At 64.2% G+C, this 55,587-nt stretch carries 58 protein-coding genes (2 of these 58 cut by a window edge); 27 read left to right on the top strand and 31 right to left on the bottom strand.

Annotated elements, in window-relative coordinates:
- The 8 genes from AB688_RS05410 to lnt form a co-directional block, all read left to right on the top strand.
- Window positions 1–76: the end of a hydroxymethylpyrimidine/phosphomethylpyrimidine kinase gene (locus AB688_RS05410; RefSeq protein ID WP_063546626.1), read on the top strand. It extends 722 nt beyond the left edge of the window; only the last 76 of its 798 coding nucleotides appear in the window; its start codon lies off the left edge, out of view; its stop codon occupies window positions 74–76.
- A gap of 14 nt (window positions 77–90) precedes the next feature.
- Window positions 91–714 (top strand): thiamine phosphate synthase, encoded by a 624-nt coding sequence (thiE, locus tag AB688_RS05405; RefSeq protein WP_063542621.1) that lies wholly within the window; start codon window positions 91–93, stop codon window positions 712–714.
- A gap of 17 nt (window positions 715–731) precedes the next feature.
- Complete coding sequence (gene hemL, locus AB688_RS05400; protein ID WP_054892828.1) at window positions 732–2,015, top strand: glutamate-1-semialdehyde 2,1-aminomutase; 1,284 nt, start codon at window positions 732–734, stop codon at window positions 2,013–2,015.
- Between the two features lie 230 nt (window positions 2,016–2,245).
- Window positions 2,246–2,797, top strand: a complete 552-nt coding sequence (locus AB688_RS05395) for a tetratricopeptide repeat protein (protein ID WP_054892827.1) — start codon at window positions 2,246–2,248, stop codon at window positions 2,795–2,797.
- Window positions 2,798–2,928: 131 nt separating this feature from the next.
- Entirely contained in the window at window positions 2,929–3,927 is a 999-nt protein-coding gene (locus AB688_RS05390) for a PhoH family protein (RefSeq protein WP_063542619.1), read from the top strand.
- Entirely contained in the window at window positions 3,920–4,393 is a 474-nt protein-coding gene (gene ybeY / locus AB688_RS05385; RefSeq protein ID WP_063542617.1) for an rRNA maturation RNase YbeY, read from the top strand. Before AB688_RS05390 ends, ybeY begins: the two co-directional genes overlap by 8 nt.
- A gap of 29 nt (window positions 4,394–4,422) precedes the next feature.
- Entirely contained in the window at window positions 4,423–5,262 is an 840-nt protein-coding gene (locus tag AB688_RS05380) for an HlyC/CorC family transporter (RefSeq protein ID WP_054892824.1), read from the top strand.
- Window positions 5,263–5,270: 8 nt separating this feature from the next.
- On the top strand, window positions 5,271–6,788 hold the full coding sequence (gene lnt, locus AB688_RS05375; protein WP_063542615.1) for an apolipoprotein N-acyltransferase: 1,518 nt from the start codon (window positions 5,271–5,273) through the stop codon (window positions 6,786–6,788).
- A 111-nt stretch (window positions 6,789–6,899) separates the two neighbouring features.
- On the opposite strand, the gene AB688_RS05370 is transcribed toward lnt, so the two are convergent.
- Together AB688_RS05370 and AB688_RS05365 are read right to left on the bottom strand one after the other, a co-directional pair.
- Entirely contained in the window at window positions 6,900–7,661 is a 762-nt protein-coding gene (locus AB688_RS05370; RefSeq protein WP_063542613.1) for a YdcF family protein, read from the bottom strand.
- Window positions 7,662–7,791: 130 nt separating this feature from the next.
- Complete coding sequence (locus tag AB688_RS05365) at window positions 7,792–8,106, bottom strand: hypothetical protein (protein ID WP_054892821.1); 315 nt, start codon at window positions 8,104–8,106, stop codon at window positions 7,792–7,794.
- 238 nt (window positions 8,107–8,344) lie between these two features.
- Here AB688_RS05365 and leuS point away from each other — a divergent pair, with 238 nt between their 5' ends.
- The 5 genes from leuS to AB688_RS05345 all read left to right on the top strand — a co-directional run bounded on the left by leuS (window position 8,345) and on the right by AB688_RS05345 (window position 14,427).
- Window positions 8,345–10,951 carry a leucine--tRNA ligase gene (leuS, locus tag AB688_RS05360; protein ID WP_063542611.1) on the top strand — a complete coding sequence of 869 codons (2,607 nt, stop codon included), beginning with the start codon at window positions 8,345–8,347 and terminating at the stop codon, window positions 10,949–10,951.
- Between the two features lie 60 nt (window positions 10,952–11,011).
- Window positions 11,012–11,617, top strand: a complete 606-nt coding sequence (lptE, locus tag AB688_RS05355; RefSeq protein WP_054892819.1) for an LPS assembly lipoprotein LptE — start codon at window positions 11,012–11,014, stop codon at window positions 11,615–11,617.
- Window positions 11,618–11,653: 36 nt separating this feature from the next.
- Entirely contained in the window at window positions 11,654–12,691 is a 1,038-nt protein-coding gene (gene holA, locus AB688_RS05350) for a DNA polymerase III subunit delta (RefSeq protein ID WP_063542607.1), read from the top strand.
- A gap of 203 nt (window positions 12,692–12,894) precedes the next feature.
- Complete coding sequence (arfA, locus tag AB688_RS26070) at window positions 12,895–13,059, top strand: alternative ribosome rescue factor ArfA (RefSeq protein WP_081255195.1); 165 nt, start codon at window positions 12,895–12,897, stop codon at window positions 13,057–13,059.
- Between the two features lie 54 nt (window positions 13,060–13,113).
- Window positions 13,114–14,427, top strand: a complete 1,314-nt coding sequence (locus AB688_RS05345; protein ID WP_063542602.1) for a lytic murein transglycosylase — start codon at window positions 13,114–13,116, stop codon at window positions 14,425–14,427.
- Window positions 14,428–14,462: 35 nt separating this feature from the next.
- On the opposite strand, the gene AB688_RS05340 is transcribed toward AB688_RS05345, so the two are convergent.
- From AB688_RS05340 to AB688_RS05280, 13 genes are all read right to left on the bottom strand, one after another.
- Window positions 14,463–15,401, bottom strand: coding sequence for a S66 peptidase family protein (locus tag AB688_RS05340; RefSeq protein ID WP_063542601.1), 939 nt, complete (start codon window positions 15,399–15,401; stop codon window positions 14,463–14,465).
- A 136-nt stretch (window positions 15,402–15,537) separates the two neighbouring features.
- Window positions 15,538–16,554 (bottom strand): lipoyl synthase, encoded by a 1,017-nt coding sequence (gene lipA / locus AB688_RS05335; protein ID WP_063542599.1) that lies wholly within the window; start codon window positions 16,552–16,554, stop codon window positions 15,538–15,540.
- A gap of 2 nt (window positions 16,555–16,556) precedes the next feature.
- Window positions 16,557–17,204 carry a lipoyl(octanoyl) transferase LipB gene (lipB, locus tag AB688_RS05330; protein WP_054892814.1) on the bottom strand — a complete coding sequence of 216 codons (648 nt, stop codon included), beginning with the start codon at window positions 17,202–17,204 and terminating at the stop codon, window positions 16,557–16,559.
- Window positions 17,204–17,479 carry a DUF493 domain-containing protein gene (locus AB688_RS05325; protein WP_054892813.1) on the bottom strand — a complete coding sequence of 92 codons (276 nt, stop codon included), beginning with the start codon at window positions 17,477–17,479 and terminating at the stop codon, window positions 17,204–17,206. The genes lipB and AB688_RS05325 overlap by 1 nt, the downstream gene beginning before the upstream one ends.
- A gap of 75 nt (window positions 17,480–17,554) precedes the next feature.
- Window positions 17,555–18,715 carry a D-alanyl-D-alanine carboxypeptidase family protein gene (locus AB688_RS05320; protein WP_054892812.1) on the bottom strand — a complete coding sequence of 387 codons (1,161 nt, stop codon included), beginning with the start codon at window positions 18,713–18,715 and terminating at the stop codon, window positions 17,555–17,557.
- A 201-nt stretch (window positions 18,716–18,916) separates the two neighbouring features.
- Complete coding sequence (locus AB688_RS05315) at window positions 18,917–19,918, bottom strand: septal ring lytic transglycosylase RlpA family protein (protein WP_063542597.1); 1,002 nt, start codon at window positions 19,916–19,918, stop codon at window positions 18,917–18,919.
- Window positions 19,918–20,928 (bottom strand): lytic murein transglycosylase B, encoded by a 1,011-nt coding sequence (mltB, locus tag AB688_RS05310; RefSeq protein ID WP_063546624.1) that lies wholly within the window; start codon window positions 20,926–20,928, stop codon window positions 19,918–19,920. The genes AB688_RS05315 and mltB overlap by 1 nt, the downstream gene beginning before the upstream one ends.
- A gap of 17 nt (window positions 20,929–20,945) precedes the next feature.
- On the bottom strand, window positions 20,946–22,049 hold the full coding sequence (rodA, locus tag AB688_RS05305) for a rod shape-determining protein RodA (protein WP_054892858.1): 1,104 nt from the start codon (window positions 22,047–22,049) through the stop codon (window positions 20,946–20,948).
- 38 nt (window positions 22,050–22,087) lie between these two features.
- Complete coding sequence (mrdA, locus tag AB688_RS05300) at window positions 22,088–23,983, bottom strand: penicillin-binding protein 2 (RefSeq protein WP_054892810.1); 1,896 nt, start codon at window positions 23,981–23,983, stop codon at window positions 22,088–22,090.
- 17 nt (window positions 23,984–24,000) lie between these two features.
- A complete protein-coding gene (gene rlmH, locus AB688_RS05295; protein WP_054892809.1) occupies window positions 24,001–24,468 on the bottom strand; it encodes a 23S rRNA (pseudouridine(1915)-N(3))-methyltransferase RlmH in 468 nt (155 codons plus the stop codon).
- 9 nt (window positions 24,469–24,477) lie between these two features.
- Window positions 24,478–24,900: a ribosome silencing factor gene (gene rsfS, locus AB688_RS05290; RefSeq protein WP_054892808.1), complete on the bottom strand. Its 423-nt coding sequence runs from the start codon at window positions 24,898–24,900 to the stop codon at window positions 24,478–24,480.
- Window positions 24,901–24,945: 45 nt separating this feature from the next.
- Window positions 24,946–25,605 carry a nicotinate-nucleotide adenylyltransferase gene (gene nadD / locus AB688_RS05285; RefSeq protein ID WP_063542595.1) on the bottom strand — a complete coding sequence of 220 codons (660 nt, stop codon included), beginning with the start codon at window positions 25,603–25,605 and terminating at the stop codon, window positions 24,946–24,948.
- A gap of 1 nt (window position 25,606) precedes the next feature.
- Window positions 25,607–26,872: a glutamate-5-semialdehyde dehydrogenase gene (locus AB688_RS05280; protein ID WP_054892806.1), complete on the bottom strand. Its 1,266-nt coding sequence runs from the start codon at window positions 26,870–26,872 to the stop codon at window positions 25,607–25,609.
- A 308-nt stretch (window positions 26,873–27,180) separates the two neighbouring features.
- Here AB688_RS05280 and AB688_RS05275 point away from each other — a divergent pair, with 308 nt between their 5' ends.
- A complete protein-coding gene (locus AB688_RS05275; RefSeq protein WP_063542594.1) occupies window positions 27,181–27,867 on the top strand; it encodes a DNA-3-methyladenine glycosylase in 687 nt (228 codons plus the stop codon).
- 4 nt (window positions 27,868–27,871) lie between these two features.
- Complete coding sequence (locus AB688_RS05270; RefSeq protein ID WP_054892804.1) at window positions 27,872–29,188, top strand: bifunctional DedA family/phosphatase PAP2 family protein; 1,317 nt, start codon at window positions 27,872–27,874, stop codon at window positions 29,186–29,188.
- A 29-nt stretch (window positions 29,189–29,217) separates the two neighbouring features.
- Here the strand turns inward: AB688_RS05270 and AB688_RS05265 are convergent, their stop codons facing one another.
- The 3 genes from AB688_RS05265 to AB688_RS05255 are packed head-to-tail and all read right to left on the bottom strand — an operon-like array spanning window position 29,218 to window position 30,893.
- Entirely contained in the window at window positions 29,218–29,808 is a 591-nt protein-coding gene (locus AB688_RS05265; RefSeq protein ID WP_063542593.1) for an LON peptidase substrate-binding domain-containing protein, read from the bottom strand.
- A gap of 9 nt (window positions 29,809–29,817) precedes the next feature.
- On the bottom strand, window positions 29,818–30,534 hold the full coding sequence (locus AB688_RS05260; protein WP_063542592.1) for an LrgB family protein: 717 nt from the start codon (window positions 30,532–30,534) through the stop codon (window positions 29,818–29,820).
- On the bottom strand, window positions 30,531–30,893 hold the full coding sequence (locus AB688_RS05255; protein WP_054892801.1) for a CidA/LrgA family protein: 363 nt from the start codon (window positions 30,891–30,893) through the stop codon (window positions 30,531–30,533). Before AB688_RS05255 ends, AB688_RS05260 begins: the two co-directional genes overlap by 4 nt.
- 148 nt (window positions 30,894–31,041) lie before the next feature.
- On the opposite strand from AB688_RS05255, the gene AB688_RS05250 reads away from it, so the two are divergent.
- From AB688_RS05250 to AB688_RS05240, 3 genes are all read left to right on the top strand, one after another.
- Window positions 31,042–31,497, top strand: coding sequence for a MaoC family dehydratase (locus AB688_RS05250; protein WP_054892800.1), 456 nt, complete (start codon window positions 31,042–31,044; stop codon window positions 31,495–31,497).
- A 94-nt stretch (window positions 31,498–31,591) separates the two neighbouring features.
- Window positions 31,592–33,325, top strand: coding sequence for a C13 family peptidase (locus AB688_RS05245; RefSeq protein WP_063542591.1), 1,734 nt, complete (start codon window positions 31,592–31,594; stop codon window positions 33,323–33,325).
- 27 nt (window positions 33,326–33,352) lie between these two features.
- Window positions 33,353–33,997, top strand: coding sequence for an oxidoreductase (locus AB688_RS05240; protein ID WP_063542588.1), 645 nt, complete (start codon window positions 33,353–33,355; stop codon window positions 33,995–33,997).
- Between the two features lie 46 nt (window positions 33,998–34,043).
- On the opposite strand, the gene AB688_RS05235 is transcribed toward AB688_RS05240, so the two are convergent.
- The 4 genes from AB688_RS05235 to AB688_RS05220 all read right to left on the bottom strand — a co-directional run bounded on the left by AB688_RS05235 (window position 34,044) and on the right by AB688_RS05220 (window position 38,334).
- Window positions 34,044–34,331: a YceK/YidQ family lipoprotein gene (locus AB688_RS05235; RefSeq protein ID WP_063542584.1), complete on the bottom strand. Its 288-nt coding sequence runs from the start codon at window positions 34,329–34,331 to the stop codon at window positions 34,044–34,046.
- A complete protein-coding gene (gene ubiX / locus AB688_RS05230; RefSeq protein ID WP_063542582.1) occupies window positions 34,328–34,957 on the bottom strand; it encodes a flavin prenyltransferase UbiX in 630 nt (209 codons plus the stop codon). The genes AB688_RS05235 and ubiX overlap by 4 nt, the downstream gene beginning before the upstream one ends.
- Entirely contained in the window at window positions 34,954–36,303 is a 1,350-nt protein-coding gene (mpl, locus tag AB688_RS05225; protein ID WP_063542580.1) for a UDP-N-acetylmuramate:L-alanyl-gamma-D-glutamyl-meso-diaminopimelate ligase, read from the bottom strand. Before mpl ends, ubiX begins: the two co-directional genes overlap by 4 nt.
- A 66-nt stretch (window positions 36,304–36,369) precedes the next feature.
- Window positions 36,370–38,334 (bottom strand): sigma-54-dependent Fis family transcriptional regulator, encoded by a 1,965-nt coding sequence (locus tag AB688_RS05220; protein ID WP_063542578.1) that lies wholly within the window; start codon window positions 38,332–38,334, stop codon window positions 36,370–36,372.
- Window positions 38,335–38,599: 265 nt separating this feature from the next.
- Between AB688_RS05220 and AB688_RS05215 the strand changes: the two genes are divergently transcribed.
- From AB688_RS05215 to AB688_RS05175, 9 genes are all read left to right on the top strand, one after another.
- Window positions 38,600–40,120, top strand: coding sequence for an aldehyde dehydrogenase family protein (locus AB688_RS05215; protein WP_054892793.1), 1,521 nt, complete (start codon window positions 38,600–38,602; stop codon window positions 40,118–40,120).
- A gap of 192 nt (window positions 40,121–40,312) precedes the next feature.
- Window positions 40,313–41,761 carry an ethanolamine permease gene (gene eat / locus AB688_RS05210; RefSeq protein ID WP_054892792.1) on the top strand — a complete coding sequence of 483 codons (1,449 nt, stop codon included), beginning with the start codon at window positions 40,313–40,315 and terminating at the stop codon, window positions 41,759–41,761.
- 49 nt (window positions 41,762–41,810) lie between these two features.
- The gene (locus tag AB688_RS05205; protein WP_054892791.1) at window positions 41,811–43,205 is read left to right on the top strand and encodes an ethanolamine ammonia-lyase subunit EutB; all 1,395 of its coding nucleotides are present in this window, start codon (window positions 41,811–41,813) and stop codon (window positions 43,203–43,205) included.
- 8 nt (window positions 43,206–43,213) lie between these two features.
- Window positions 43,214–44,032, top strand: a complete 819-nt coding sequence (gene eutC, locus AB688_RS05200) for an ethanolamine ammonia-lyase subunit EutC (protein ID WP_054892790.1) — start codon at window positions 43,214–43,216, stop codon at window positions 44,030–44,032.
- 108 nt (window positions 44,033–44,140) lie between these two features.
- Window positions 44,141–44,599: a GNAT family N-acetyltransferase gene (locus AB688_RS05195; RefSeq protein WP_054892789.1), complete on the top strand. Its 459-nt coding sequence runs from the start codon at window positions 44,141–44,143 to the stop codon at window positions 44,597–44,599.
- A gap of 279 nt (window positions 44,600–44,878) precedes the next feature.
- A complete protein-coding gene (locus tag AB688_RS05190) occupies window positions 44,879–45,526 on the top strand; it encodes a DedA family protein (RefSeq protein WP_054892787.1) in 648 nt (215 codons plus the stop codon).
- A gap of 6 nt (window positions 45,527–45,532) precedes the next feature.
- Window positions 45,533–46,348 (top strand): zinc-dependent peptidase, encoded by an 816-nt coding sequence (locus AB688_RS05185; protein ID WP_063542576.1) that lies wholly within the window; start codon window positions 45,533–45,535, stop codon window positions 46,346–46,348.
- Window positions 46,349–46,441: 93 nt separating this feature from the next.
- Window positions 46,442–46,969: an inorganic diphosphatase gene (gene ppa / locus AB688_RS05180; RefSeq protein WP_003255365.1), complete on the top strand. Its 528-nt coding sequence runs from the start codon at window positions 46,442–46,444 to the stop codon at window positions 46,967–46,969.
- A gap of 225 nt (window positions 46,970–47,194) precedes the next feature.
- Entirely contained in the window at window positions 47,195–47,881 is a 687-nt protein-coding gene (locus AB688_RS05175; protein WP_063542575.1) for a LexA family transcriptional regulator, read from the top strand.
- A gap of 309 nt (window positions 47,882–48,190) precedes the next feature.
- Here the strand turns inward: AB688_RS05175 and AB688_RS05170 are convergent, their stop codons facing one another.
- The 9 genes from AB688_RS05170 to urtA all read right to left on the bottom strand — a co-directional run.
- The gene (locus AB688_RS05170; protein ID WP_063542574.1) at window positions 48,191–49,168 is read right to left on the bottom strand and encodes an AAA family ATPase; all 978 of its coding nucleotides are present in this window, start codon (window positions 49,166–49,168) and stop codon (window positions 48,191–48,193) included.
- A gap of 3 nt (window positions 49,169–49,171) precedes the next feature.
- Window positions 49,172–50,215, bottom strand: a complete 1,044-nt coding sequence (locus tag AB688_RS05165; RefSeq protein WP_054892783.1) for an aliphatic amidase — start codon at window positions 50,213–50,215, stop codon at window positions 49,172–49,174.
- Window positions 50,216–50,230: 15 nt separating this feature from the next.
- On the bottom strand, window positions 50,231–50,575 hold the full coding sequence (locus AB688_RS05160; RefSeq protein ID WP_054892782.1) for an FmdB family zinc ribbon protein: 345 nt from the start codon (window positions 50,573–50,575) through the stop codon (window positions 50,231–50,233).
- Window positions 50,576–50,587: 12 nt separating this feature from the next.
- Window positions 50,588–51,817, bottom strand: a complete 1,230-nt coding sequence (gene fmdA, locus AB688_RS05155) for a formamidase (RefSeq protein ID WP_063542572.1) — start codon at window positions 51,815–51,817, stop codon at window positions 50,588–50,590.
- A gap of 94 nt (window positions 51,818–51,911) precedes the next feature.
- Window positions 51,912–52,601: an urea ABC transporter ATP-binding subunit UrtE gene (gene urtE, locus AB688_RS05150; RefSeq protein ID WP_054892780.1), complete on the bottom strand. Its 690-nt coding sequence runs from the start codon at window positions 52,599–52,601 to the stop codon at window positions 51,912–51,914.
- Window positions 52,602–52,611: 10 nt separating this feature from the next.
- Complete coding sequence (gene urtD, locus AB688_RS05145; protein WP_054892779.1) at window positions 52,612–53,370, bottom strand: urea ABC transporter ATP-binding protein UrtD; 759 nt, start codon at window positions 53,368–53,370, stop codon at window positions 52,612–52,614.
- A complete protein-coding gene (urtC, locus tag AB688_RS05140; protein ID WP_063542570.1) occupies window positions 53,367–54,554 on the bottom strand; it encodes an urea ABC transporter permease subunit UrtC in 1,188 nt (395 codons plus the stop codon). Before urtC ends, urtD begins: the two co-directional genes overlap by 4 nt.
- 10 nt (window positions 54,555–54,564) lie before the next feature.
- Window positions 54,565–55,482, bottom strand: coding sequence for an urea ABC transporter permease subunit UrtB (gene urtB / locus AB688_RS05135; RefSeq protein WP_054892777.1), 918 nt, complete (start codon window positions 55,480–55,482; stop codon window positions 54,565–54,567).
- Between the two features lie 66 nt (window positions 55,483–55,548).
- Window positions 55,549–55,587, bottom strand: the 3' end of a protein-coding gene (gene urtA, locus AB688_RS05130; protein WP_063542568.1) for an urea ABC transporter substrate-binding protein. 1,206 nt of this gene lie beyond the right edge of the window; only the last 39 of its 1,245 coding nucleotides appear in the window; the start codon falls outside the window, past its right edge; its stop codon occupies window positions 55,549–55,551.

The following is a 55,587-nucleotide window of genomic DNA, read 5'->3' as shown; positions in this document are numbered from 1 at the left end:
CACGCTGCGCGACGCCGAGCAACTGGGCAAGGGCCAGTACGTGCCCCGCCGCCTGCCCCTGGACTTCTGCTCCTGATACGAGGCCATCACATGAAGCTACGCGGCCTGTACGCGATCACCGACAGCCAGCTGCTTGCCGGCCGTTTCCTTTCGCATGTCGAGGCAGCGCTCGAAGGCGGTGTCTGCCTGCTGCAGTACCGCGACAAGGGTGACGATGCGGCGCGACGCCTGCGCGAGGCCGAAGCGCTGATGCAACTCTGCGAACGCTACGGCACCCAGCTGATCATCAACGATGACGCCGAGCTGGCCGCGCGCCTGGGCGTCGGCGTGCATCTGGGGCAGACCGACGGCCCGCTCACACCCGCCCGTGCCTTGCTCGGGCGCAACGCCATCATTGGCTCGACCTGCCATGCCGCCCTCGACCTGGCCGCACAGGCGGCCAGCGAAGGGGCAAGCTACGTGGCCTTCGGCCGCTTCTTCAATTCCCTGACCAAGCCCGGCGCCCCGGCCGCCCGCCTCGACCTGATCGAGCAGGCCCGCGCCCAGGTCAAGCTGCCGATCGCGGTGATCGGTGGCATCACCCTCGACAACGCCGCCCCGCTGGTCGCCCATGGCGCCGACCTGCTGGCGGTGATCCACGGCCTGTTCGGTGCCGACAGCGCGCAGGAAGTCACCCGCCGCGCCCGCGCCTTCAACGCCCTGTTCGCTTCCTGATTTCGAGAGAAGATCCCATGTCCCGTTCCGAAACCCTGTTCGCCCAAGCCCAGAAGCACATTCCCGGCGGCGTCAACTCGCCGGTGCGCGCCTTCAAGAGCGTTGGCGGCACCCCGCTGTTCTTCAAACATGCCGAGGGCGCCTATGTGGTCGATGAAGACGACAAGCGCTACGTCGACTACGTCGGTTCCTGGGGGCCGATGATTCTCGGCCACGGTCACCCGGACGTACTGGACGCGGTACGCCGTCAGCTGGAGCACGGCCTGTCGTACGGTGCGCCGACCGCCATGGAAACCGAGATGGCCGACCTGGTCTGCTCGATCGTGCCGTCCATGGAGATGGTGCGCATGGTCAGCTCAGGCACCGAAGCCACCATGAGCGCCATTCGCCTGGCCCGTGGCTACACCGGTCGCGATGCGATCATCAAGTTCGAAGGCTGCTACCACGGCCACTCCGACAGCCTGCTGGTCAAAGCCGGTTCCGGCCTGCTCACCCAAGGCGTGCCGAGCTCGGCGGGCGTGCCGGCCGACTTCGCCAAGCACACACTGACCCTGCCGTTCAACGACATCGCAGCCGTCGAGAAGACCCTCGCCGACGTTGGCCAGACAGTGGCCTGCATCATCGTCGAGCCGGTAGCCGGCAACATGAACTGTGTACCGCCGGCGCCAGGCTTCCTCGAAGGCCTGCGCGCGCTGTGCGACAAGCACGGTGTGGTGCTGATCTTCGATGAAGTGATGACCGGTTTCCGCGTATCGCTGGGTGGCGCCCAGGGCCACTACGGCATTACCCCGGACCTGTCGACCTTCGGCAAGATCGTTGGTGGCGGCATGCCGGTAGGCTGTTTCGGCGGCAAGCGCGAGATCATGGGTTGCATCGCCCCGCTCGGCCCGGTCTACCAGGCAGGCACCCTGTCTGGCAACCCGCTGGCCATGGCCGCCGGCCTGACCACCCTCAAGCTGATCAGCCGCCCGGGCTTCCACGACGAGCTGAGCGCCTTCACCAGCCGTATGCTCGACGGCCTGCAACAACGCGCCGATGCTGCCGGCGTGCCGTTCGTCACCACCCAGGCAGGTGCGATGTTTGGCCTGTACTTCACCGGTGCCGACGACATCGTCACCTTCGACGATGTGATGGCCAGCGACGCAGAGCGCTTCAAGCGCTTCTTCCACCTGATGCTTGAGGGCGGTGTGTACCTGGCACCGAGTGCGTTCGAAGCGGGCTTCACCTCCATCGCCCATGGCGAGAAAGAGCTGCAGATCACCCTGGATGCGGCCGAGCGGGCATTTGCCAAGCTGAAGTGACCCACCTGACGGCCTCATCGCGGGGCAAGCCCACCCCACAGCTATCGTCTGTGGGGCAGGGTTGTACCCCGATGAGGCTGCTTCAGAGCAAAACGTGAGCCCCATCACAAGTCGCACAAATACACCTCGATGCAGAATTTCGAGTAAAACTTTGTAAGGTTGGCGCTGCTTATCCCATAATGTGCCACCAGAGACATTGGCCGCAGCTTTGCAGAGGTAAGTCGATCCCCATGAACCGCACCGGCCGCGCCCTCACCCTGGGCTGCCTGTTGCTTCTTCAGCCCCTGCTGGCCCTGGCAGAGGGCGGTAACTCGTTGCTGATTCCAGCGACGGGCCGCTGCACTCTCAATGCCCAGCCGCAAGACCTGGAGAATGCGCTGAAAGCCTGCGCGCAAAGTGCGGAATCCGGCGATGCCCAGGCGCAGTACGAACTGGGCGAGTTCTACTACACCGGCAACCAGGCCCCCAAGGACCTGAACAAGGCACTGAACTGGTTCGAGAAAGCCTCGCTGCAGGGTCATGCCCAGGCCCAATATCGTCTGGGCGGCATGTTCTTCCATGGCGAGGGGGTCAAGGCCAACAACGTCCAGGCCTATATCCTGCTGAAGATCGCTGCGGTCAACGGCGCCGAAGACGCGCTGGACATGGCCGACGAAGTCACCGAGCAGATGCCCCGCGACGAACTCGAGCATGCCACGCAAGTGCTCGGGCAGATCTTCCGCAAGTACCTTCTGGAGCTGCAAAGCGCCGAAGGGCGCACGCCGTTCTCGCCGCTGCCCTGATCCGATCATCCAATCGTCAAATGGTGCTGGCAGACTGTCAGCCTTGCCCTTGATCGTTTCAGATCTTTCGCCACTGTCGCTCAAGGGTTATTCTTGAGTTCATATCCTTCGTCGAGCGCCTTGAACCGACCTTGAACGCACCCATACAACCCCATCGCTTCACCCTCGAACCCTTCGAGGCCCACCGTTTCGCCAACTTGTGTGGCCAGTTCGACGAGCACCTGCGCCTGATCGAACAACGCCTGGCCATCGAGATCCGCAACCGCGGCAATCAGTTCGAACTGATCGGCGAGCCCAAGACCACCTCCGCCGCCGAACAGCTGCTGCGCCGTCTCTATCGCGAGACCAAGGCCACCGACCTGTCGCCGGAAACGGTCCACCTCTATCTCCAGGAGTCGGCGGTCGAGAACATCGACAACCCCGCCGTCAACGAAGTCAGCGTCTCGCTGCGCACGCGCAAGGGCAACATCCGCCCGCGCGGGGCCAACCAGCAGCGCTACGTCAAGGAAATCCTGGCCAACGACATCAACTTCGGCATCGGCCCGGCCGGCACCGGCAAGACCTACCTGGCCGTGGCCTGCGCCGTCGATGCGCTGGAGCGCGAACAGGTGCGCCGCATCCTGCTGGTGCGCCCGGCGGTCGAAGCCGGCGAGAAGCTCGGTTTCCTGCCCGGCGACCTGGCCCAGAAGATCGACCCTTACCTGCGCCCGTTGTACGACGCCCTGTACGAGATGCTCGGCTTCGAGCACGTGGCCAAGCTGATCGAGCGCCAGGTGATCGAGATCGCCCCGCTGGCCTACATGCGCGGCCGCACGCTGAACAACAGTTTCATCATCCTCGACGAAAGCCAGAACACCACCCTCGAGCAGATGAAGATGTTCCTCACCCGCATCGGCTTCGGCTCGACTGCAGTGATCACCGGCGACATCACCCAGGTCGACCTGCCGCGTGGCACCAAGTCGGGGCTGGCTCACGTGATCGAAGTGCTCAGGGACGTCCCGGGCATCAGTTTCACCCATTTCCAGCCCAAGGACGTGGTACGCCATCCGCTGGTGCAGCGCATCGTCGAAGCCTACGATCGCTTCGAAGCCCGCCAGGCCAAGCCCGAGGCGCCCGCCAAAGATGCTTGAACTCGATCTGCAACGGGCCACCGATACCCCCGCCCCGGATGACGCGGCATTCCGCCGCTGGTGCGAGCTGGCATTGCGCCAGCGCAGCGCCGACTCGGAGATGACCATCCGCCTGGTCGACGAGGCCGAAGGCCGTGAACTGAACAACACCTACCGGCACAAGGACTACGCGACCAACGTATTGTCCTTCCCTGCTGACGTGCCCGACGAACTGCTGGATATTCCGCTGCTGGGCGACCTGGTCATCTGCGTGCCGGTGGTCGAGCGCGAAGCCAGCGAGCAAGGCAAGGCGCTGGAGGCACACTGGGCGCACCTGGTCATTCACGGTTGCCTGCACCTGCTCGGCTACGACCACATCGACGACGATGAGGCCGAGGAAATGGAAGCCCTGGAACGCGAATTGCTGGCCGAACTGGGTCATCCTGACCCGTACGCCGATGACGACACCGATTCAATCAACCCTTGATCACTGCAAAGGAACACGAGTAAACCGCCATGAGCGAAGATCGATCGAGCAACGGGCAGAAGTCCTGGCTGGGTAAACTGACCCAGGCTTTTGCCCATGAGCCGAAAAACCGCCAGGAGCTCCTCGAGCTGCTGCGCGAAGCCCATCAGAACAAGCTGCTCGACAGCGAAGCGTTGACCATCGTCGAAGGTGCCATCCAGGTCGCTGACCTGCAGGTACGCGACATCATGGTCCCGCGCTCGCAGATGATCAGCATCAAGGCCAGCCAGTCCCCACGCGAATTCCTGCCGGCGGTGATCGACGCCGCGCACTCGCGCTACCCGGTGATTGGTGAAAGCCATGACGATGTGCTCGGGATCCTGCTGGCCAAGGACCTGCTGCCGCTGATCCTCAAGGAGAACGGCGACAGCTTCAACATCAAGGACCTGCTGCGCCCGGCCACCTTCGTGCCGGAGTCCAAGCGCCTGAACGTGCTGCTGCGCGAGTTCCGCGCCAACCACAATCACATGGCCATCGTCATCGACGAATACGGCGGCGTCGCGGGCCTGGTAACCATCGAGGACGTGCTCGAGCAGATCGTCGGCGACATCGAGGACGAGCACGACGTCGAGGAAGACAGCTACATCAAGCCACTGCCCAGTGGCGACTTCCTGGTTAAAGCGCTCACGCCGATCGAGAACTTCAACGAGTTCTTCGACAGCGAGTTCTCCGACGATGAGTTCGACACTGTCGGCGGCCTGGTCATGAGCGCCTTTGGTCACCTGCCCAAGCGCAACGAGACCACCGAAATCGGCGCCTATCGCTTCCGCATCCTCAATGCCGACAGCCGCCGGATACACTTGCTGCGCCTGACCCCGATCACCCGCTAAGGACGAACATGCGCTGGATCACCCGCCCCGGCTGGCCCGGTAACCTGCTGGCCATGGTGGCCGGCGCTTCCACCTCCCTGGCCCTGGCGCCCTTCGACATCTGGCCGATCGCCTTGCTGGCGATCATGCTGTTCTACCTCGGCCTGCGCGAGCTCAGCCCGCGCCAGGCTTTGGGTCGCGGCTGGTGCTATGGGTTCGGCCTGTATGGCGCTGGCACCAGCTGGATCTACGTCAGCATCAATACCTACGGCGGGGCGTCGCCCTTGCTGGCGACCCTGCTGCTGGTGGCATTCTTCGCCGCCATCGCCTGGTTCTTCGCCCTGCCCGCCTGGCTCTGGGCGCGCTGGCTGCGGCGCAACGAGGCACCACTGGCTGACGCCCTGTGCTTCGCCGCCCTGTGGCTGTTGCAGGAGGCGTTCCGCGGCTGGTTCCTGACCGGTTTCCCCTGGCTCTACGCCGGCTACAGCCAGCTTGACGGTCCGCTGGCGGGGCTTGCGCCGCTGGGGGGTGTCTGGCTGATTTCCTTCGCCCTGGCGCTTTCTGCCGCACTGCTGTGCAACCTGCACCGTTTGCGGGCACGCCCGGCCTTCCTCGCCGTGGGCGCACTGCTGCTGGTCGCCCCGTGGGGCATCGGCCTGGCGCTCAAGGACCACGCCTGGACCCGACCGGCCGGCGAGCCACTGAAAGTGGCTGCGGTGCAGGGTAACGTCGAGCAGGATCTGAAATGGGACCCGGCCCACGTCAACGCCCAACTGGCGCTGTACCGCGACATGAGCCTGAGCTCCAAGCCGGTCGACCTGTTGATCTGGCCCGAGACCGCAGTACCGGTGCTCAAGGACCAGGCCCAGGGCTACATCGACATGATGGGCAGCTTCGCCTCTGACCGTCATTCGGCGCTGATCACCGGGGTGCCGATCCGCGAAGTGGTGCACCATCAGCGCCGCTACTACAACGGCATCACCGTGACCGGCGAAGGCGACGGCACCTACCTCAAGCAGAAGCTGGTGCCATTTGGCGAGTACGTTCCGCTGCAGGACGTGCTGCGCGGGCTGATCGAGTTCTTCAACCTGCCGATGTCCGACTTCGCCCGCGGGCCGGAAGACCAGCCTCTGCTGCAGGCCAAGGGCTATCAGATAGCGCCGTACATCTGCTACGAAGTGGTCTACCCGGAATTCGCCGCAGAGCTGGCAGCGCAGAGCGATCTGCTGCTGACCATCAGCAACGACACCTGGTTCGGCACCTCGATCGGCCCGTTACAGCACCTGCAGATGGCACAGATGCGCGCACTCGAGGCGGGCCGCTGGATGATCCGCGCCACCAACAATGGTGTAACGGCCCTGATCGACCCGTTCGGCAGGATCACCACCCAGATTCCGCAGTTCCAGAAGGCGATTCTGTATGGTGATGTGGTGCCGATGCAGCAGCTCACGCCTTACCTACAGTGGCGCTCGTGGCCATTGGCAATCATCTGCGTGCTGCTGATGGGCTGGGCGCTACTGGCAGCCAGGATTGCCAGAGCCCTCTAACGGGCTTTTTTGCGCGGGCAAGGCCGCCCCCACAGGCACTGCAAGGTCTTCACGGCCCAGTGCCTGTGGGCGCGGGCTCCCCTTGAAGAGACCAGCACAGCGTTTGCCACATCAATAGAACAATCGATATCCCAGCAGCCCCATCGCCTCGTTGAGCAACTGCCCGCTCTGCCAGATCGCCCGGCTTTCCGGCAGCAGCCCGGCAAACGGTCGCGCATGATCGCCCCCCAGGAAACCCACTGGCGCGGGCACCACTTCGAACCCCACCTGCTCGAAGCTCCAGCGTGAGCGTTGCATGTGCCAGGCCTGGGTCACCACCACCACACGGCGCAGGCCCAACGGCTGCAGAACATCAGCGCTGAAACGAGCGTTTTCCCAGGTCGTGCGGCTGGCCTCTTCCTTCCAGGTCACATCCACCCCAAAGTCAGCCTTGAGCCGATCGGCCATCAGTTGCGCCTCGCTCGGCGGCGTGCCGTAGTGCAGGCCGCCGGTGGTCAGCACCGGCAAGCCCGAAGCCTTGGCCAACTGCGCCGCATAGCGCATACGCTCCAGCGCCGTGCCAGCGGGCTGGTCCTGTCCGCCCCAGGCCGGATCGCCACGCTCCCGGCCTGCGCCCAGGATCACGATGGCATCGGCACGCGCGGCCAACCCGGCCCACTCATCCAGCGCCAGGGGCGCCTCGGTTTCCAACGCCCGCGCCGACTCCTGTACCACCAGCGGCAGGCTCATCAGCCACAAGCCCGCCAGCCCGATGACAAAACACAACCCGGCCAGGCGCGGGCGGCGCTTGCGCATCCACCAGGCCGCCAACAACAACAGGAACAGCAAGCCCGGCGGCATAAGCCACTGCTTGACGAAAAAACGAATCGGCATGCGCGCACCTCAATAGAAGAGGTGCAGCCTAAGAGGATCGACGCCGGGCAACAAGTGCGCGACCGGCGTCGATCAGAGTGGTGTATCGAAGAAGCGTCACGAAACGACGCGGGCCTGGTGTCCTGAACGGCTATCGGGAAGGTTGCGTTCTGGATCTGTCCATTGCAGCGGGGCGCTGCCGGTCCTTGAGCCAGACGATCTTGCCCTTGCCCGACTCCGGCTGAGGGTAGGCGCCGGCACTGGCGAAACGGCTCTCCGGAAGCGTGTCCAGATAAGCCTTGATCACCTGGAACTCCGCGGGGCTCAGGCCGCGAAGCTCCAATTCTGCTGGCATTTCGTCGCGCAGTCGCACCGAGGTTCTGGCCACTTCGAGTGCCAGGCCCAGTCGGTCGATCAGGCGTTCGTATAGCTCCGGTTTGATTGCGGTTAGCTGCGACTCTCCCATCCGTTCACCTCATTGAAGGTAAGAATATCTCCCCCCATAGATGAGCTTAGCGGCACTGAAAAAAGCAGCAGCCCGCTGCGACAAACGGCCCGCGCGGCGTCAATCGCATTCTGGGTTTCCCACGACGCGCGACGCTCATGTATGCTAGGCCGTTCACTCTCATCGACACCGGAGTGCCGGACGCAGCGAGGTTGCGCTGCCTGGAAACAAGGTCTCTTCACTCTCAGCAAAAGTAGCCATGCACGAACAATACCAGCCCCGTGATTTAGAAGCCGCCGCCCAGAACTTCTGGGACGAGCAACAATCGTTCGCTGTCACCGAACAGCAAGGCAAGGATACTTACTATTGCCTATCGATGTTCCCGTACCCGAGCGGCAAGCTACACATGGGCCACGTGCGCAACTACACCATCGGCGACGTCATTGCCCGCTACCAGCGCATGCTGGGCAAGAATGTCCTGCAGCCGATGGGTTGGGATGCCTTCGGCATGCCGGCGGAAAACGCGGCGATGAAGAACAACGTCGCCCCGGCCAAGTGGACCTACGAAAACATCGAATACATGAAGACCCAGCTCAAGAGCCTGGGTCTGGCCTTCGACTGGTCGCGTGAAGTCACCACCTGCAAGCCGGACTACTACCGCTGGGAGCAGTGGCTGTTCACCCGCCTGTTCGAAAAAGGCGTGATCTATCGCAAGAACGGGACCGTGAACTGGGACCCGGCCGACCAGACCGTGCTGGCCAACGAGCAGGTCATCGACGGCCGCGGCTGGCGTTCGGGCGCGCTGATCGAAAAGCGCGAGATCCCGATGTACTACTTCCGCATCACCGACTACGCCGACGAGCTGCTTGAAAGCCTCGACGAGCTGCCGGGCTGGCCAGAGCAGGTCAAGACCATGCAGCGCAACTGGATCGGCAAGTCGCGTGGCATGGAAGTGCAGTTCCCCTACGACCAGGCGAGCATCGGTCACGAGGGCGCGCTGAAGGTCTTCACCACCCGTCCCGACACTCTCATGGGCGCCACCTACGTCGCCGTCGCCGCCGAGCACCCGCTGGCCACCCAGGCCGCCCAGGGCAACCCGGCGCTGCAAGCCTTCATCGACGAATGCAAGAGCGGCAGCGTGGCCGAGGCCGACATGGCCACGCAAGAGAAGAAAGGCATGGCCACCTCGCTGCTGGTCGAGCACCCGCTCACCGGCGAGAAGCTGCCGGTCTGGGTCGCCAACTACGTGCTGATGCACTACGGCGATGGCGCGGTAATGGCTGTTCCGGCCCATGACGAGCGCGACTTCGAGTTCGCTCAAAAGTACAACCTGCCGGTCAAGGCCGTGGTGCGCACCAGCGCCGGCGACGAAGTCGGCAGCGAATGGCTGGCCGCCTATGGCGAGCACGGCCAACTGATCAACTCCGGCGAGTTCGACGGCCTGGACTTCGCCGGCGCCTTCGACGCCATCGAAGCCGCGCTGATCCGCAAGGACCTCGGCAAGTCGCGCACCCAGTTCCGCCTGCGCGACTGGGGCATCAGCCGCCAGCGCTACTGGGGCTGCCCGATCCCGATCATCCACTGCCCGTCCTGCGGCGACGTGCCGGTGCCGGAAGACCAGCTCCCGGTCGTGCTGCCAGAGAACGTGGTGCCGGACGGCGCTGGCTCGCCACTGGCGCGCATGCCCGAGTTCTATGAGTGCACCTGCCCGAAATGCGGCACCGCGGCCAAGCGCGAAACCGACACCATGGACACCTTCGTCGAATCGTCCTGGTACTTCGCCCGCTACGCCTCGCCCAACTACGAGGGTGGCCTGGTCGACCCGAAAGCGGCCAACCACTGGCTGCCGGTCGACCAGTACATCGGCGGTATCGAACACGCCATCCTGCACCTGCTTTACGCACGCTTCTTCCACAAGCTGATGCGCGACGAAGGCCTGGTCACCTCGAACGAGCCGTTCAAGAACCTGCTGACCCAAGGCATGGTCGTCGCCGAAACCTACTACCGCGTCGCCAGCAACGGCGGTCGTGACTGGTTCAACCCGGCCGATGTCGAGGTCGAGCGCGACGCCAAGGCGAAGATCATCGGCGCACGCCTGAAGACCGACGGCCTGCCGGTGGAAATCGGTGGCACCGAGAAGATGTCGAAGTCGAAGAACAACGGCGTCGACCCGCAGGCCATGATTGACGCCTACGGCGCCGACACCTGCCGTCTGTTCATGATGTTCGCCTCGCCGCCCGACATGAGCCTGGAGTGGTCCGACTCCGGTGTCGAAGGCGCGAGCCGCTTCCTGCGCCGTGTCTGGCGCCTGGCTCACGGCCATGTTGCCCAGGGCCTGCCAGGCAAGCTGGACATCGCTGCCCTGGACGACGCACAGAAGGTCATCCGCCGCGGCATCCACGCAGCAATCAAGCAAGCCAGCACCGACGTGGGTCAGTTCCACAAGTTCAACACCGCCATCGCCCAGGTGATGACTCTGATGAACATCCTGGAAAAGGCTCCGCAAGCCAGCGAACAGGATCGCGCCCTGCTGCAGGAAGGCCTGGAGGCCGTCACCCTGTTGCTGGCACCGATCACCCCGCACCTCTCTCACGCACTGTGGAAGGAACTGGGCCACACCCAGGCGGTGATCGATGCTGGCTGGCCGGCCGTCGACGAAAGCGCGCTGGTACAGGACACCATCACCCTGGTGGTCCAGGTCAATGGCAAGCTGCGTGGCCAGGTCGAAATGCCCGCTGCCGCCAGCCGCGAGGAAATCGAAGCCGCCGCCCGTAACAACGACAATGTCCTGCGCTTCCTCGATGGCCTGACCATCCGCAAGGTCATCGTGGTACCGGGCAAGCTGGTCAACATCGTCGCCAACTGATGGCAACGCCCGCCCCTTAGACACGGGGCGGGCGGAACAGGCCCACAAGGGAGCAACAACATGATCAAACGCAATCTGCTGGTAATAGGCCTGGCCGCCGTGCTCAGTGCCTGCGGTTTCCAGCTGCGCGGTACCGGCACCAACGAAATTGCCCTCAAGGAGCTGGACCTCGGTGCACGTAACGCCTACGGCGAGACCGTCACCCAACTGCGCCAGACCCTGCAGAACAGTGGTGTCAAGGTCCAGGCCGGCGCGCCCTACAAACTGGTACTGACCAACGAGCAGGACAGCCAGCGCGCGGCGACCTACTCCGGCGGCAGCCGCTCTGCTGAATACGAGCTGACCACCGTGCTGAACTACGAGGTTCAGGGTCAGAACGATGCAGTACTGCTCGCAGACAAGCTGGAAGTACGCAAGATCTATGTCTACGACGGCAACAACATCACCGGCTCCACCCAGGAAGCCACTCAGGTTCGCCAGGAAATGCGTCGCGACCTGGTGCAGGGCATGATGGTCCGCCTGCAGCAGCTTACCCCGGAGCACCTGGCGCACCTTCAGCGCAAGGCTGACGAGCGTGCCCGCGCCGAAGCCGAAGCCCTGAAAGAGGCCCAGCGCATCCAGGACAACACGCCCCAGCAATCGCCGCTGGAAGTCCCGGCCCATTGAACCTGAACGGGGCACCGCTGGTGCCCCGCCCATCCCATGAAGCTTTCTCCCGCCCAACTCAACAAGCACCTGCAAGGCACACTGGCCCCGGTCTATGTGGTCAGTGGCGACGATCCGCTGCTGTGTCAGGAAGCCGCCGACGCCATTCGCGCCGCCGCGCGCCAGCAGGGCTTCGATGAACGCCAGGTGTTCAGCGCCGATGCCAATTTCGACTGGGGCAGCCTGCTGCTGGCCGGTGCCAGCCTGTCCTTGTTCGCCCAACGTCGTCTGCTGGAGTTGCGCCTGCCGTCGGGCAAACCCGGCGACAAGGGCGCTGCCGCGCTCATGGAGTATTGCGCCAACCCTGCCGAAGACACGCTGCTGCTGATCAGCCTGCCCAAGCTCGACGGCAGCGCGCAGAAGACCAAGTGGGGCAAGGCCATCATCGAAGGCGAACACTGCCAGTTCATCCAGATCTGGCCGGTGGACGCCCAGCAATTGCCGCAATGGATCAACCAGCGCCTGTCCCAGGCCGGGCTGTCGGCACAGCGCGATGCCGTCGACCTGATCGCCGCACGGGTCGAGGGCAACCTGCTGGCGGCCGCCCAGGAGATCGAGAAACTCAAGCTGCTCGCCGAGGGCAACCAGATCACCGTCGAGACCGTCCAGGCCGCCGTCGCCGACAGCGCCCGCTTCGATGTCTTCGGCCTGGTCGATGCCATCCTCAACGGCGAGGCCGGACATGCCCTGCGCATGCTCGAAGGGCTGCGTGGCGAGGGGGTCGAGCCGCCCGTCATTCTATGGGCGCTGGCCCGCGAGCTGCGCCTGCTGGCTGGGCTGGCCCAGCAGTTCAGCCAGGGTGTACCGCTGGACAAGGCCTTCAGCCAGGCGCGCCCGCCCGTGTGGGACAAACGCCGCCCTCTGGTCAGCAAGGCCCTGCAGCGCCTGTCAGCGCAACGCTGGGCGCAACTGCTGCAGGATGCCCAACGCATCGACGCACAGATCAAAGGCCAGGCCGAGGGTTCGCCGTGGACCGGGCTGTCGCGGCTGTCGCTGTTGATGGCCGGGCAGCGTCTGGCACTGCCTTCGGAATAATTGGGACTACTGTAGGAGCGGGCTTGCCCGCGAACACCGGCGCAGCCGGTGCCACTCACCGCGTTGCCTGATTCGCGGGCAAGCCCGCTCCCACAGGGGTGTCACGGGTCGTCACTCAACGTCAATACACACAATCAATTGGCTCCCCGTTCGCCTAGGCCATAAAGTCGGCCCCCAAGTTCATCCAACCTGGGAAGCCCGCCATGAGCAAGAAGCCGAAAAAACACGGCCCCAACAAGGCCAAGTCGATCATCGCCCAACCCCTGTTCCGCGGCCGCCAGGAACGACCGGAAAAGGGCAAGGGCAGCTACCGCCGCGAAGCCTTCCAATCGAGAGATTGGGAGGCTTCTTGCTTTCTGGCCGCCTGAAAAAGGCGCAGGCATGATATGGTCGGCACCTGAACTGCAAAACTGGATCTGTGCATGTCCTTCAGTCTTTCCCAGCGCTGGCGCCCCCGCCAGCTGATCGCGGCCTCCAGCTTCATCCTGCTCGTCGCCTGCGCGGAAAAACCCACCGCTGCCGACGCCCTGCCGCTGGCCCCTGCCCAGCCCGCTCCGAACGTTACCCTGCCCGGCACCGCCACTGACGCCAGCAGCGAAATCCAACCGTTGCAGACCTTCGCCCAATGGCAGGCGGGCTTCCGCCAACAAGCGCTGCAAGCTGGTATCAGCCCAAGCACCTTCGACCGTGCATTCGTTGGCGTGACGCCCGACATGGACGTGATCAAGGCCGATCGCAGCCAGCCTGAGTTCTCCCGCCCGGTCTGGGAATATCTCGACGGTGCGTTGTCGCCCCTGCGCGTGCGCAACGGCAAGAAACTGCTGGAACAGCACGCCGAGCTACTCGGCCGTATCGAGCAACGTTATGGCGTCGACCGCCAGGTACTGGTTGCCGTATGGGGCATGGAGAGCAATTTCGGACAGTTCCAGGGCAACAAGTCGGTGATCCGCTCGCTGGCCACCCTGGCCTATGAGGGCCGCCGCCCCACCTTCGCCCAGGACCAGTTGATCGCCGCGCTGCAGATCCTCCAGAACGGCGACATTCAGCCCGAGGCCATGCGCGGCTCTTGGGCCGGTGCAATGGGGCAGACCCAGTTCATCCCTACCACCTACAACACCCACGCGGTGGACTTCGACGGCGATGGCCGCCGCGACATCTGGAACAGCACGGCAGACGCCCTGGCCTCCACCGCGCACTACCTGCAAAGCTCGGGCTGGAAGCGTGGCCAGCCTTGGGGCTTCGAGGTTCAGGTGCCGGCAGGCTTCGACTACTGGCTGGCAGACGGCGCCCAACGCAAGTCGGTCAGCGAATGGTTGAGCCTGGGTGTGACACTGCCGACCGGCACCCAACTGCCCAGCGGCAGCAACCAGCTCTCGGCAGCGCTATTGCTGCCAGCAGGCGCACGCGGACCGGCATTCCTGGTGCTGGACAACTTCCGCGCAATCCTGAAGTACAACAATTCCTCGTCCTACGCCCTGGCGGTAAGCCTGCTGGGTGATCGCTTCTCGGGCTGGGGTTTCATTGCCGGTTCGTGGCCGAAGGACGACCTTCCACTGAGCCGCAGCGAGCGCATGGAGCTGCAGAACCTGCTCAATGCCAGCGGGCACGAAGCCGGCAACGCCGATGGCATCATCGGTGCCAACACCCGCAAAGCCATTCGCAATGCTCAGCAGGCCCAAGGCTGGCCGGCTGATGGGTATCCGACGCACAAGCTGCTCGATAGCCTGCGGCGATAGAGAATATTGGGGCTGCTTGTGCAGCCCCTATAGCTTCAGGCTGTGAACAGCGCCTGCTCCAGCACAAGCTGCTGTGCATCACTGTCCAGCCGCACCTGCGCCCCCAGCGGCAGGCAGACATTCGGATCACAGTGTCCACTGCGCCATCCTGCCAGCACCGGCACCTCAAGCGGCCCGAATACGTCTCTGAGCAATGGCTCCAACGCCGTCACCGTGATCCCCGCAAAGTCTCCCACCAGCACACCCTTGACCCCCTCCAGCGCGCCAGCCAGACGCAACTGGGTCAGCAGGCGGTCCACCCGGTACAAGGGCTCGTTGACGTCCTCGATGAACAGGATGCTGCCGTGGGTATCGATCTGCGCCAAGGTGCCTTGAGTCGCCCCAAGCATCGACAGGTTGCCACCCACCAATCGCCCGCTGGCGACACCACGGACCACGGTCGTCAGGCCAAACGCCGCCGGGTGCTCGATGGCATCGCCTCGCCCGAGCTGCCCCTGCAATTGCTGGAACAACGAACTGACGGTCGGCTCGAGCTTGGCACCGAGCAGGTCGGCATTGAGCATCCCGCCATGGAAGGTGAGCAACCCGGCATGGCGCTGGATTGCCGTGTGCAGGGCGGTGATGTCGCTGTAGCCGATCAAGGGTTTGGGGTGGCGACGAATCAGCTCGAAATCCAGCCGTTCAAGCAGCCGCATGCTGCCATAGCCACCTCGCATGCACAGGATCGCGTCGATCCGAGGGTCAGCGAAGGCGTCGTGCAGGTCACGCACGCGTTGCTCGTCACTGCCTGCCAGGTAGCCGTCGGCCTGTAGCGCGCCCGGGTAGATGCGGCAACGCAAGCCGCGCTGCTCGAACCATTGACGCGCCTTGCCCACATCCAGCCGTGCAGGCCCCGCTGGTGCGACAATTGCGAAGCAGGCGTTGCCGGGCAATGCCCTGGGCAGGCTGAAGACCGGGGTTTCAAGACAGTTCATCGTGCGATTCCTTGCATATGAGGGCTGGCCACTCTAACGGGGCTAATGAAGGACGCACATAGGCAGCGCTGCCCCGGAAAACAAAAATGCCGATGCCGCCTTTCAGCGTGCATCGGCATGTTCAGCTCAGCCCTGATCAGAGCTTGATCTTGGCTTCGTGAGCCTGCTGGTCGGCGTGGTAGGACGAGCGCACCAGCGGGCCGGAGGCCACGTTCTTGAAGCCCATCTTGTAGCCTTCCTCGGCGAACCAGGCGAAGGTGTCGGGGTGCACGAAACGCTGCACCGGCAAGTGGCTGCGCGACGGCTGCAGGTACTGGCCGAGGGTCAGCATGTCGATGTCATGCTCGCGCATGCGGTGCATCACCTCGATGACCTCCTCGTCGGTCTCGCCCAGGCCGAGCATCAGGCCCGACTTGGTGGGGACGTGCGGCACCAGTTGTTTGAACTTCTGCAGCAAGTCCAGCGACCAGTCGTAGTCCGACCCAGGACGCGCGGCCTTGTACAGACGCGGCACGGTCTCGAGGTTGTGGTTGAACACATCAGGCGGCGTTTGCGCGGTGATTTCCAGCGCTACGTCCATACGCCCGCGGTAGTCCGGTACCAGGGTTTCCAACTGCACGCCTGGGGACAGGGCGCGGATTTCGCGGATGCAATCGGCAAAGTGCTGGGCACCACCATCACGCAGGTCGTCGCGGTCTACCGAGGTGATCACCACGTACTTCAGGCGCAAATCGGCAATGGCGACCGCCAGGTTCTTCGGCTCATCGAGGTCCAGCGGCTTGGGACGACCGTGGCCAACGTCGCAGAACGGGCAGCGACGGGTGCAGATATCACCCATGATCATGAAAGTCGCGGTGCCACCGGAGAAGCACTCGCCCAGGTTAGGGCAGGATGCCTCTTCGCAGACGCTGTGCAGCTTGTGCTTGCGCAGCAGTTGCTTGATGCGGTCGACTTCCGGCGAAACCGGGATGCGCACGCGGATCCAGTCGGGTTTCTTCGGCAGTTCGTCGGTGGGGATGATTTTCACCGGGATGCGCGCGACCTTATCGGCGCCACGCAGCTTGACCCCGGCTTCCACTTTCTTGGGGGCAGGGCGTGGGGTGACGTCTTGCGTCGCGATCAGGTTCGGCACGGCTTCTTGCACAGTTGTCATAATCAGTCGATTCCGCCCGTGAGGGTCGTCTGCTCAGCATAGTCGAGGTGCCTGACCAGCTGTCCACGCAGCCTTGTCCTGACCTCGTCAAGTTCGATCGGGCCTGCCAGGTCGCGCAGCTGGGTCATGGCCAGCCCCGCATACCCGCAGGGGTTGATTCGGCGGAATGGCGCAAGGTCCATGTCCACGTTCAGGGCAAGGCCGTGGAACGAACGGCCGTTGCGGATTCGAAGGCCAAGTGACGCGATCTTCGCGCCATCGACATAGACGCCAGGGGCGTCGGGCTTGGCCAGCGCCTGCACGCCGTAGCTGGCGAGCAGTTCGATGAGCGTACTCTCGATGCGGCTGACCAGCTCGCGCACGCCAAAACCCAGGCGACGCACGTCCAGCAGCAGGTAGGCGACCAACTGGCCGGGGCCGTGGTAGGTGACCTGACCGCCGCGGTCGGTCTGCACCACCGGGATATCGCCCGGTATCAGCAGATGCTCGGCCTTGCCGGCCTGGCCCTGGGTGAAGACCGCGGGATGCTCGACCAGCCAGACTTCGTCCTGGCTGTCCGGGCCGCGCTGCTCGGTAAAGCGACGCATGGCTTCCAGCACCGGTTCATAGGGCTGCAGGCCAAGATCGCGAAAACCGAGGGACGCGGGCATCACAGTACCATTTTCACGATGCCGGTGGCACGCAGGGCACTGTTGATGTCGTGCAGCTGGTTCTCGCTCTCGGCGACGATGTGCAGCTGTACCGTAGTGTATTTGCCTTCCTTGCTCTGGCGCTCGGCCAGGGTGGACAGGTCGACCTTGGCGTGCTTGCTCAGGACCTCGATGACCATGTCCTTGAAGCCGACAACGGTATCGCCGATGACCTTGATCGGGTAATCGGCGCAGGGGAATTCGATTTTGTGCGACTTGACGTCAGCTTCGCTCATGGCGCGTACGCCCTCGTAAGGCGTGGCAACAACAATGCCCCCGAGCGGTTGCGCGGGGGCATGGCCGGTCACGTATCAGTTGAACAAACCGTAGAAGAACAGGCGGATGCTATCCCACATACGGCGGAAGAAACCACCTTCCTCGACGCCATCCAGGGCGATCAGGTCGGCGCTGTGCACCACTTTCTCGTCCAGTTTGACTTCCACTTTACCGATCACGTCACCTTTGGCGATCGGAGCGGTCAGCTGCGGGTTCATGGTCATCGAAGCCTGGAGGCGTTTCAATTGGCCTTTAGGCATGGTCATGGTCAGGTCGTTGGCCAGACCCGCCTTGACTTGAGCGGTGGCGCCCTTCCAGACCGGCGCCTGAGTCAGCTCGGTACCCTTCTGGTAGAAGGTCTGGGTTTCGAAGAAGCGGAAACCGTAGGTCAGCAGCTTCTGCGTTTCGGCGGCACGGGCCTGCTCGCTGTTGGTGCCGAACACCACCGCGATCAGACGCTGGCCATCGCGAACGGCCGAGGCCACCATGCAGTAGCCGGCTTCCTCGGTGTGGCCGGTCTTCAGACCGTCGACGGTCTTGTCGCGCCACAGCAGCAGGTTGCGGTTAGGCTGCTTGATGTTATTCCAGTAGAACTCTTTCTGCGAGTAGATCGCGTAGTGCGCCGGATCTTCGTTGATGATCGCACGCGCCAGCAGGGCCATGTCGTGGGCCGAGGAATAGTGCTCGGGGTTCGGCAGGCCGGTCGGGTTCATGAAGTGCGAATTGGACATGCCCAGGTCGGCGGCAGTCTTGTTCATCATGTCGGCGAAGGCGTCTTCACTGCCGGCGATGTGCTCGGAAAGGGCTACCGAGGCATCGTTGCCCGACTGGATGATGATGCCGTGCAGCAGATCGCTGACGGTCACCTGGCTGCCGACCTTGATGAACATGCGCGAACCGCCGGTACGCCAGGCGTTCTCGCTGACGGTCACCGGGTCGTTCTCGCCGATCTGGCCACGACGGATGTCGAGGGTGGCGATGTAGGCGGTCATCAGCTTGGTCAGGCTGGCTGGCGGCAGGCGCTCGTCACCGTTGTTCTCGACCAGCACGTTGCCGCTGGACGCATCCATGAGTACATAGGACTTGGCTGCCAACTGCGGAGGTGCTGGCATCATCTGCTCGGCTGCAAAGGCAGCGGGCACGATCAGCAGCAGTACGGGCAGGCAAAGTCGTTTGGCAAGGTTGGTGATGTTCATCCGTCTCTCGTAAATCGCTAATGGTCTGATGTTCCGTGGGGATACCACGGCGTTTCAGTCTGCTTCGGGGCTGGCGGACAGCCCATGCCCCAAGGGGCAAAACCGCCATTGTACATGGCCGGACCTGGCAATTCATGAACAAACCGACAGGTCGGCATCGTCTTGCTCACGGGCAAACCCGCGCCGGAAGGTACTGCGTCGTCAGTCTGCTGTGACCAGCTTGGCCTGCCCCAGGTTCGCCAGGCGAATGCTGTCCTGCGCCTGCTGGATTTCACCCTGGCTGCTGATCGGCCCCAAACGTACCCGGTGCAGCGTTTGCTGGTTGCGCACGATGGAACTGATGAACACCGGCGCACTGACCATGGTGCTCAACTTCGAACGCAACAGCTCGGCGGCGTCCGGGTTGGCGAAGGCGCCGACCTGAAGGAAGCTGCCGCCGCTGTTGCCCGGTACGTTGTTGCCGGCCACCTGCACCGGCACCACGGGAGCAGCGTGCTGCTGCGGCGGCGGGGTCCATTGTTCGACACGCCCGGTGCTGGCGGGGATCGGCTGCGCCTGGGCGACCTGCGGCTCCTTGAGCATCAATGGCGGCTGCTGGCCCTTCTGCGCCCACCACTGCTGCGGGTCGATGCCTTCGACGCGCACATGGGCGGTGCCGATTTCGGCGTAACCGAGCTTCTTCGCCGCGGCGTACGACAAGTCGATGATGCGGTCCGAATAGAATGGCCCGCGGTCGTTGACGCGCAGGATCACACTGCGGCCGTTGGCCAGGTTGGTCACCCGCACATAGGCCGGCAGCGGCAGGGTCTTGTGCGCCGCGCTCATGCCGTAGAGGTCGTAAAGCTCACCGTTGGCGGTGTTCTGCCCGTGGAACTTGGTGCCGTACCACGACGCCGTGCCCTCGGCGCGGTAGTTGCGCGAGTCCTGCATCGGGTAATAGGTTTTGCCCAGCACGGTGTACGGGTTGGCCTTGTAGTTGCCGGTGTGCACGGTCGGGGTAGCGTCGGGAATCTTGTTGACGTCCACGTCCCACCAGGGTGCACCGTCCTTGTGAGCACGGTTGATGTCCAGGCCCGGCTGCGAGCGAACGGTGTTGCCGCCCCCCTGCGAGGTCGGACGGCTGGAAGAACAGCTGACCAGCAATACGCCGATGGCGGCGCAAGTCAGCAACTTGAAGGTATTGACTTTGAACAATTCGCGCATTACTTGACGCCCCGTGCCTGGACCAGCTGTTGCGAGAGCTGATGCACCGCCATGGCATACATCACGCTGCGGTTGTAACGCGTGATCGCGTAGAAGTTCTTCAGGCCCATCCAGTATTCGGGGCCGTTGTCGCCTTCGAGCCGGAACGCCGTGACCGGCAGATCATCGCGCAGCGCATCATGACTCGACCAGCCCAGCGCTCGCAACTCCCCGACCGTCTTCACAGGCTCGATGCCGGTGGTCAGGCCCTCGTCGACACGCGCACCGCTGACCTGGGCCCGGCTGACCACGGGCTGCCCGGCGACCCAGCCGTGGCGCTTGAAATAGCTGGCCACACTGCCGATGGCATCATCCGGGTTGTTCCAGATATTGATGTGGCCGTCGCCGTCGAAATCCACGGCGTAATTGCGAAAACTGCTCGGCATGAACTGCGGCAGGCCCATAGCGCCAGCATAGGACCCCTTGAGCGTGAGTGGGTCGAGTTGCTCCTCGCGCGCCAGCAGGAGGAACTCTCGCAGCTCCTTGCGGAAGAATTCGGCGCGCGGCGGGTAGTCGAAGCCCAGCGTCGACAAGGCATCGATGACCCGGTAGCTGCCGGTATTGCGGCCAAAGAAGGTTTCCACGCCAATGATCGCGACGATGTACTGGGCAGGGACGCCGTATTCCTGCTCGGCGCGGGCCAGCACGGCTTCGTGCTGGCGCCAGAAGTCGACACCGCGGGCGATGCGCGCATCGGTGATGAACATCGGGCGGTATTCCTTCCAGGGCTTGACCCGCTCGGCCGGACGCGAGATCGCGTCGAGGATCGCCTGCTTGCGCTGCACCTCGCGGAATACACCCATCAGTTGCTCGCCGGCAAAGCCGTAGTCGCGGGTCATTTCGCCAACGAATTCGGCCACCTTGGGCGAGCCGTCATAGTCGCCGGCATTGGCCTGCTGGACAGCGCCGAGCAGCCCCATCGCGCCGATCCACGGCATACAACGGGCAGCCCAGCCACGCACTGCTTGCATGAAATTCTTCACCTTTTTCAAACCTGTGCGATCCATTTGCGGTGCGTGTGGATCGACATCAAAACGCCAAACGCTGACAGCAGCGTCACCAACGAAGTTCCGCCATAGCTGATAAAGGGCAACGGCACACCCACCACGGGCAGCAGGCCACTCACCATACCGATGTTGACGAATACATAAACAAAGAAGGTCATCGTCAGGCTGCCGGCCAGCAACTTGCCGAACAGGGTCTGAGCCTGCGCGGTGATGACCAGGCCGCGACCGATCAGCAACAGGTAGATGATCAGCAGCAGACAGATGCCCACCAGGCCGAATTCCTCACCCAGTACGGCAATGATGAAGTCGGTGTGGCTTTCGGGCAGAAAGTCCAGGTGCGACTGGGTGCCCAGCAGCCAGCCCTTGCCGAACACGCCGCCCGAACCGATCGCGGCCTTGGACTGGATGATGTTCCAGCCAGTGCCCAGCGGATCGCTCTCGGGGTCGAGGAAGGTCAGGACCCGTTGCTTCTGATAGTCATGCATCACGAAGAACCACATCGCCACAGCCACCGGTACGGCCGCCGTCACCACGCTGATGATCCAGCGCCAGCGCAAGCCGCCCATGAACAGCACGAACGCGCCGGAGGCAAGGATCAGCAAAGCCGTGCCAAGGTCAGGTTGTCGGACGATAAGGATGAACGGCACACCGATCAACACCAGGCTGATTGCCACGTGTTTCAGATGGGGCGGCAGGGTGCGCTTGGACAGGTACCAGGCGATGGTCGCCGGCATGATGATCTTCATGAACTCCGAGGGCTGGAAGCGAATCACCCCGGGAATGTTGATCCAGCGCGTGGCGCCCATGGCGTTGTGGCCCATCACGTCCACCACCACCAGCAACAGCACCCCCGCCACGTAGGCCAACGGCACCCAGCGCGCCATGAAGCGCGGCTCGAGCTGGGCGATGATGAACATGGAAACCAGGCCGATGCCGAAGGAACTGGCCTGCTTCATCAGCAGGTCCCAGTTCTTGCCGCTGGCCGAATAGAGGACGAACAGGCTGCCGGCGGCGAGCGTCAGCAGAATGAGCAGCAGTGGACCGTCGACATGGATGCGCTGCAGGAAGCTGGCGCGCCTGCGCATCACGTCCTCGCTGGAAAGCATGCGATCGAAATTGTTCTTCACGGGGCCGTTTCCTGGGCGACAGTGGCAGTGGCAGGGCCAAATTCGGGCTTGAGCCGGCCGTTTTCGTCGAGCAACCAGGCGTCCATGACCTGGCGCACCACGGGGGCGGCGACGCCGGAGCCGGACTCGCCGTTCTCGACCATTACCGAGACCACGATCTTCGGATCTTCGGCGGGTGCGAAGGCGACGAACAGCGCGTGGTCGCGGTGACGCTCCTGGAGTTTGTTGCGGTCGTACTTCTCGCCCTGCTTGATCGCCACCACCTGCGCGGTACCGCTCTTGCCGGCGATGCGGTATTGCGACCCGAGCGCGGCCTTGCGCGCGGTACCGCGCGCGCCGTGCATCACCTGCTCCATGCCATGGGTGACCCGGGCCCAGTCGTTCTTGTCGCGCAGCACGATGTCTTCCATCGGATTCTCATCCACCGGCTGCTTGCCCTCGATGGTCTTGGCCAGGTGCGGACGGTTCCACTTGCCCTTGTTGGCGATCAGCGCGGTGGCCTGGGCCAGTTGCAGGGGCGTTGCCTGCATGTAGCCCTGGCCAATGCCCAGGATCAGCGTTTCGCCGGGGAACCAGGCCTGGCGGCGGGTGGCGCGCTTCCACTCACGTGATGGCATCAACCCGGGCGACTCCTCGAACATGTCCAGCGAGACTTTCTGGCCGATACCGAACTTGTTCATGTAGGCCGACAACCGATCAATCCCCATCTTGTGTGCAAGATCGTAGAAGTAGGTGTCGTTCGAGCGCATGATCGCCACATCCAGATCCACCCAGCCATCGCCGGTACGGTTCCAGTTGCGGTACTTGTGGTCATAGTTGGGCAGTTGGTAATAGCCCGGATCGAATACCCGGCTGCTGGCATTGACCACGCCGCTGTCCAGGCCGGCGATGGCCACTGCCGGCTTGATGGTCGAGCCCGGCGGGTACAGGCCGCGCAGCACGCGGTTGAATAGCGGGCGGTCGATCGAATCGCGCAGCTCGGCATAGGCCTTGAAGCTGATGCCGGTGACGAACAGGTTGGGGTCGAAGCTCGGCTGGCTGACCATCGCCAAGACCTCGCCGGTGCGCGGATCGAGGGCGACGATCGCACCACGGCGCCCGGCCAGCGCCTCTTCGGCGGCCTCCTGCAGCTTGATGTCCAGGCTCAGGACAATATCCTTGCCAGGAATCGGGTCGGTGCGCTTGAGCACCCGCAATACACGGCCGCGAGCGTTGGTCTCGACTTCCTCGTAGCCAACCTGGCCGTGCAGGTCGTCCTCGTAGAAGCGCTCGATACCGGTCTTGCCGATATGATGGGTGCCGCTGTAGTTCACCGGATCGAGGGACTTGAGCTCCTTCTCGTTGATCCGCCCGACATAGCCCACCGAATGGGCGAAATGCGCCCCTTGTGGGTAATGCCGCACCAGTTGCGCCGCCACCTCAACGCCGGGGAGACGGAACTGGTTCACCGCGACGCGGGCGATCTGCTCCTCGCTCAGTTCGAACAGGATCGGCACCGGCTCGAACGGCCGACGACCCTGCTTCATGCGGCGCTCGAACAGGGCACGATCATCTTCGCTCAGTTCGAGCACCTCGATGATGGTATCCAGCACCTCCTGCCACTTGCCTGCCCGTTCGCGGGTCATGGTCAGGCTGAAGCTTGGCCGGTTATCGGCAACGATCACCCCGTTGCGGTCGAAGATCAGCCCACGGGTCGGCGGAATCGGCTGCACATGCACCCGGTTGTTCTCCGACAGCGTCGAGTGGTAGTCGTACTGGATGATCTGCAGGTAATACAGGCGCGCGATCAGCACGGACACGAGCAGCATGATCGCCACCGCGCCGACCACGACGCGGTTGCGCACCAGGCGGGCGTCTTTCTCGTGGTCCTTGAGGCGGATCTGCTGCGGCATCGGACAGGCTTACGAAGTCATTTGTGGTAAGGGTGCCCGGACAACACGGTCCAGGCGCGATAGATCTGTTCACCGATGAGTATCCGCACCAACGGGTGCGGCAGGGTCAGCGGCGACAGCGACCAGCGCTGTTCGGCGCGGGCACAGACTTCCGGCGCCAGCCCTTCCGGGCCGCCCACCATCAGGTTGACCGTACGCGCATCCAGGCGCCAGCGATCCAGCTCGGTCGCCAGCTGCTCGGTGCTCCACGGCTTGCCATGGACTTCGAGCGTGACGATCCGTTCACCGGGCTGGACCTTGGCCAGCATCGCCTCGCCCTCCTGACGGATCAGGCGGGCAACGTCGGCGTTCTTGCCACGGGTGTTCAGCGGAATTTCAACCAGCTCCAACGACAGCTCGGCGGGGAGGCGCTTGGCGTATTCGTGCCAGCCTTCCTCGACCCACTTCGGCATGCGCGAGCCGACCGCGATCAGACGCAGACGCACGACGCTTCCTTATTCCCGATCCTTGAGTTTGTCGGTGAAGTAGTCGCTGGCGTTTTCCGGGCTGTGGTGCTTGGCATCAGCAGCACGGCTCTGCTCGGCGCCCAGCCACAGGCGCTCCAGGTCGTAGAACTGACGGGCAGCGGCGGTCATCATGTGCACGATGACGTCGTTCAGGTCCAGCAGCACCCAGTCGCTGTCGCCCTTGCCTTCTTCGCCCAGCGGCTGCGCGCCCTTGGCCTTGACGGCCTCACGGACCTTTTCCAGCATCGCGTTGATCTGGCGGTTGGAGGTACCGGTGGCAATGATCATGTAGTCGGTGAGGCTGTGCTTGTCGCGCACGTCGATGACCTGGATATCCTGGGCCTTGACGTCTTCCAGCGCGGCCTTGGTCAGTTCGACCAGTTCTTCGCCATTGATTTTCTGCTTGGTCATATAAAACTCGTTCAACTCGTTGTAATGAGGCGCCCTGCAGCGCCCTCAGTTGGACACACGGTACAGACCGTGCGCCTCGATGTAGGCCAGTACTGCGTCCGGCACCAGGAACCGAACCGACTTGCCGCTGGCCAGCAGCTGCCGGATCTGTGTGGCGGACACCGCAAGCGGCGTCTGCCAGACGAACGAAATGTTCCCCGCCGGGCCGGACATGGCGGTGGGATCGCTCTGCGAGCGCGCAGCCAGAAGGTTGCGCAGCTCATCGGGGGGTTCGACATCGGCATCCGGGCGTTGCAGCACCAGGATGTGACAGTGTTGCAGCAGCTCTTCCCAGCGGTGCCAGCCCGGGAGACCACAGAAGGCATCCCAGCCCAGCACCAGGTAGAGCTGGTCGTGCGCGTTCAGTTCGCTGCGGATCGACTCCAGGGTGTCGATGGTGTACGACGGTTTGTCGCGCGCCAGCTCACGGGCATCCACGCTCAAGCCCTCGACCCCTTGTACCGCACTGCGCACCATGGCCAGCCGGTCGGTGGCGGCCACCTGCGGTGTGTCGCGGTGCGGCGGCCGGGCGTTGGGCAGCAGGCGCAACTCGTCCAGCCCCATGAACTCGGCCACTTCCAGCGCGCTGCGCAGGTGGCCGATGTGCACCGGGTCGAAGGTGCCGCCGAGAATGCCGATACGCCGGACTGCCGGGGGCTTGCTCAACTCAGCAGGACCCGCGCAGCTGACCGTCGCCGATCACCACGTATTTTTCGCAGGTCAGCCCTTCAAGGCCGACCGGACCGCGGGCGTGCAGCTTGTCGGTGGAAATGCCGATCTCCGCGCCCAGGCCATACTCGAAGCCATCGGCAAAGCAGGTCGGGGTGTTGAGCATGACCGACGCCGAATCGACCTCGGCCATGAAGCGCCGGGCATTACCCTGGTGCTCGGTGGCGATCGAGTCGGTGTGGTGCGAGCCATAGTGATTGATGTGCTCGATGGCCGGATCCAGGCCATCGACGATGCGGATCGACAGGATCGCATCCAGGTACTCGGTGTGCCAGTCGTCCTCGGTGGCCGGCTTGGCGGCGATGATCGCCTGGGTACGCTCGCAGCCACGCAGCTCGACGCCCTTCTCTTCGAAGCGGCGGGCCATATCTGGCAAGAACGCCTGGGCCACGCTGGCATCGACCAGCAGCGTCTCCATGGCGCCACAGATGCCGTAGCGGTAGGTCTTGGCGTTGAAGGCAATGCGCGCGGCCTTCTCCAGGTCGGCGTGCGCATCGACATAAATGTGACAGATGCCGTCCAGGTGCTTGATCACCGGCACGCGAGCATCGCGGCTGATGCGTTCGATCAGGCCACGGCCACCACGCGGAACGATGACATCGACGAACTCGGGCATGCTGATCAGCGCACCGACGGCTTCGCGGTCGGTGGTTTCGACCACCTGCACCACGGCTGGCGGCAGGTCGGCCTCGGCCAGGCCGCGCTGGATGCAGGCAGCGATGGCGCGATTGGAGTGGATGGCCTCCGAGCCGCCACGCAGGATGGTGGCGTTGCCGGACTTCAGGCACAGGCTGGCGGCGTCGATGGTGACGTTCGGACGCGACTCGTAGATGATGCCGATCACACCGAGGGGGACGCGCATTTTGCCGACCTGAATGCCCGACGGACGGTAGCTCATGTCGCGGATCGCACCGACAGGATCCGGCAGCGCAGCGACCTGGCGCAGGCCGGTGATCATGCCGTCGATACGCGCCGGGGTGAGCGCCAGACGGTCCAGCAGCGCTGGCTCAAGGCCATTGGCACGGCCTGCGGCGAGGTCCTGTTCGTTGGCTGCGGTCAGCTCGGCGCGGCCTGCGTCGAGCGCGTCGGCGGCGGCCTGCAGGGCGCGATTCTTCTGCGCAGTGCTGGCGCGGCCGATCACCCGCGAGGCCTCACGGGCGGCGCGACCCAGGCGGGTCATGTAGTCAAGAACGGACTCGGTCATGGGTTCGGTGTCTTGGCGAAGGGGAAATCGGCTGATTATAACTGCCGCGCTCGGGTACGCCCAGCGGCGGGTGGCGGATGGTAGAAGATGGCAGCGGAAATATGTAGGAAAGATGTAACTACCAGTATCGGAACTGGCCGTTTATGGCGTCGACTCTTTCGCGGGCAAGCCCGCTCCTGCCAGGCGTGGCGTGGCCTGGGCAGAAGCGGGCGTCCCCCCGGGAAGATCCACCCGGTTACAACATGGTTCAGCCTCGATTAAGCCGTTCATTGCTATCATCCCTGCCCTCACCACCACGAACCGCGAATATGCCCGCCCCCTGCCCGGCCCTTGCCCTGCCCGACAGCTTCTTCGACCGCGACGCCCAGACCCTCGCCCGCGCGCTGCTGGGCAAGGTCATCCGCCACCGCCACGGCGACCTGTGGCTGGCCGCCCGCATCATCGAGACCGAGGCCTACTACCTTACCGACAAAGGCAGCCACGCCTCGCTCGGCTATACGGATAAGCGCAAGGCGCTGTTCCTCGACGGCGGACACATCTACATGTATTACGCCCGCGGCGGCGACTCGTTGAACTTCAGCGCCCACGGGCCGGGCAACGCCGTGCTGATCAAGTCGGCCTATCCCTGGGTCGACGCACTCTCCGATGACAACAGCCTGGCGCAGATGCAGTTGAACAACCCGGATGCCAGCGGCAACCTGCGCCCGGCAGAGCGCCTGTGCGCCGGTCAGACCCTGCTGTGCCGCGCTCTGGGCCTGAAGGTGCCGGACTGGGACGCCCGCCGTTTCGACCCGCAGCGGCTCTACGTCGAAGATTGCGCCGTCAGCGTGCCGCGTGTGATCCAGACCACCCGCCTGGGCATCCCCCACGGCCGCGACGAACACCTGCCGTACCGCTTCGTGGACGCCGAATTCGCCCGTTTCTGCACCCGGAACCCGCTGCGTCGGGGCCAGGTCGAAGGACGGGATTTCTTCATTCTGGAACAAGGAAACTGACACCATGAGCCAATGGCTCGACAGCCTGACCAGCTGGCTCAGCGCCAACCCGCAGTGGCTTGGCCTGGCCATTTTCCTGATCGCCTGCATCGAATGCCTGGCCATCGCCGGCATCATCGTGCCCGGTACGGTGCTGCTGTTCGCTGTGGCGGTGCTGGCCGGCAGCGGCACCTTCAGCCTGGGCGAAACGCTGCTGCTGGGTTTTCTCGGCGGCATGCTCGGTGACGCCATGTCGTACGCCATCGGCAAGTACTTCCACCAGAATATCCGGCGCCTGCCGCTGCTGCGCCACCACCCTGAATGGATCGGCAGCGCCGAAACCTACTTCCAGCGCTACGGTATCGCCAGCCTGCTGGTGGGCCGCTTCATCGGCCCGCTGCGGCCGATGCTGCCGATGGTCGCCGGCATGTTCGACATGCCATTGCCGCGTTTCATCGCCGTGAGCCTGGTGGCCGGTGCCGGCTGGTCGGTGGCCTACCTGCTGCCCGGCTGGGCCACGGGCGCAGCGATGCGCCTGCCCCTGCCTGAAGGGTTCTGGCTGGACGCGGGGATCATCGCCGGTGGTCTGGCCGTGCTGGTGGGCCTGAGTTTCAACGCAAGCATTCGCGACCAGCGCCACGGCACCCGCTTGATCGCAGGCCTGAGCCTGGTGGCCCTGGCGGGCGTGTTCCTCGGCTGGCCCTACCTGCACGAATTCGACCAGGGCGTGATGACCCTGGTGCAGGAGCATCGCAGCAAGGCCATCGACGGTGCCGTGGTCATCGTCACCCGCCTGGGCGACTTCAAGACCCAGTTCTTCCTCGGTGGCCTGCTGACCGGCCTCCTGCTACTGGCACGGCAGTGGCGCCATGCGCTGTTCGCCGGCGGCGCACTGATCGGTACCGCGCTGTGCAACGGCTCGCTGAAATGGCTGTTCGCCCGGGCACGCCCGGAAGTGCTGGTCGATCCGCTGACCAGCTACAGCATGCCCAGCGGGCACAGCTCGGCATCCTTTGCGTTCTTCCTGGTGCTGGCGGTGTTGGCCGGTCGCGGCCAGCCGCCGCGCATGCGCCTGACCTGGGTGCTATTGGGAGTGCTGCCAGCGCTGTCGATCGCCCTGTCACGGGTGTACCTGGGCGCACACTGGCCGACCGACATCCTGGCCGGCGCCCTGCTGGCATGCTGCGTGTGTGCGGCCAGCCTGACGCTGGTGCAGTATCGCGAGCCATTGAGAGCACTGCCGCAAAAGGTGTGGTGGCTGATCTTGCCGGCGTGTATCGCGCTGCTGGCGTTCTTCGCCATGCATTCGCTGCCCAAGGCGTTGCTGCGTTATCAGTATTGAAGCGATGCGCGCGAGTTACGCCCGCGACCTCAGGCAAACAACTCGCCCTGGATACGCTCCAGCAGCGTCTGGATCGCCTCCAGCCGCTGCACTGGCGAGTCGATCGCCAGCAGGTCGACCTTGTCCTCTTCCATGAACGGCAGCAGGTACGCCAGCTGGTTGGCCAGCGACTGGCGCCCGTCCACCTCGCGCGGCATGTCCAGCGCCTCGACCATCGGGTGCTCGCCCAGGGCCACCAGCAGCGCCAGCAGGTCATCGTCCTGCTCGCCCAGCGGGCTGTCCGCCTGATCGACCAGCCACTGCACCTCACCGACCATCAACTGGTCCCTGAGCACGTCGGTCTGCTCCACCCTGAAGCGCCGCACACCTTCGACACGGATGCCCAGCAGGCCGTTGTCCTGCTGCACGAAGTCGCGTATCAGCGCCTCGCAGCCGAACTCAGCGATGCCTGCCGGAGCCTTCCCCACTTGATCGCCCTCAAGAATGCACACCACCCCGAAACCTTCGCCCTGCTTCATGCAGCGGCCGATCATGTCCAGGTAGCGCGCCTCGAAGATCTGCAAGTCGAGCAAGCAGCCGGGAAACAGCACGGTATTGAGGGGGAACAGCGGTAACGTCATCTCGACTCCTCAAGCCACCAGACTGACTGCCAGCGGCAGGAACACCGCCGTGGCCACGCCCATCAGGCTCATCGCCAGCGCGGCGAAAGCGCCGCATTCATCACTTTCCTGCAAGGCCGCCGAGGTGCCCACCGCGTGTGCGGTGACGCCCAGGGCCATACCCCGCGCCTCGGGGCTGAGCACACCACAGCGCGTCAGCAGGGCCGGGCCGAAGATGGCGCCGATCACCCCGGTGATCAGCACGAATACCGCCGCCAGTGCCGCTACGCCACCGATCTGCTCGGCCACCAGCATGGCGATGGGCGAGGTCACCGACTTGGGCGCCATGGTCATCAGGATCATGTGTTCGGCGCCGAACCACCAGCCTAGCGTCACGCAGGCCAAGGTGGCGAACACTCCCCCGATTACCAGCGTAGTAAAGATCGGCCAGAACAGTTGGCGGATACGCCTCAGGTTGAGATAGAGCGGGACCGCCAGGGCCACGGTGGCCGGCCCGAGGAGAATATTGAGGATTTCGGTGCTGCGCTTGTACTCGCTGTAGTCGATGCCACACGCCAGCAGCACACCGATCAGGACCAGCATCGACACCAATACCGGTTGCAGGAAGATCCAACGGGTGCGCTCGTAGCCGGCGAGCACCAGTTGGTAAACCCCAAGCGTGATACCAATCCCGAACAAGGGGTGGTGAATGACGGCTTGCAGTGCACCCTGCCAGTCGAGGCTCATGGCTGTTCCTCGTGCTTGCCGTGGCGATGGATCAGCTTCTGCATCAGTACGCCGACGAACACCAGGGTGACCAGGCAGGAGATCACCAGCGCACCGGCAATGGCCCAGAAGTCGGCGGCGATGTCGCGGGCATAGACCATCACGCCGACGGCTGGCGGCACCAGCAGCAACGGCAGGTAACGCAGCAGGCTGCTGGCGGCCTCGTTGAGCGGTTTGCCAACTTCGCCGCGGATCATCAGGCAGGCCAGCAGCAACAGCAGGCCGATGATCGGGCCCGGCAACATGGGCAGTACCAGGTGATTGATCGCCGTGCCCAGCAACTGGAACACCACCAGCCAGGTCAATCCACGCAACAGCATAAGCATCTCCTTGGGGCATCGCGCGCCATTATAAGCATGCGTCCTGCCTGTATAAGGCGATATTCGCCGAAAAGGGAAGAACTTGACCGCAACGGTGCACCGTGGTGATCTTGCACCTTCGTACCAAAAGACAACCCGGAGAGTCGCGATGCCCTATGTACCTGTTGCAGAGCTTTCGCAGTACGTTGGAAAGGAACTGGGACGTTCCGAATGGCTGAAGATCGATCAGCAGCGCATCAACCTGTTCGCCGAGGCCACCGGCGATTTCCAGTTCATTCATGTCGATCCGGAGAAAGCCGCCAAGACCCCCTTCGGCTCCACCATCGCCCACGGCTTCCTCAGCCTGTCGCTGATTCCCAAGCTGATGGAAGACATCCTCGTGCTGCCCGAGGGCTTGAAGATGGTGGTCAACTACGGGCTGGACAGCGTGCGCTTCATCCAGCCGGTGAAAGTCGACAGCCGCGTGCGCCTGAAGGTGGACCTCACCGACGCGACCGAGAAGAAGCCCGGCCAATGGCTGCTCAAGGCCACCGTCACCCTCGAGATCGAAGGCCAGGAAAAACCGGCCTACATCGCCGAGCCACTGTCGCTCTGCTTCGTCTGAGGCAGCACCGGGGCCGTTCACCGGCCCCGGCCACGGCTGTCTCACACCCCGATTCTGCGGCATACTCGGCGCACCTTTGTGCTCGGATTACGCCATGCGCCCGCTGCTGCCCCTGACCCTGATCCTGCTGCTCGCTGCCTGCGGCGAAGGCGAACCGCTGTCGCCGCCGGACGCGCGCCTGCCCGACGGCGGGCGCTACCGGGGTGAGGTGGTCAATGGTCTGCTGCAGGGCGAAGGCCGCATCGACTATCCCAACGGCAGCTGGTATGCGGGCACGTTCAAGGACGGTCAGTGGCATGGCCAGGGTGAGTGGCACGGCAGCAATGGCGAGGTCTATCGCGGCCAATTCGCCGCCGGGCTGTTCGAAGGCCTGGGCGACCTGACCACCCCTGGCAGCCACTATGCCGGCACCTTCAAGCATGGCCGGCGCGACGGCGAAGGCACCCTCAAGCAGCACGACCAGACCTACCGCGGCCAGTTCAAGGATGATCTGTACGAGGGCGCCGGCCAGCTCGAACTGGCTGACGGCAGCCGCTACCAGGGCCTGTTCGCCAAGGGCAAGCCCAATGGCGCCGGAGTGCGCAGCGATGCCAGCGGCAACCAGTTCAGCGGCCACTTCATCGATGGTCAACTCGAAGGTGCCGGCACCTTCGACAGCGTCGAAGGCGAGCAGTACATCGGCGAATTCAAGGAAAACCGCCTCGAAGGCCGCGGCCGCTACGAAAACGCCGACGGCGATGTGTGGATCGGCGACTTCAAGGATGGTGCGCTCAGCGGCCAGGGCGAGTTGCTGGGCAGCGACGGCAGCCGCTACAAGGGCGGCTTCCAGGACTGGCGCTTCTCAGGCAAAGGCCATCTGCACCTGGCGGACGGCAGCCAGTACATTGGCGGCTTCGCCAACGACGTCTACCAGGGTAGCGGTCGGCTGATCCAAGCCGATGGCCGCGTCGAGGCCGGCCAGTGGATCAATGGCGTGCGCGTGCGCGACGACAAGGGCACGCTGCTGCCCGACCCGCTGGACCTTGCCCTGCTCAACCAGGGCAAGCTGCTCGACGAGGCCCTGGCCAAAGTACCGCGCTCGGCCCCACCCATCCAGCTGTACAGCCTGGTCCTGGCCGGCGATGGCCAGCAGAGCGTGTTCCTGCGCGAAGCCGACTATGTCAGCAACATGCTCAGGGTGCGTTTCGGCGCCCGCGGTCAGGTCACCCTGGTCAATCACCGCGACCACCTGGCCGACCGCCCGATGGCCACCCGCGAGAACCTCACCCGTGCAGCCCGTACACTGGCCGAACGCAGTGGCCCGGAAGATATCGTGTTCGTCTACCTGACCAGCCACGGCAGCCATGACCACCAACTGGTACTCGACCAGCCGCGCCTGCAACTGGCAGACCTGTCAGCCGACGAACTGGCCAACGCCCTCTCCCCCCTGAAAGATCGCGACAAGGTGATTGTCATCTCCGCCTGCTATTCAGGTGGCTACATCGCCCCGCTCAAGGATGAACGCACGCTGATCATGACGGCAGCGCGCCCCGACCGAGTCTCGTTCGGCTGCTCCGAAGAAGCCGACTTCACCTATTTCGGCGATGCCCTGTTCGCCCAGGCACTGAACCAGACCGACGACCTGAAACAAGCGTTTGAACTGGCGCGCAACAGCGTTGCCGAACGGGAACGAAGGGAAGGTTTCGAGGCCTCCGAACCGCAGATCTGGGCACCGCCACAGGTGCTCGCGCACTGGCAGCGCCTGCGTCGGCAACAAGCCGAGGAGGCCTTGAAGAACAAGGCCCAGCCAGCCGCGCCGGAGCAGGCAAAAAAGCCTGGAACCCGCTAAGCTGAGCTGTAACAAGGGAGAGACATCATGTACTTGACGCCTCAGCATGTCCTGCTTGCCGGAGCCACGGGTCTTACGGGTGAACACCTGCTCGACCGCCTGCTCAACGAACCCACCATCAGCCGTGTGCTGGCGCCTACCCGCAGGCCGCTGGCCGAGCATCCGCACCTGGAAAACCCGGTGGGTGACCCGGCGGTGTTTCTCCCGCAACTGGCCGGGCGCGTCGATATCGCCTTCTGCTGCCTGGGCACCACACTCAAGCAGGCCGGCTCCGAAACCGCCTTCCGTGCAGTCGACCTGGACATGGTCGTGGCCTTCAGCAAGCGCGCACGCGAGCTGGGCGCACGCCATCTGCTGGTGATCAGTGCAATCGGTGCAGACCCTAAATCATCGATCTTCTACAACCGGGTCAAGGGCGAGATGGAAGAGGCGCTCAAGGCTCAGGACTGGCCGCAGTTGACCATCGTACGGCCGTCGCTGCTGCTGGGCGAACGGCTCGAACCACGGCTGGCCGAGCGACTGGCCGGGCCATTCGCCCGGCTGATTCCCGGCAAGTACAAAGGTATCGAGGCCTGCACCCTGGCCCGCGCGCTGTGGCGCCTGGCACTGGAGGAAGAGGACGGGATCCGCGTGGTCGAGTCTGACGAGTTGCGCAAGCTGGGCAAGAAATAGCAATACCTTCCAAGGCCTCTTCGCGGGTAAACCCGCGAAAGGGCCGTTACAGGCCGCCACTGGCGTTGAATCCAACCCCCAGCGCCGTCAGCACCGATAGCGGCAGCAGCAGTGTATCGAGCAACATGCTCCCGGGCAGATCCAGCGCAGGATAGCCCGGTGCCTTGGCCCCGAAGCGATCCTCAGGGCAGCACCCGCCATTCATCACATACAGGTCCAGCCGAGTGCCGGCATACACCACTGGCGCCCCCGGCTGGTTGGCATCCAGCGTTCGCACTGTCGCGCAACCACTCAGGCAGCCCAGCAGCAGCAAGCCTGTCAGCACGCGCTTCAATCATCGACCCCGTAATGATGCTCGCCCCAGCGCGGCAACATGTCCTGGGGGATGTTCAGCAGGTTGAGCACTCGCGCGACAACGAAGTCCACCAGGTCATCGATGGTCTGCGGCTGGTGATAGAAGCCCGGCGCCGCCGGCAGGATCACCGCGCCCATCTGCGAGAGCTTGAGCATGTTCTCCAGGTGGATAGTGGAGAACGGCGCTTCACGCGGCACCAGGATCAGTTGCCGGCGCTCCTTGAGCGTCACGTCCGCCGCCCGCTCGATCAAGTTGTTGCAAGCACCGGTGGCGATTGCCGACAGCGTGCCGGTCGAACAGGGCACAACCACCATCGCCGCCGGGGCGCCGGAGCCCGAAGCCACCGGCGACATCCAGTCTTCCTTGCCATACACGCGAATCTGCCCATCGGCAGCACCGGTGTATTCGGTCAGGAAGGCCTGCATCGCCTGCGGCTTGGGCGGCAGCAGCACGTCGGTTTCGGTGGACATCACCAGTTGCGCCGCCTTGGAGATGAGGAAGTGCACCTCACGGTCCTCACGCACCAGGCAATCGAGCAGGCGCAGGCCGTATTGCGCCCCGGAGGCGCCGGTCATCGCCAGGGTGATGCGCTCCGGGCCGCTCACTTCAGGGCCTCGGCCAGCTTGCCGTGCAGACCGCCGAAGCCGCCATTGCTCATGATCACCACATGGGTGCCCGGACGTGCCTGGCCCTTGATCCGCTCGATGATCGCCTCGAGGCTGTCCGCCACCACGCTCGGCACCGAGCACTGCGCCGCCGTGGCGGCCAGGTCCCAGCCCAGGTTGGCCGGGGCGTACCAGATCACTTGGTCGGCGTCGTTGACACTTTCCGGCAGGCCATCACGGTGGGCGCCCAGTTTCATGGAGTTGGAGCGCGGCTCGATCACCGCAATCACCGGTGCCTCGCCCACACGCTTGCGCAGGCCGTCGAGGGTGGTGGCGATGGCGGTGGGGTGGTGGGCGAAATCGTCGTAGATGGTCACACCCTGCACCTCGGCGACCTTCTCCATGCGCCGCTTGACGCTCTTGAAGGCGCTGAGGCCATCGATGCCCATGGCCGGCACCACGCCGACATGGCGCGCGGCGGCGAGCGTGGCCAGGGCATTGGCGACGTTGTGCTGGCCAGTCAAGGCCCAGTCCACCACCCCTTGTGCCTCACCGTCGAACAGCACTTCGAAGCGCGAACCGTCCGGACTCAGCAGGCGCGCCTGCCACTGGCCACCTTCGCCAGTGGTTTGCACCGGAGTCCAGCAGCCCATGCCGATGACCCGCTCGAGCGCCTGCTCGGTGGTCGGGTGGATGACCAGCCCCTCACTCGGAATGGTCCGAACCAGATGGTGGAACTGCCGCTCGATGGACGCCAGATCCGGGAAGATATCCGCATGATCGAACTCAAGGTTGTTGAGGATCGCGGTGCGCGGGTGGTAATGCACGAACTTCGAACGCTTATCGAAGAAGGCGCTGTCGTATTCGTCGGCCTCGACCACGAAGAACGGCGTGCCGCCCAGGCGCGCCGAGACCGAGAAGTTCTGCGGCACGCCGCCGATCAGGAAGCCCGGGCTCATGCCCGCATGCTCCAGTACCCAGGCCAGCATGCTGCTGGTGGTGGTCTTGCCATGGGTACCGGCCACGGCCAGCACCCAGCGGCCCTGCAGCACATGGTCGGCCAGCCACTGCGGGCCGGAGACATAAGGCAGGCCTTTGTTCAGCACGTATTCCACGGCAGGGTTGCCACGCGACATGGCGTTGCCGATGACCACAAGGTCAGGAGCCGGCTCCAGCTGGGCCGGATCGTAGCCTTGGGTGAGCTCGATGCCCTGAGCCTCGAGCTGAGTGCTCATCGGCGGATAGACGTTGGCGTCGGAACCGGTGACGCGATGGCCGAGCTCCTTGGCGAGCACCGCCAGCGAACCCATGAAAGTGCCGCAAATACCGAGAATGTGAATGTGCATGATCGACCTCGCAAAACATCGAGGCAGGGTAGCCCAGGGCGAGGGAAATCGCACCCGCTGTTTCGCTCAACTGGCCCTGGCGATACCGTGTTTGCGCAGTTTTCGATACAAGGTATTGCGGCTGATGCCCAAGTGTTCAGCGACGCGGGTCATGTGCCAGCGGTTTGCCTCCAGTACCTTCAACAGTGCATCGCGCTCGGCACTTTCCAGCGGTGCACGATCATTTCTATAGGAGCGGGCTTGTCCCGCGATGGCGTCAGCACAGTCAACATCGCTGCCCCCGCTTGAGCCAGCGCGGGGCAATCCCATTCCCACAACAGTCTGGGGAAGGTCAGACAACTCGATGCGCTGACCATCGCACAACGCCACCAAGGTGCGCAGCACATTGCGCATCTGCCGTACGTTCCCCGGCCAGGCAAAGCCCAACAACGCCTCACGCGCCTCGGGCGCGATCTCGATGGCCTGCCCTTCGGCCTCCTGACTCAGCAGGAAATCCAGCAACTGAGCCTTGTCGCTGCGCTCACGCACCGCTGGCAGCGCAACTTCCAGCCCATTGAGCCGGTAATACAGATCCTCACGGAACGCCCCCTGCGCCACCCGCTCCAGCAGATCCCGGTGAGTGGCGCTGACGATGCGCAGGTCCACCGCCTGCGGCTCACCCCCGATCGGCACCACCTGACGCTCCTCCAGCACTCGCAGCAGGCGGGTCTGCAGGGCCAGCGGCATGTCGCCGATCTCGTCCAGCATCAAGGTGCCACCATCCGCTTGCAGCAGCTTGCCGCGCATCCCTTCCTTGCGCGCCCCGGTGAAACTGCCGCCGCGATAGCCGAACAGTTCACTCTCGATCAGGCTTTCCGGAATCGATGCGCAGTTGATCGCCACGAACGGCTTGGCGCTACGTTCGCTGGCCTGGTGCACGGCCTGGGCAAACGCCTCCTTGCCGCAACCGGTTTCGCCACGCAGCAATAACGGCACATCGCGCTGGTAAACCCGCAACGCACGATGAAAATCCCGTTGCAGGGCCGGGTCGAGCAGGCAGATGCCAGGCTCGGCACGCGGGGTGGCCAGCGGCAAGGACGCTGGCACCGACCACACCGGCTTGTGCGCCTGCCCGCGCACGCTGGCAAAGACCTGACGTCCGTCATGGGTACGCAGCGGCCAGGCCGCACTGCCTTGCGTCGTGGCGCGGCTGAACAGCTCGTCGTGACTGCAGGCGAAGAAGCGCCCAACCGACTTGCCCAGCACCCCGCCACGAATGCTGCCCAACAGGTTCAGCGCGCTCTGGTTGACCGCACAGACCCGGCCATCGCCGTCAAAGGCCAGCAGCCCCTCGCTGAACAGCCCGACTGACTCGGCCTGCAGATGAAAGCGCAACAACCAGTGATGCTCGAAGTGCCGCAGGAAATAGCAACTCTCGATCATCTTCGCCGAGAGGTTGACCAGCGCCATGGTATGGAACTGGCTCTGGCGCGAGACATCCGGGCGCGCCGAGGATACATCTAGCACGGCCAGCAGCTCGCCGTGCGGATCGAACACCGGGCTGGCCGAGCAGGTCAGCCCGGTATGGCGGCCACGAAAGTGTTCGTCCTGGTGAATGGTCAGGGCCTGGCGCTCGACCAGGCAGGTGCCGATGCCATTGGTGCCCTCGCGCGCCTCGCTCCAGTCTGCACCGAGCCACAGCCCGGCACGCTCGAAGATCCGTCGCTCGCTGGGCGCGGTGACGCAGTTGAGGATCACGCCGCGGGCATCGGTAAGCAGCACCGCGTGGCCCGAGCCGGACAACTGCTGATGCAGGCTGTTCATCTCGCCATCGGCGATCTGCAGCACCTGCTGCAGGCGTTCGCGACTCTCCAGCAGGCGCCCGTGCTCGAGCACCACCGGAGCCTGGGCCAGCGCAGGGTCGAGGTGATAGTCCTCGAGGCAGCGCAGCCAGGAGCGCGCGATGGACGGGTCGCTGGCCGGGCCGTGGGGCTGCCCGCGAGCGACCGTGAGCACCTGCTGGGCATGGCGACTGAAAGCGTTGCTCTGCATTTTTGTTGTTCTCCGCAGATGAAGCGTCCCGCCAGCATCCTCCTCCCGGGAACGCTTTGCAATGACGGCCCGACCGCCGAGTCAGCAGCGTCTCGCCAATGGCACAAAGTGTCACCCTGCCTGTACCGCTCTCGGCACAACACCCGCTCGAAGTCGCTCGACAACTGATCCAAGTCATTGATCGCAAAGGGCTGCAAAGCACTGGCCCGACCTTTGCTCTACGCTTTCCAACTCCCCAACAAACACAATAGCCAGGAGACACACCATGCGTTACGCACATCCCGGTACCGAGGGCGCCAAGGTCTCGTTCAAGAGCCGCTACGGCAACTACATCGGCGGCGAGTTCGTAGCTCCGGTCAAAGGGCAATACTTCGAGAACACCTCGCCGGTGAATGGCAAGCTGATCGCAGAATTCCCCCGCTCCACTGCCGAAGACATCGACAAAGCCCTGGATGCCGCCCACGCCGCCGCCGACGCCTGGGGCCGTACCAGCGTGCAGGACCGCTCCAACGTTCTGCTGAAGATCGCCGACCGCATCGAGCAGAACCTCGAAGTACTGGCCATCACCGAAACCTGGGACAACGGCAAACCGATCCGCGAGACCCTCAACGCCGACATCCCGCTGGCGGTCGACCATTTCCGCTATTTCGCCGGCTGCATTCGCGCCCAGGAAGGCGGCGCCGCCGAGATCAACGAAAACACTGTCGCCTACCACATCCACGAACCGCTGGGCGTGGTCGGCCAGATCATCCCGTGGAACTTCCCGCTGCTGATGGCCGCCTGGAAGCTCGCCCCGGCCCTGGCCGCCGGCAACTGCGTGGTGCTCAAGCCCGCCGAGCAGACCCCGCTGGGCATCACCGTACTGCTCGAACTGATCGGCGACCTGCTGCCCAAGGGCGTGCTCAACGTGGTGCAGGGCTACGGCCGCGAAGCCGGTGAAGCGCTGGCCACCAGCAAGCGCATCGCCAAGATCGCCTTCACCGGCTCCACCCCGGTGGGCTCGCACATCATGAAATGCGCCGCCGAGAACATCATCCCGTCCACCGTGGAGCTGGGCGGCAAGTCGCCGAACGTCTACTTCGAAGACATCATGCAAGCCGAGCCGACCTTCATCGAGAAGGCCGCCGAAGGCATGGTCCTGGCCTTCTTCAACCAGGGCGAGGTGTGCACCTGCCCGTCCCGTGCCCTGGTGCAGGAGTCGATCTACCCGCAGTTCATGGAAGTGGTGATGAAGAAGGTGCTGCAGATCAAGCGCGGCGACCCACTGGACACCGATACCATGGTCGGCGCGCAGGCCTCGCAGCAGCAGTTCGAGAAGATCCAGTCCTACCTCAAGATTGCCCAGGAAGAGGGCGCCGAGCTGCTCACAGGCGGCAAGGTAGAGCAACTCGATGGCTCGCTGGCCACCGGCTATTACATCCAGCCGACCCTGCTCAAGGGCAACAACAAGATGCGTGTGTTCCAGGAGGAAATCTTCGGCCCGGTGGTCAGCGTCACCACCTTCAAGGATGAAGCCGAAGCCCTGGCGATCGCCAACGACACCGAGTTCGGCCTGGGTGCCGGCGTCTGGACCCGCGACATCAACCGCGCCTACCGCATGGGCCGGGGCATCAAGGCCGGCCGCGTGTGGACCAACTGCTACCACCTGTACCCGGCGCATGCCGCGTTCGGTGGCTACAAGAAGTCCGGCGTCGGCCGTGAAACCCACAAGATGATGCTCGACCACTACCAGCAGACCAAGAACCTGCTGGTGAGCTACGACATCAATCCGCTGGGCTTCTTCTAAACCGAGGTGCGCCCTTCGCGGGCACGTCGCAGCGGCGAACCGCCGCTGCGACGTGCCCGCGAAGAGGCCCGACCTGCATCCACCAGATTTCAGGCCGGTTGGCGCGCTCCAACCGCTCTGGCTCGCTTCCTGCAACACAATCACCAAGGTCCGGAACCCCTTCCGGCCCGCAAAAAAACAACAGGTGAATCCATGCCAAGCGATCAATCCGCCGGCACGCCGGCAAGCTCCTCCGTAGATTTCGAGAAAGTCGGCTCCGACTATTTCCAGCAGCGTGAACTGAAAAAAGGCGCCGCAGGCTGGGTCCTGCTGGTGGGCCTGGGCGTGGCCTACGTGATTTCCGGCGACTACGCCGGCTGGAACTTCGGCCTCGCCCAAGGTGGCTGGGGCGGCATGTTCCTGGCCACGCTGCTGATGGCCACCATGTACCTGTGCATGTGCTTCTCGCTGGCCGAGCTGTCCTCGATGATCCCCACCGCTGGCGGTGGCTACGGCTTCGCCCGCAGCGCGTTCGGGCCCTGGGGCGGCTTTCTCACCGGCACGGCGATCCTCATCGAATACGCCATCGCCCCCGCCGCCATCGCCGTGTTCATCGGCGCCTACTGCCAATCGCTGTTCGGCATCGGCGGCTGGATGATCTACCTGGCGTTCTACATCGTCTTTATCGGCATCCACATCTTCGGGGTCGGCGAGGCGCTGAAGCTGATGTTCATCATCACCGCCGTCGCTGCGATTGCACTGGCGGTGTTCCTGATCGGCATGGTGCCCCATTTTGATGCAGCCAACCTGTTCGACATCGCCAAGACCGACGCCGTCGGCGCCAGCAGCTTCCTGCCATTCGGCTATGTCGGCATCTGGGCGGCGATCCCCTATGCGATCTGGTTCTTCCTCGCCGTCGAAGGCGTGCCCCTGGCCGCCGAAGAGACCAAGAACCCCAAGCGCGACCTGCCCCGCGGCCTGATCGGCGCGATGCTGGTGCTGCTGGCCTTCGCCTTGCTGATCCTGGTGGTCGGCCCCGGCGGCGCCGGCTCCGAAGCGCTCAAGGCTTCGGGCAACCCGCTGGTCGAGGCACTGTCGAAGGCGTACGGCGGCTCGACCTGGATGGGCGGCTTCGTCAACCTGGTCGGCCTGGCTGGGCTGATCGCCAGCTTCTTCTCGATCATCTACGCCTATTCGCGGCAGATCTTCGCGCTTTCGCGCGCGGGCTACCTGCCGCGCAAGCTCTCGCAAACCAACAAGAGCAAGGCGCCGGTACTGGCCCTGGTGATCCCCGGCATCATCGGTTTCGCCCTGTCGCTGACTGGCCAGGGTGACCTGCTGATCCTGGTCGCGGTGTTCGGTGCCACCCTGTCCTACGTGCTGATGATGGCCGCGCACATCACCCTGCGCATCCGTCGGCCGAAGATGGAGCGCCCGTACCGTACCCCCGGCGGCATCTTCACCTCGGGCGTGGCCCTGGTGCTGGCCTGCATCGCCGTGGTCGCCGGCTTCCTGGTCGACCCACGCGTGGTGATTGGCGCTGCCGTGATCTATGCGGTATTAATTGCCTACTTTGCTTTCTACAGTCGTCACCATCTGGTGGCCGGGACGCCGGAAGAGGAATTCGCCGCGATCCAGAAGGCCGAAGAGGCCTTGCACTGATCGCCGACTTACGCCGCAGGCCAGCCCTGCGGCGCTCTGGAGATTCTGTATGGCAAGTTTCGTACACACGGTAGGCAATCTGGTCTACCGCTTCGACAGCCTCAAGGAAGTCATGGCCAAGGCCAGCCCGGCGCGTTCGGGCGACTTCCTGGCCGGCGTCGCCGCCGCCAACGACGGCGAACGGGTCGCCGCGCAGATGGCCCTGGCCAACATCCCGCTCAGTCACTTTCTCAGCGAAGCGCTGATCCCCTACGAACAGGACGAGATCACCCGGCTGATCATCGACACCCATGACGCCGCCGCGTTCGCCCCGGTCAGCCACCTCACCGTCGGCGGCCTGCGTGACTGGCTGCTCAGCGAAGCGGCCGACGAAGCCAGCCTGCGCGCCCTGGCCCCCGGCCTGACGCCGGAAATGGCCGCCGCCGTGTCGAAGATCATGCGCGTCCAGGACCTGGTGCTGGTGGCACAGAAGATCCGCGTGGTCACCGCGTTTCGCGGCACCATGGGCCTGCGCGGGCGGCTGTCGACCCGTCTGCAGCCCAACCACCCCACCGACGAGCCCGCCGGCATCGCCGCCAGCATCCTCGACGGCCTGCTGTACGGCAACGGCGACGCCATGATCGGCATCAACCCGGCGACCGACAGCATCGCCTCGATCTGCGCCCTGCTGGAAATGCTCGACGCGATCATCCAGCGCTACGACATTCCCACCCAGGCCTGCGTGCTCACCCACGTCACCACCTCGATCGAGGCGATCAACCGCGGCGTGCCGCTGGACCTGGTGTTCCAGTCCATCGCCGGCACCGAGGCCGCCAACGCTGGCTTCGGCATCAACCTCAACGTACTCCAGGAAGGCTACGAGGCAGGGCTATCGCTCAAGCGCGGCACCCTCGGGCAGAACCTCATGTACTTCGAGACCGGCCAGGGCAGCGCGCTGTCGGCCAACGCCCACCACGGCGTCGATCAACAGACCTGCGAGACCCGCGCCTACGCCGTGGCCCGGCATTTCAAGCCATTCCTGGTCAACACCGTGGTCGGTTTCATCGGCCCGGAGTATCTGTACAACGGCAAGCAGATCATCCGCGCCGGCCTGGAAGACCACTTCTGCGGCAAGCTGCTCGGCGTGCCGATGGGTTGCGACATCTGCTACACCAACCACGCCGAAGCCGACCAGGATGACATGGACACCTTGCTGACCCTGCTCGGTGTCGCCGGGATCAACTTCATCATGGGCATCCCAGGCTCCGACGACATCATGCTCAACTACCAGACCACCTCGTTCCACGACGCGCTTTACGCGCGCCAGACGCTCGGCCTGAAACCCGGCCCGGAATTCGAGGCCTGGCTGGAACGCACCGGCATCTTCACCCAGGCCGACGGCCGGGTACGCTTCGGCGACAACCTGCCTCCGGCCTTCCGCCACGCGTTGGCGCAGCTCGCATAGGGACGACCATGGACCGACCTACCCCCACGCATGACAACCCCTGGCTGGCCCTGCGCAACCTGACGCCCGCGCGCATCGCCCTGGGCCGTACCGGTACCAGCCTGCCGACCGGGGCGCAGCTGGATTTCCAGTTCGCCCACGCCCAGGCCCGCGATGCGGTGCACCTGCCCTTCGACCATGCCGGCCTGCGCCAGCAACTGAGCGACCGTGGCCGTGACAGCCTGTTGCTGCACAGCGCCGCCGCCGATCGTCACCAGTATCTGCAGCGTCCTGACCTTGGGCGGCGCCTGAGCGACGACTCGGCACTGAAACTGCGTGAACACGCCCAGGCCAACCCGGGCGGCGTCGATCTGGCAATCGTGGTGGCCGACGGCCTCTCGGCATTGGCCGTGCATCGCCACACGCTGCCCTTGCTGAGCCGCTTCGAGGAACAGGCCGCCGCCGATGGCTGGAGCAGCGCCCCGGTGATCCTGGTGGAACAGGGCCGAGTCGCGGTGGCCGACGAAGTCGGCGAGCTGCTCGGTGCGCGGATGACCGTGATGCTGATCGGCGAACGCCCTGGCCTGAGCTCGCCCGACAGCCTGGGCCTGTACTTCACCTACGCCCCGAAAGTGGGCCTGACCGACGCCTACCGCAACTGCATCTCCAACGTGCGCCTGGAAGGCCTGAGCTACGGCATGGCCGCGCATCGCCTGCTGTACCTGATGCGCGAGGCCTGTCGCCGACAGCTTTCAGGGGTGAACCTGAAGGATGAAGCCGAGGTCCACAGCATCGACAGCGAAAACTCGTCCAGCAAATGCGGAAACTTCCTGCTCGGTGAAGGGTAGAAAACATGTAACCCAAGGCGGATTGCGCTTCTAGGCTGCCTTGGGGCAGCATGCCGGTACGAGGCAGCTTGCATCCCCCCGTTCCCACATGGACTCTGAGGCCTGCTCATGCGCATCATCAAGGCAACCCTGGAACACCTCGACCTGCTCACCCCGCTGTTCGTCACCTATCGCGAGTTCTATGGGCAACTGCCCTACCCGGACACCTCGCGCAGTTTTCTCGAGAAGCGCCTCAAACGCGGTGAATCGGTGATCTACCTGGCCCTGCCGGATGACGACAACAGCAAGCTGCTGGGTTTCTGCCAGCTCTACCCGAGTTTTTCCTCGCTGTCGCTCAAACGTGTGTGGATCCTCAACGATATCTACGTTGCCGAGGATTCCCGACGCATGCTGGTGGCCGACCACCTGATGCGCGAAGCCAAGAAGATGGCGAAGGAAACCAACGCCGTGCGCATGCGCGTATCCACCAGCAGCGACAACGAGGTAGCGATGAAGACCTACGAGTCCATGGGCTTTCGCAAGGATACCGAGTTCGAGAACTACGTCCTGCCGATCAGCCAGGATTGACCGACCGGGCTCATCTGAAATTGCTTGACGTGCCTCCTATTGCAAGCAACAGTCCTGTTCAGATCTGAAGGCCAGTGCCGTCCACCCTGCGGGGGACGGCTTACGCCGCCCCGTAACCCCCCGCTACAAACTCCCCGGGCATCTTCACGACTTCGCCGTATAATGCCCCATTCGTCATGTGTGAAAAGTTACCCATCCACCGGTGAACATGCCCACGCAAAATGACGTCGTCCGTCATCGCGCGCCCGTGGAAGCGGGTCAAGACAACAGGTGCTGTACATGGAATTCAACCCGCTGGACCTTATCCTGCATCTCGATGCCTACCTCGACCTGCTGGTGACCAACTATGGTCCCTGGATCTACGCCATCCTGTTCGCGGTGATCTTCTGCGAGACCGGCCTTGTGGTCATGCCCTTCCTGCCGGGCGATTCGCTGCTGTTCATCGCCGGCGCCGTGGCCGCGGGCGGAGGCATGGATCCGGTACTGCTCGCCGGCCTGCTGATGGTCGCCGCGATCCTCGGCGACAGCACCAACTACGTGATCGGACGAACGGCCGGGGAACGCCTGTTCCGCAACCCGAACTCGAAGATCTTCCGCCGCGACTACCTGCAGCGCACCCACGAATTCTACGAACGCCACGGCGGCAAGACCGTCACCCTTGCCCGCTTCCTGCCCATCCTGCGCACCTTCGCCCCGTTCGTCGCCGGCATTGCCCACATGCACTACCCGCGTTTCCTCGGTTTCAGCGTCGCCGGCACCCTGCTGTGGGTTGGCGGCCTGGTCACCCTGGGCTACTTCTTCGGTAACGTGCCATTCATCAAGCAGCACCTGTCGCTGATGGTCGTGGCCATCATCGTCCTGTCGCTGGTGCCGATGATCCTGGGCCTGCTGCGTGGCCGACTGGGCCGTACCGCCAAGGCCCACTGACCGTCCATGTGGTCGTTTAGCGCCTGGCGGCGCAAGCGCACCCTGGCGCGCTACCAGGTCGATCAAGCGCTGTGGCAGGCGATCCGTGACCGCCTGCCCCTGCTCGACGGCATCAGCGACGAGGAAGACCGCTGGCTGCGCGAGGCCAGCGTGCTGTTTCTGTACGACAAGCACCTCACTACCCTGCCCGGCGTCGAGCTGGACGACGAGCAGCGCCTGTTCCTCGCGGCCCAGGCCCAGCTTCCACTGCTGCACCTGGGCGAGCTGAACTGGTACCAGGGCTTTCACGAGATCATCCTCTACCCCGACGACTTCAAGAGCCCCCAGCGCCACCGCGATGCCAGTGGTGTCGAGCATGTGTGGGACGGCGAACACAGCGGCGAGGCCTGGCAGCAGGGCCCGGTGATCATGGCCTGGGCCGGCGTCGAGGCCAGCGGCGGTTGGGAAGCCTACAACCTGGTGATCCACGAGCTGGCGCACAAGCTCGACATGCTCAACGGCGACGCCAACGGCCTGCCGCCCCTGCACCCGGGCATGGACGTCAATGCCTGGGCCCACGCCATGCAGCAGGCCTACGACGACCTCAACCGCCAGCTCGACGCCAACCCTGACCTGGAAACGCCCATCGATCCCTACGCTGCGGAAAATCCGGCCGAATTCTTCGCCGTGACCAGTGAATACTTCTTCAGTGCTCCAGACCTGCTGCACGAGAGTTATCCACAGGTGTACCGGCAATTGTCGCTGTTCTATCGCCAGGACCCGCTGGCCCGCCTGACGCGCCTGCAGGCCGAACACCCGCAGTACCGCGACGCCCCCGCCTGATACGCCCGCACATCAGGCCGACCGTGGCATGCGCTGGCGGAATGTGCCTATAATCGCCGCCACTTTTTTGGTCAATCACGGGGGCAAAGCCCAATGAGCTACAGCAAGATTCCTGCGGGCAAGGACCTGCCGAACGACATCTACGTCGCCATCGAGATCCCTGCCAACCACGCGCCGATCAAATACGAGATCGACAAGGACAGCGATACCCTGTTCGTCGACCGTTTCATGGCGACCCCGATGTTCTACCCAGCCAACTACGGCTTCATCCCCAACACCCTGGCCGACGACGGTGATCCGCTGGACGTGCTGGTCGTCACCCCGTACCCGGTCGCCCCAGGCTCGGTGATCCGCGCCCGTCCGGTCGGCGTACTGAACATGACCGACGACGGCGGCGGCGACGCCAAGGTCATCGCCGTACCGCACGACAAGCTGTCGCAGCTGTACGTCGACGTGAAAGAGTACACCGACCTGCCGGCTCTGCTGATCCAGCAGATCGAGCACTTCTTCGCCAACTACAAGGATCTGGAGAAGGGCAAGTGGGTCAAGATCGAAGGCTGGGAAGGCGCTGACGCCGCCCGCGCCGCGATCACCAAGTCGGTTGCCGCCTACAAGGGCTGATGACTGCCTTGCCATGAAAAAGCCCGGCCATCTGTGCCGGGCTTTTTTATGCCTCTCGGATACAAACACCGTTTTCTTGCAGGTTTATCAAATGTCTCATCCAAAAATAAAAGAGAAATCCCACATCAGCCTGCAGAAGCAGCGGACAACAGCCTCAGATTCCCACCCTTAGCATAAACACCCTGTTTATTTCCTCTCCTCGCACCACAATCTAGACTCGCCGCCATGAACAATTCCGGTGACCGTCTCAAGACACTCCTGCAGGAATGTGGCCTGACCCCTTCCGACTTCGCCGCCCAGCGCAATGTCACACCCCAGCACGTGAACAACTGGTTCAAACGGGGTATTCCCCTGGCGCGCCTGGACGAAATCGCCGACCTGTTCTGCGTCTATCGCCACTGGCTGCGCAGCGGCGAAGGCCCCAAGCACCCGAGCCCGATCCTGCGCCCCGGCCTGCCACAGCCCGAAACCGCGCCCCCAGGTCATGGCGGCAGGCAGATCTGCGTCGATTTCCACCGCCTGCTCGACGGCCAGCTCATATCGGATCCGGAGCGCCACCTGCTGGTGTCGGCGCAGGCATTGGAGACGCTCGGCATCCTCCCGGAAAACGCCATTTGCCTGGACATGCCAGACGCTAACATGGCACCGCTGATCCCCATTGGCGCCGCCCTGGCCATCGACCGCAGCCTGACCCGCGTGGTCGACGGGCAGACCTACGCGCTGATGCACGAGGGCCGGTTGCGGGTGCACAGCCTCAGCCTGAACCATAACGGCACGCTGTGCCTGCACAGCCACGACCGACGCAACTACGCCGTCGAGCGCTATACCCCGGCCCAGCGCCACGCCCAGGGCATGCAGGTACTGGGTTGGGTATTCTGGTGGTCATGGTTCAGCCGTCAGCGGCCCGCATGAAACACCCGGTGCCAATTTTCGCTGGGCATCCCTGGCGAGCCCTAGTATGCTACGCGGCACATTTAGCCGAGGGTCGGCACAAGCCGCATCCCAGAGCACCTGACGACGCCCCACACGGCCGTTTGTCATCTTTTTCAGGCCTCGATGGCCAACCTGTTAAGGCGGTTGCGGCTTACCAAAAATTAGCCAAGCCCGTCCCCGAGAGCCGGCCACAAGCCGGCTTTTTACTGCCCGAAATCCAGCGCGCAATCCTTGCCCTTCGCGTCGTCTGCTACGCGGGTAGACTCGCTACCACGGCCCTGCCCCTGCTCAGGCGCAGCGCGTGACCAGTAGCCGTTCGCCGCGCAGTGTCACCTTCATATCCCCTTTCCCGTCAGCGTCCAGCAGACAGTCGGCAATCGCTGGCTCCAGCATCACCCGCACGCGTCGCCCAAGGGCCCTGGCCCCGAAACGTACGTCGTACCCAGCGATCAGCCAGGCCCGCGCCGACTCGTCCAACTGCACGCGGCGTTGAGGCCCCAGGCGCTGCGCCAGCCTGGCCAACTCGATATCCAGCAACGCTTCCAGCCAGCGCCCTTCGATGCGCTCGAACATGAGGATGCGGTCGATGCGATTGAGAAACTCCGGCTCGAAACACTGGTGCAGCGCGCGCTCGAGCACCTGCGCCTCGGACTCGCCGAACAGCGCCAGCCATCGCCGCCATCCCCGACGCATCCGCTGCCCGGCCTCACGGGCCCCCACGTTGCTGGTCATGAAAATCAGGCTGTTGCGAAAGTCCAGGGTGCGGGTGCCGCCCGCCAGGGTCAGGCGGCCGCTTTCGAGGATGCCCAGCAGGCTGCGCAGCACCTGGTCGCTGGCTTTTTCCAATTCATCGAACAACACGATGCCAGGGCGGCTGTAGCTGCCGGCAATCAGTGTCTCGTCGAACAGGCTGATGCCTTCCTTGCTGCCCACGTAGCCCGGCGGCGCGCCGGTCAACGACGCGGCGTAATGCTCCTGGGCCAAGGTCTGCATGTCGATGCGACACAACGCGTCGGGGCGGCCATGGATGGCCTGGGCGAGCAGGCGCACGATCTCGGTCTTGCCGACCCCGGTCGGGCCCATGAACAGGTTCACGCCGAGCGGGCGCCCAGGGTCGCTGATGTCGGCCTTGAGCACCTTGAGCTGCGCCTCCACGGCCGCCAGCGCCACCTCCTGGCCGACGATACGCTGGCGCAGCAGGCTCATCACCTGCTGCGGCTCGAACACGAAACGCGAGACCGGCGCACACGCCTGCAGAGACGACATGCCTCAACCCACGCTGCGTTCTTGGCCTTCGTGGGGCAACTGCCCCACCGGGCAATCGGCTACGCCGACCGTACGCCGGGTGATGCGCTCGACATTCTCCTGGGCTTTCTGCGCATCCAGTACCCAGGTGCGGTAGAACTCGAAGGGGCAGTCGGCCACGCCCTTGTCGCCGTCGCCAGAGTCGAACACCCCGGTGTAGCCGCGGTGCAGCAACTTGAACAGGTGGTTCTGCGACTGGTCGTTGGCACGTGCATCGCGGATCTGCGAGATCGACAACTGGGCGTACTGGATACCCATCTCCTCTTCACCACACTCCCCCAGGGTACGGCCATCGAAGCCGATGATCGCCGAATGGCCAAAGTACGAGTACACGCCATCGAACCCCGCGGCGTTGGCCACCGCGACGTAGCAGTTGTTGGCCCAGGCCATGCTCTTGGACATCTGCACCTGCTGCTCCTTGGCCGGGTACATGTAGCCTTGGCAGCGTACGATCAGTTCGGCACCCTTCATCGCGCAATCGCGCCAGATCTCCGGATAGTTGCCGTCGTCGCAGATGATCAGGCTGATCTTCATGCCCTTGGGGCCGTCGCAGACGTAGGTGCGATCGCCCGGGTACCAGCCCTCGATGGGGCACCAGGGGATGCACTTGCGATAGCGCTGGACGATCTGCCCCTGGTTGTCGATCAGCACCAGGGTGTTGTACGGCGCCTTGTGCGGGTGTTCCTCGTGACGCTCGCCGGTCAGGGAAAACACCCCCCAGGTGTTGGCTTCGCGGCAGGCCGCCGAGAAGATCGCAGTTTCCTCGCCCGGTATGCTCGCGGCAGTGGCCATCATCTCGTCGTGGTCGTAGAGGATGCCCATGGTGCTGTACTCGGGGAAGACCACCAGGTCCATGCCTGGCAACCCCTGTTTCATGCCCTTGATCATTTCGCCGATCTTGCGGGCGTTATCGATGACTTCGGCCTTGCTGTGCAGGCGCGGCATCTTGTAGTTCACGACAGCAACGCCGACGGTGTCGGGGCTGCTGGAAATATCGCCGTGGCGCATGAAAACGAACCTCGTTCAGTGGCTGATCATCCAGGGCCGCGGCCCGGTCTTGCTCTTGAGGCCGAGTGGGTTGGCCTTGGTCGGCTCCACCGCCTTGCTTGGCGAACAACAACCACAGCCGGCCGGATGGCGCCGCTGCTGGTACTCGGCGACGGTCTGCGGCGCATGGGCGCTGCGTTCGTTGGTGGCGATGGCCTGGCGCTGGCTGGCGGACAGGGTGGCCAGTGCCGGCGCCGATACCTGCAATCCGCCGGCGGCCGTGCCGCAATACGGGCACTGGCACGGCTCGTGGCGCTGGGCGATCGGTCGCAGCATGCTGAAGGTGCCGCACTCGGGGCAGGCATATTCGTAGGTCGGCATGGCGGCGCCTCCTTACAGGTCCGGGGCGATCGGCAGATCGACGCTGCCGTCCAGGTGCCTGGTCGGGCCGCTGGCGCTGGGATTGATGTCGAAATCGAAGATCTCGGTCGGCAGCCACAGGGTGGCGCAGGCGTTGGGGATGTCCACCACGCCGCTGATGTGCCCCTGCACCGGCGCCGAGCCCAGCAAGGCGTAGCCCTGGGCCGGGGAATAGCCGAACTTGGTCAGGTAATTGATGGCGTTCAGGCAAGCCTGGCGATAGGCGACGTTGACGTCCAGGTAGTGCTGCTGGCCGCTTTCATCCACCGAGATGCCCTCGAAGATCAGGTAGTTCTTGTAGTTCGGGGTGATCGGGCTGGGCTTGAACACCGGGTTCCTGATGCCGTACTTGGCCATGCCGCCCTTGATCAGCTCGACTTTCATGTGCACCCAGCCGGCCATCTCGATGGCGCCGCAGAAGGTAATCTCGCCATCGCCCTGGCTGAAGTGCAGGTCGCCCACCGACAGCCCGGCACCCTTGACGTACACCGGGAAGAAAATCTTCGAGCCCCGCGACAGGTCCTTGATATCGCAGTTGCCGCCATGCTCGCGCGGCGGCACGGTGCGCGCGCCGGTGGCGGCGGCATCGTCACGGGCCTGGCCCTTGAGCTTGCCCATGTGCGCGGTGGCGGCCAGCGGCGGGTTGGCCAGTGGCGGTACGCGGGTGGGGTTGGTGTCGATCAGTTCCTGCTCGCGGCGGTTCCAGGCGGCGAGCATCACCGGGTCCGGCAGGCAACCGATCAGCCCGGGGTGGATCAGGCCGGCGAAATTCACCCCAGGGATGTGCCGGGAGCTGGTGAACATACCCTTGAAATCCCAGATCGCCTTTTGTGCGCTGGGGAAGTGATCGGTGAGGAAACCGCCGCCGTTCTGCCGCGAGAAGAAGCCATTGAAGCCCCACATCGAGTCGGCCTTGGCGCCGATGTCGAGCAGGTCGACGACCAGCAGGTCACCCGGCTCGGCGCCCTGCACGCCCACCGGGCCGGACAGGTAGTGCACGGTCGACAGGTCGACATCGCGCACATCCGAGGCATCGTCGTTGTTCTTGATCGCCCCGGCGGTCCAGTCGTAGGTCTCGAGGATGAAGTCATCGCCCGGCTTGACCCAGCAAGCCATGGGGATGTCCGGGTGCCAGCGGTTGTGGATCTGCTCGTTTTCGGTGGCGGGCTGGTTGAGGTCGACTTTGATCAGGGTATCGGTCATGGCAAAGCTCCTGGACAGTAAGGTTTAGTGCATTGCTGACAGTCTTGAACGCAGGTGCGGATCGGCCAATACGTCGGATGACGTAGCAGGCCCGCTACACCGAGAGGTAACGGCTGATGGTGGCTTCGTCGACGTTGGCGCGGGTCTCCTCGATCACGAAGCGGCCCTTCTCGATCACCAAAAAGCGGTCGGCAATCTCGAGGGTGAACGACAGCACCTGCTCGGAGACCACGATGGTCAGGTCGCGCAGGTCGCGGATCTCTTTCAGGGCGCGGGCGATGTCCTTGATGATCGACGGCTGGATGCCCTCGGTCGGCTCATCGAGCAGCAGCACCTTGGGGTTGGTCGCCAGGGCACGGGCAATCGCCAACTGCTGCTGTTGTCCGCCGGAGAGGTTGCCGCCCTTGCGTGCGCGCATGTCATGAAGCACCGGAAACAGTGCATAGAGGTCCTCGGGCACCTGGCCCTTGGCCGAGGCAGGCAGACCGGTCTGGATGTTTTCCAGCACGGTCATGCTGGGGAAGATCATCCGTCCCTGGGGCACGTAGGCAATGCCGTGCTCGACCCGTTCATGGGTGTCCAGGCCGGAGACTTCCCGGCCATCGACGCTGACTTGGCCGCGCCACTGTGGCAGCAGCCCCATCAGGCTCTTGAACAGCGTAGTCTTGCCCATGCCGTTACGCCCCATCACGGCGACGATTTCGCGCCTGGCCACCGCCAGGTCTAGGTCGTGGAGGATCTGGCTCTGGCCGTAGCCACAGGACAGTTGCTTGACGTTGAACATGCCGGCTTCCTCAGTGGCCCAGATAGACTTCGACGACCTTCGGGTTGTTCTGCACCGCCTCCATGCTGCCTTCGGCCAGGACCTTGCCCTGGTGCAGCACGGTGACCTTGTGCGCGATGCTCTTGACGAACTCCATGTCGTGCTCGATGACCAGCACCGACCGGCCCTGGCTGATGCGCTTGAGCAGCTCGGCGGTCTGTACCCGCTCGCCTACGCTCATGCCGGCGACCGGCTCGTCGAGCATCAGCAGGTCCGGGTCCTGCATCAGCAGCATGCCGATCTCCAGCCATTGCTTCTGGCCGTGGGACAGCAGGTCGGCCTGCTGCTCGAGCAGGTCACCGAGAAAGATCTCCCGCGCCACCTCCTCGACCCGCGCCACGACCGCCGCACTGCGCTTGAAGAACAGCGCGCCGAACACCTTGCGCCCGGCCGGATACGACATCTCGAGGTTCTCGAACACCGTGAGGTTTTCGTAGATCGACGGGTTCTGGAACTTGCGCCCGACCCCGGCGCGCACGATGTTGAACTCGCGCATGCGGGTCAGCTCCTTGCCGTCGAACAGGATGCTGCCGCTGGTGGCGCGGGTCTTGCCGCAGATCAGATCGAGGACCGTGGTCTTGCCGGCTCCGTTGGGGCCGATCACCACGCGCACTTCGTTGCGGTCGATGTACAGGTTGAGGTTGTCCACGGCCTTGAAGCCGTCGAAGGATACGGTCAGGCCCTCGATGGCCAGGACCGGCTTCTTCATCTCGAAACCGATGGGGCTCATGGCTGGGTCTCCAGGGAAGCAGGTTCAGGTGCAGCGCTCGGCGTGGCAGGGCGGCTCGCCTGCGCCACGGCCTCGGGCACAGGTGCCGGTCGTGGTGTACGCCGCAGCCAACGTGCCAGGGCCTGGCGCCCGTGGCTGTCCCACAGCCCGGCCAGGCCGTTGGGGAAGTACATGACCACGGCGATGAACAGCCCGCCCATCAGGTACAACCACAGCTCGGGGAGCGACTCGGAAAAGTAGGTCTTGCCGTAGTTCACCAGCAACGCGCCATACACCGCGCCCAGCAGCGACATGCGCCCGCCGACGGCGGTGAAGATGACCATCTCGATAGAAGGCACGATGCCGACGAACGAGGGCGACATGAAGCCGACCTGCAGGGCGAACATCGCCCCGCCAATGGCCGAGAACGCCGCAGCGATGCAGAACACGAAGATCTTGAAGGTCGCCACGTCGTAACCGGAGAACCGGACCCGCTCCTCCTTGTCGCGCATCGCCATCAACAGCCGGCCCAGCTTGGACCTCAGCACGAAGCGGCCAATGAAGATGCAGCCGAACAGCAGCGCGGCGTTGATGAAGTACAGGATCAGCTTGGCGCTGTCGGTACGCAGGTCCCAGCCCATCAGGGTCTTGAGGTCGGTGATGCCGTTGACGCCACCGGTCAGGCCCTGCTGACCGATGATCAGCACGGTGAGGATCAGCGCGATGGCCTGGGTGACGATGGAGAAGTACACGTCGCCCACCCGCCGCTTGAACAGCGCCATGCCAATCACGAAGGCCAGCAGCACCGGCACCAGGATCACCGCCAGCAGGGTGAAACCGAAGCTGTTGAACGGCACCCAGAACAGCGGCAGCTCGGTGAGCTGGTTCCAGTCCATGAAGTCGGGGATGCCCGGCGTGGTCTGGATCTTGGTGCTGACCGGGTCGGAGGCTTCAAGCTTGAGAAACATCGCCATGCAGTACCCGCCCACGCCGAAGAACACCCCCTGCCCCAGGCTGAGGATGCCGCCGTAGCCCCAGCACAACACCAGGCCCACGGCAACGAAGGCATAGGTCAGGTACTTGCCCACCATGTTCAGGCGGAAGGCGTCCAGGGTCAGCGGGAACACCACGAAAATCAGCAGCGCCAGCAGCGCCACGCCCAGCAGGTTGGGCTTGCCTGCCAGCATTTTGTCCAGAACGTTCATCGGCTCGCCTCTACTTGCGCACTTTGATGGAGAACAACCCTTGCGGGCGCAGCATCAGGATCAGGATCACCCCGGAGAGGGTCAGCACCTTGGCCATCGAGCCGCTGAGGAAGAACTCCGAGATCGATTGGGTCTGGGCGATGACGAAGGCCGAGGCCATGGTCCCGAACAGGCTCTGCGCGCCGCCGAAGACCACCACCAGGAAGGTGTCGACGATGTACTGCGCGCCCGAGGTGGGGCCAGTGGAGCCGATGGTGGTGAAGGCCGCGCCCGCCACCCCGGCCACGCCGCAACCCAGGGCGAACGTCATGCGGTCGACCTTGCGCGTGTTGATGCCCACCGCCCGGCTCATCAGGCGGTTCTGCACCGTGGCGCGCACATGCAGGCCCCAGCGTGAGCGATACAGCAGCACGAAGATGGCCGCCGTCAGCAACACGGTCAGGGCGATCATGAACAGGCCGTTGCGCGGGATCTCGATGGCGTCGGTGAGGTTGAACGAGCCCATCAGCCAATCCGGCGGCGTCGCACTGACCTCACGGGCACCGAACACCGAACGGAAGGTCTGCTGCATGACCAGCGACAGGCCCCAGGTCGCCAGCAGCGTATCGAGCGGGCGCTTGTACAAGCGGCTGATCATCGCCCACTCCACCAGCCAGCCGATGGCACCGGCGACCAGGAACGACAGGGCGATGGCGAAGAAAAAGTAGTACGGCTGGAAGCCCGGGGCGAAGTGGCTGGTCAGGCTGGAGCAGACGTAGGTGGTGTAGGCGCCGATGGTCAGGAACTCGCCGTGGGCCATGTTGATGACCCCCATCTGGCCAAAGATGATCGCCAGCCCCAGTGCCATCAACAGCAGCACGCAGAACACGGACAGGCCGTTGAACCCCTGCATCGCCGCGATGGCACCAAATTCCGATAGCCATTCCATGATGATGGTCTCCTGCTGTGGGATGGGAGCGCCGCGCCCCGGCATGCCAGGGCGAGGGCCGAGGGATTACTGGTAGCCCTTGGGGAAGGGGTTCGGCTCGATCAG

This window comes from Pseudomonas putida (assembly GCF_001636055.1).
Lineage (GTDB): Bacteria > Pseudomonadota > Gammaproteobacteria > Pseudomonadales > Pseudomonadaceae > Aquipseudomonas > Aquipseudomonas machongensis.
The sequence above is the reverse complement of the archived record's forward strand: the minus strand, read 5'-3'. Positions and strand labels throughout refer to the sequence as shown.

Bases quoted from the DNA above. Each gene is read 5' to 3' on its own strand.
- thiE (WP_063542621.1), top strand. From the start codon at position 91: ATGAAGCTACGCGGCCTGTACGCGATCACCGACAGCCAGCTGCTTGCC.
- hemL (WP_054892828.1), top strand. From the start codon at position 732: ATGTCCCGTTCCGAAACCCTGTTCGCCCAAGCCCAGAAGCACATTCCC.
- AB688_RS05395 (WP_054892827.1), top strand. From the start codon at position 2,246: ATGAACCGCACCGGCCGCGCCCTCACCCTGGGCTGCCTGTTGCTTCTT.
- ybeY (WP_063542617.1), top strand. From the start codon at position 3,920: ATGCTTGAACTCGATCTGCAACGGGCCACCGATACCCCCGCCCCGGAT.
- AB688_RS05380 (WP_054892824.1), top strand. From the start codon at position 4,423: ATGAGCGAAGATCGATCGAGCAACGGGCAGAAGTCCTGGCTGGGTAAA.
- lnt (WP_063542615.1), top strand. From the start codon at position 5,271: ATGCGCTGGATCACCCGCCCCGGCTGGCCCGGTAACCTGCTGGCCATG.
- AB688_RS05370 (WP_063542613.1), bottom strand. From the start codon at position 7,661: ATGCCGATTCGTTTTTTCGTCAAGCAGTGGCTTATGCCGCCGGGCTTG.
- AB688_RS05365 (WP_054892821.1), bottom strand. From the start codon at position 8,106: ATGGGAGAGTCGCAGCTAACCGCAATCAAACCGGAGCTATACGAACGC.
- leuS (WP_063542611.1), top strand. From the start codon at position 8,345: ATGCACGAACAATACCAGCCCCGTGATTTAGAAGCCGCCGCCCAGAAC.
- lptE (WP_054892819.1), top strand. From the start codon at position 11,012: ATGATCAAACGCAATCTGCTGGTAATAGGCCTGGCCGCCGTGCTCAGT.
- holA (WP_063542607.1), top strand. From the start codon at position 11,654: ATGAAGCTTTCTCCCGCCCAACTCAACAAGCACCTGCAAGGCACACTG.
- arfA (WP_081255195.1), top strand. From the start codon at position 12,895: ATGAGCAAGAAGCCGAAAAAACACGGCCCCAACAAGGCCAAGTCGATC.
- AB688_RS05345 (WP_063542602.1), top strand. From the start codon at position 13,114: ATGTCCTTCAGTCTTTCCCAGCGCTGGCGCCCCCGCCAGCTGATCGCG.
- AB688_RS05340 (WP_063542601.1), bottom strand. From the start codon at position 15,401: ATGAACTGTCTTGAAACCCCGGTCTTCAGCCTGCCCAGGGCATTGCCC.
- lipA (WP_063542599.1), bottom strand. From the start codon at position 16,554: ATGACAACTGTGCAAGAAGCCGTGCCGAACCTGATCGCGACGCAAGAC.
- lipB (WP_054892814.1), bottom strand. From the start codon at position 17,204: ATGCCCGCGTCCCTCGGTTTTCGCGATCTTGGCCTGCAGCCCTATGAA.
- AB688_RS05325 (WP_054892813.1), bottom strand. From the start codon at position 17,479: ATGAGCGAAGCTGACGTCAAGTCGCACAAAATCGAATTCCCCTGCGCC.
- AB688_RS05320 (WP_054892812.1), bottom strand. From the start codon at position 18,715: ATGAACATCACCAACCTTGCCAAACGACTTTGCCTGCCCGTACTGCTG.
- AB688_RS05315 (WP_063542597.1), bottom strand. From the start codon at position 19,918: ATGCGCGAATTGTTCAAAGTCAATACCTTCAAGTTGCTGACTTGCGCC.
- mltB (WP_063546624.1), bottom strand. From the start codon at position 20,928: ATGCAAGCAGTGCGTGGCTGGGCTGCCCGTTGTATGCCGTGGATCGGC.
- rodA (WP_054892858.1), bottom strand. From the start codon at position 22,049: ATGCGCAGGCGCGCCAGCTTCCTGCAGCGCATCCATGTCGACGGTCCA.
- mrdA (WP_054892810.1), bottom strand. From the start codon at position 23,983: ATGCCGCAGCAGATCCGCCTCAAGGACCACGAGAAAGACGCCCGCCTG.
- rsfS (WP_054892808.1), bottom strand. From the start codon at position 24,900: ATGACCAAGCAGAAAATCAATGGCGAAGAACTGGTCGAACTGACCAAG.
- AB688_RS05280 (WP_054892806.1), bottom strand. From the start codon at position 26,872: ATGACCGAGTCCGTTCTTGACTACATGACCCGCCTGGGTCGCGCCGCC.
- AB688_RS05275 (WP_063542594.1), top strand. From the start codon at position 27,181: ATGCCCGCCCCCTGCCCGGCCCTTGCCCTGCCCGACAGCTTCTTCGAC.
- AB688_RS05270 (WP_054892804.1), top strand. From the start codon at position 27,872: ATGAGCCAATGGCTCGACAGCCTGACCAGCTGGCTCAGCGCCAACCCG.
- AB688_RS05265 (WP_063542593.1), bottom strand. From the start codon at position 29,808: ATGACGTTACCGCTGTTCCCCCTCAATACCGTGCTGTTTCCCGGCTGC.
- AB688_RS05260 (WP_063542592.1), bottom strand. From the start codon at position 30,534: ATGAGCCTCGACTGGCAGGGTGCACTGCAAGCCGTCATTCACCACCCC.
- AB688_RS05255 (WP_054892801.1), bottom strand. From the start codon at position 30,893: ATGCTGTTGCGTGGATTGACCTGGCTGGTGGTGTTCCAGTTGCTGGGC.
- AB688_RS05250 (WP_054892800.1), top strand. From the start codon at position 31,042: ATGCCCTATGTACCTGTTGCAGAGCTTTCGCAGTACGTTGGAAAGGAA.
- AB688_RS05245 (WP_063542591.1), top strand. From the start codon at position 31,592: ATGCGCCCGCTGCTGCCCCTGACCCTGATCCTGCTGCTCGCTGCCTGC.
- AB688_RS05240 (WP_063542588.1), top strand. From the start codon at position 33,353: ATGTACTTGACGCCTCAGCATGTCCTGCTTGCCGGAGCCACGGGTCTT.
- mpl (WP_063542580.1), bottom strand. From the start codon at position 36,303: ATGCACATTCACATTCTCGGTATTTGCGGCACTTTCATGGGTTCGCTG.
- AB688_RS05220 (WP_063542578.1), bottom strand. From the start codon at position 38,334: ATGCAGAGCAACGCTTTCAGTCGCCATGCCCAGCAGGTGCTCACGGTC.
- AB688_RS05215 (WP_054892793.1), top strand. From the start codon at position 38,600: ATGCGTTACGCACATCCCGGTACCGAGGGCGCCAAGGTCTCGTTCAAG.
- eat (WP_054892792.1), top strand. From the start codon at position 40,313: ATGCCAAGCGATCAATCCGCCGGCACGCCGGCAAGCTCCTCCGTAGAT.
- AB688_RS05205 (WP_054892791.1), top strand. From the start codon at position 41,811: ATGGCAAGTTTCGTACACACGGTAGGCAATCTGGTCTACCGCTTCGAC.
- eutC (WP_054892790.1), top strand. From the start codon at position 43,214: ATGGACCGACCTACCCCCACGCATGACAACCCCTGGCTGGCCCTGCGC.
- AB688_RS05195 (WP_054892789.1), top strand. From the start codon at position 44,141: ATGCGCATCATCAAGGCAACCCTGGAACACCTCGACCTGCTCACCCCG.
- AB688_RS05190 (WP_054892787.1), top strand. From the start codon at position 44,879: ATGGAATTCAACCCGCTGGACCTTATCCTGCATCTCGATGCCTACCTC.
- AB688_RS05185 (WP_063542576.1), top strand. From the start codon at position 45,533: ATGTGGTCGTTTAGCGCCTGGCGGCGCAAGCGCACCCTGGCGCGCTAC.
- ppa (WP_003255365.1), top strand. From the start codon at position 46,442: ATGAGCTACAGCAAGATTCCTGCGGGCAAGGACCTGCCGAACGACATC.
- AB688_RS05175 (WP_063542575.1), top strand. From the start codon at position 47,195: ATGAACAATTCCGGTGACCGTCTCAAGACACTCCTGCAGGAATGTGGC.
- AB688_RS05170 (WP_063542574.1), bottom strand. From the start codon at position 49,168: ATGTCGTCTCTGCAGGCGTGTGCGCCGGTCTCGCGTTTCGTGTTCGAG.
- AB688_RS05165 (WP_054892783.1), bottom strand. From the start codon at position 50,215: ATGCGCCACGGCGATATTTCCAGCAGCCCCGACACCGTCGGCGTTGCT.
- AB688_RS05160 (WP_054892782.1), bottom strand. From the start codon at position 50,575: ATGCCGACCTACGAATATGCCTGCCCCGAGTGCGGCACCTTCAGCATG.
- fmdA (WP_063542572.1), bottom strand. From the start codon at position 51,817: ATGACCGATACCCTGATCAAAGTCGACCTCAACCAGCCCGCCACCGAA.
- urtE (WP_054892780.1), bottom strand. From the start codon at position 52,601: ATGTTCAACGTCAAGCAACTGTCCTGTGGCTACGGCCAGAGCCAGATC.
- urtD (WP_054892779.1), bottom strand. From the start codon at position 53,370: ATGAGCCCCATCGGTTTCGAGATGAAGAAGCCGGTCCTGGCCATCGAG.
- urtC (WP_063542570.1), bottom strand. From the start codon at position 54,554: ATGAACGTTCTGGACAAAATGCTGGCAGGCAAGCCCAACCTGCTGGGC.
- urtB (WP_054892777.1), bottom strand. From the start codon at position 55,482: ATGGAATGGCTATCGGAATTTGGTGCCATCGCGGCGATGCAGGGGTTC.